The 57671-nt window shown below is 42.2% G+C and carries 57 protein-coding genes and 1 pseudogene (1 of these 58 running past the window's edge); 34 read left to right on the top strand and 24 right to left on the bottom strand.

What is annotated here, in order from left to right; genetic code table 11:
* The 18 genes from WMO28_RS13330 to WMO28_RS13250 all read left to right on the top strand — a co-directional run.
* Window positions 1–512 carry the 3' portion of a hypothetical protein gene (locus WMO28_RS13330; protein WP_226845149.1) on the top strand. The gene continues 1036 nt to the left of window position 1, outside the view, so the window shows 512 of its 1548 coding nt (coding positions 1037–1548); its start codon lies off the left edge, out of view; it ends in the stop codon at window positions 510–512.
* 100 nt (window positions 513–612) lie between these two features.
* The gene (locus WMO28_RS17110) at window positions 613–810 is read left to right on the top strand and encodes a helix-turn-helix domain-containing protein (RefSeq protein WP_055066219.1); all 198 of its coding nucleotides are present in this window, start codon (window positions 613–615) and stop codon (window positions 808–810) included.
* 81 nt (window positions 811–891) lie between these two features.
* Window positions 892–2175, top strand: coding sequence for a tyrosine-type recombinase/integrase (locus WMO28_RS13325; RefSeq protein ID WP_148446906.1), 1284 nt, complete (start codon window positions 892–894; stop codon window positions 2173–2175).
* A 167-nt stretch (window positions 2176–2342) separates the two neighbouring features.
* Complete coding sequence (gene mutS, locus WMO28_RS13320) at window positions 2343–4961, top strand: DNA mismatch repair protein MutS (protein ID WP_349057284.1); 2619 nt, start codon at window positions 2343–2345, stop codon at window positions 4959–4961.
* Between the two features lie 4 nt (window positions 4962–4965).
* Window positions 4966–6999 carry a DNA mismatch repair endonuclease MutL gene (gene mutL / locus WMO28_RS13315; protein ID WP_349057283.1) on the top strand — a complete coding sequence of 678 codons (2034 nt, stop codon included), beginning with the start codon at window positions 4966–4968 and terminating at the stop codon, window positions 6997–6999.
* A gap of 17 nt (window positions 7000–7016) precedes the next feature.
* Complete coding sequence (miaA, locus tag WMO28_RS13310) at window positions 7017–7970, top strand: tRNA (adenosine(37)-N6)-dimethylallyltransferase MiaA (protein ID WP_349057282.1); 954 nt, start codon at window positions 7017–7019, stop codon at window positions 7968–7970.
* A 21-nt stretch (window positions 7971–7991) separates the two neighbouring features.
* On the top strand, window positions 7992–9266 hold the full coding sequence (locus tag WMO28_RS13305; protein WP_349057281.1) for a methionine gamma-lyase family protein: 1275 nt from the start codon (window positions 7992–7994) through the stop codon (window positions 9264–9266).
* Complete coding sequence (locus WMO28_RS13300; protein ID WP_349057280.1) at window positions 9263–10441, top strand: BaiN/RdsA family NAD(P)/FAD-dependent oxidoreductase; 1179 nt, start codon at window positions 9263–9265, stop codon at window positions 10439–10441. Before WMO28_RS13305 ends, WMO28_RS13300 begins: the two co-directional genes overlap by 4 nt.
* A complete protein-coding gene (locus WMO28_RS13295) occupies window positions 10438–12039 on the top strand; it encodes an NAD(P)/FAD-dependent oxidoreductase (protein WP_349057278.1) in 1602 nt (533 codons plus the stop codon). The genes WMO28_RS13300 and WMO28_RS13295 overlap by 4 nt, the downstream gene beginning before the upstream one ends.
* A gap of 106 nt (window positions 12040–12145) precedes the next feature.
* Entirely contained in the window at window positions 12146–12856 is a 711-nt protein-coding gene (gene radC, locus WMO28_RS13290; RefSeq protein ID WP_349057277.1) for a RadC family protein, read from the top strand.
* A 12-nt stretch (window positions 12857–12868) separates the two neighbouring features.
* Window positions 12869–13882, top strand: coding sequence for a rod shape-determining protein (locus WMO28_RS13285; protein WP_349057276.1), 1014 nt, complete (start codon window positions 12869–12871; stop codon window positions 13880–13882).
* A gap of 13 nt (window positions 13883–13895) precedes the next feature.
* Window positions 13896–14792, top strand: coding sequence for a rod shape-determining protein MreC (gene mreC / locus WMO28_RS13280; RefSeq protein ID WP_349057275.1), 897 nt, complete (start codon window positions 13896–13898; stop codon window positions 14790–14792).
* Window positions 14782–15309, top strand: coding sequence for a rod shape-determining protein MreD (mreD, locus tag WMO28_RS13275; RefSeq protein WP_349057274.1), 528 nt, complete (start codon window positions 14782–14784; stop codon window positions 15307–15309). Before mreC ends, mreD begins: the two co-directional genes overlap by 11 nt.
* Complete coding sequence (locus WMO28_RS13270; protein WP_349057273.1) at window positions 15294–18191, top strand: penicillin-binding transpeptidase domain-containing protein; 2898 nt, start codon at window positions 15294–15296, stop codon at window positions 18189–18191. The genes mreD and WMO28_RS13270 overlap by 16 nt, the downstream gene beginning before the upstream one ends.
* 58 nt (window positions 18192–18249) lie before the next feature.
* Window positions 18250–19038 carry a septum site-determining protein MinD gene (minD, locus tag WMO28_RS13265; RefSeq protein ID WP_349057272.1) on the top strand — a complete coding sequence of 263 codons (789 nt, stop codon included), beginning with the start codon at window positions 18250–18252 and terminating at the stop codon, window positions 19036–19038.
* Between the two features lie 37 nt (window positions 19039–19075).
* Window positions 19076–19318, top strand: a complete 243-nt coding sequence (minE, locus tag WMO28_RS13260; protein WP_349057271.1) for a cell division topological specificity factor MinE — start codon at window positions 19076–19078, stop codon at window positions 19316–19318.
* A 3-nt stretch (window positions 19319–19321) separates the two neighbouring features.
* Window positions 19322–20497, top strand: a complete 1176-nt coding sequence (locus WMO28_RS13255) for an FtsW/RodA/SpoVE family cell cycle protein (RefSeq protein ID WP_349057270.1) — start codon at window positions 19322–19324, stop codon at window positions 20495–20497.
* Window positions 20494–21570, top strand: coding sequence for a D-alanyl-D-alanine carboxypeptidase family protein (locus WMO28_RS13250; protein ID WP_349057269.1), 1077 nt, complete (start codon window positions 20494–20496; stop codon window positions 21568–21570). The genes WMO28_RS13255 and WMO28_RS13250 overlap by 4 nt, the downstream gene beginning before the upstream one ends.
* Before the next feature lie 92 nt (window positions 21571–21662).
* Here WMO28_RS13250 and WMO28_RS13245 read toward each other — a convergent pair whose 3' ends face one another.
* Window positions 21663–22193, bottom strand: a complete 531-nt coding sequence (locus WMO28_RS13245) for a hypothetical protein (protein WP_349057268.1) — start codon at window positions 22191–22193, stop codon at window positions 21663–21665.
* Between the two features lie 199 nt (window positions 22194–22392).
* Between WMO28_RS13245 and WMO28_RS13240 the strand changes: the two genes are divergently transcribed.
* The 8 genes from WMO28_RS13240 (at window position 22393) to WMO28_RS13205 (ending at window position 30135) form a co-directional block, all read left to right on the top strand.
* On the top strand, window positions 22393–22929 hold the full coding sequence (locus WMO28_RS13240; RefSeq protein ID WP_349057267.1) for a hypothetical protein: 537 nt from the start codon (window positions 22393–22395) through the stop codon (window positions 22927–22929).
* Window positions 22930–22968: 39 nt separating this feature from the next.
* Entirely contained in the window at window positions 22969–24210 is a 1242-nt protein-coding gene (locus tag WMO28_RS13235; protein WP_349057266.1) for a DNA polymerase Y family protein, read from the top strand.
* A 157-nt stretch (window positions 24211–24367) separates the two neighbouring features.
* Entirely contained in the window at window positions 24368–24787 is a 420-nt protein-coding gene (locus WMO28_RS13230; protein ID WP_349057265.1) for a twitching motility protein PilT, read from the top strand.
* Between the two features lie 187 nt (window positions 24788–24974).
* Window positions 24975–26345 (top strand): MATE family efflux transporter, encoded by a 1371-nt coding sequence (locus WMO28_RS13225; protein ID WP_349057264.1) that lies wholly within the window; start codon window positions 24975–24977, stop codon window positions 26343–26345.
* The gene (locus WMO28_RS13220; protein ID WP_349057262.1) at window positions 26335–26679 is read left to right on the top strand and encodes a MerR family transcriptional regulator; all 345 of its coding nucleotides are present in this window, start codon (window positions 26335–26337) and stop codon (window positions 26677–26679) included. Before WMO28_RS13225 ends, WMO28_RS13220 begins: the two co-directional genes overlap by 11 nt.
* A gap of 103 nt (window positions 26680–26782) precedes the next feature.
* Window positions 26783–28015: an MYG1 family protein gene (locus WMO28_RS13215; RefSeq protein ID WP_349057261.1), complete on the top strand. Its 1233-nt coding sequence runs from the start codon at window positions 26783–26785 to the stop codon at window positions 28013–28015.
* A gap of 78 nt (window positions 28016–28093) precedes the next feature.
* Window positions 28094–28324 carry a hypothetical protein gene (locus tag WMO28_RS13210; protein WP_349057260.1) on the top strand — a complete coding sequence of 77 codons (231 nt, stop codon included), beginning with the start codon at window positions 28094–28096 and terminating at the stop codon, window positions 28322–28324.
* A 176-nt stretch (window positions 28325–28500) separates the two neighbouring features.
* Complete coding sequence (locus WMO28_RS13205) at window positions 28501–30135, top strand: alpha-amylase family glycosyl hydrolase (protein ID WP_349057259.1); 1635 nt, start codon at window positions 28501–28503, stop codon at window positions 30133–30135.
* 106 nt (window positions 30136–30241) lie between these two features.
* Here WMO28_RS13205 and WMO28_RS13200 read toward each other — a convergent pair whose 3' ends face one another.
* Window positions 30242–31567: a citrate/2-methylcitrate synthase gene (locus tag WMO28_RS13200; RefSeq protein ID WP_435376530.1), complete on the bottom strand. Its 1326-nt coding sequence runs from the start codon at window positions 31565–31567 to the stop codon at window positions 30242–30244.
* 370 nt (window positions 31568–31937) lie between these two features.
* On the opposite strand from WMO28_RS13200, the pseudogene WMO28_RS13195 reads away from it, so the two are divergent.
* The 7 genes and pseudogenes from WMO28_RS13195 to WMO28_RS13165 form a co-directional block, all read left to right on the top strand.
* A pseudogene (locus WMO28_RS13195) lies at window positions 31938–32779 on the top strand (solute carrier family 23 protein); the annotation flags it as partial.
* A gap of 14 nt (window positions 32780–32793) precedes the next feature.
* On the top strand, window positions 32794–33465 hold the full coding sequence (locus WMO28_RS13190) for a response regulator transcription factor (protein WP_349057257.1): 672 nt from the start codon (window positions 32794–32796) through the stop codon (window positions 33463–33465).
* On the top strand, window positions 33462–34463 hold the full coding sequence (locus WMO28_RS13185; RefSeq protein WP_349057256.1) for a HAMP domain-containing sensor histidine kinase: 1002 nt from the start codon (window positions 33462–33464) through the stop codon (window positions 34461–34463). The genes WMO28_RS13190 and WMO28_RS13185 overlap by 4 nt, the downstream gene beginning before the upstream one ends.
* Before the next feature lie 199 nt (window positions 34464–34662).
* Window positions 34663–35271: a GNAT family N-acetyltransferase gene (locus WMO28_RS13180; RefSeq protein ID WP_349057255.1), complete on the top strand. Its 609-nt coding sequence runs from the start codon at window positions 34663–34665 to the stop codon at window positions 35269–35271.
* 43 nt (window positions 35272–35314) lie between these two features.
* The gene (locus WMO28_RS13175; RefSeq protein WP_178645118.1) at window positions 35315–36187 is read left to right on the top strand and encodes a DegV family protein; all 873 of its coding nucleotides are present in this window, start codon (window positions 35315–35317) and stop codon (window positions 36185–36187) included.
* A gap of 437 nt (window positions 36188–36624) precedes the next feature.
* Window positions 36625–37455, top strand: a complete 831-nt coding sequence (gene rhaD, locus WMO28_RS13170) for a rhamnulose-1-phosphate aldolase (protein ID WP_178645119.1) — start codon at window positions 36625–36627, stop codon at window positions 37453–37455.
* Window positions 37456–37548: 93 nt separating this feature from the next.
* A complete protein-coding gene (locus WMO28_RS13165) occupies window positions 37549–37806 on the top strand; it encodes a hypothetical protein (protein ID WP_349057254.1) in 258 nt (85 codons plus the stop codon).
* A 108-nt stretch (window positions 37807–37914) separates the two neighbouring features.
* On the opposite strand, the gene WMO28_RS13160 is transcribed toward WMO28_RS13165, so the two are convergent.
* The 11 genes from WMO28_RS13160 to WMO28_RS13110 form a co-directional block, all read right to left on the bottom strand.
* A complete protein-coding gene (locus WMO28_RS13160) occupies window positions 37915–38976 on the bottom strand; it encodes a tyrosine-type recombinase/integrase (protein WP_349057253.1) in 1062 nt (353 codons plus the stop codon).
* A 194-nt stretch (window positions 38977–39170) separates the two neighbouring features.
* Window positions 39171–39620 (bottom strand): D-aminoacyl-tRNA deacylase, encoded by a 450-nt coding sequence (gene dtd / locus WMO28_RS13155; RefSeq protein WP_349057252.1) that lies wholly within the window; start codon window positions 39618–39620, stop codon window positions 39171–39173.
* A complete protein-coding gene (locus WMO28_RS13150) occupies window positions 39617–41044 on the bottom strand; it encodes an AI-2E family transporter (protein ID WP_349057250.1) in 1428 nt (475 codons plus the stop codon). The genes dtd and WMO28_RS13150 overlap by 4 nt, the downstream gene beginning before the upstream one ends.
* Window positions 41045–41187: 143 nt before the next feature.
* Window positions 41188–41829 (bottom strand): cytidylate kinase-like family protein, encoded by a 642-nt coding sequence (locus WMO28_RS13145; RefSeq protein ID WP_349057249.1) that lies wholly within the window; start codon window positions 41827–41829, stop codon window positions 41188–41190.
* A gap of 102 nt (window positions 41830–41931) precedes the next feature.
* A complete protein-coding gene (locus WMO28_RS13140) occupies window positions 41932–42846 on the bottom strand; it encodes an RluA family pseudouridine synthase (RefSeq protein WP_349057248.1) in 915 nt (304 codons plus the stop codon).
* 25 nt (window positions 42847–42871) lie between these two features.
* Entirely contained in the window at window positions 42872–43408 is a 537-nt protein-coding gene (gene lspA / locus WMO28_RS13135) for a signal peptidase II (protein ID WP_349057247.1), read from the bottom strand.
* A complete protein-coding gene (aroB, locus tag WMO28_RS13130) occupies window positions 43405–44496 on the bottom strand; it encodes a 3-dehydroquinate synthase (protein ID WP_349057246.1) in 1092 nt (363 codons plus the stop codon). The genes lspA and aroB overlap by 4 nt, the downstream gene beginning before the upstream one ends.
* 20 nt (window positions 44497–44516) lie before the next feature.
* Entirely contained in the window at window positions 44517–45269 is a 753-nt protein-coding gene (locus tag WMO28_RS13125; RefSeq protein WP_349057245.1) for a YlmH/Sll1252 family protein, read from the bottom strand.
* A gap of 4 nt (window positions 45270–45273) precedes the next feature.
* Complete coding sequence (locus WMO28_RS13120) at window positions 45274–45927, bottom strand: cell division protein SepF (protein ID WP_349057244.1); 654 nt, start codon at window positions 45925–45927, stop codon at window positions 45274–45276.
* A gap of 24 nt (window positions 45928–45951) precedes the next feature.
* Entirely contained in the window at window positions 45952–46644 is a 693-nt protein-coding gene (locus tag WMO28_RS13115) for a YggS family pyridoxal phosphate-dependent enzyme (protein ID WP_349057243.1), read from the bottom strand.
* A gap of 19 nt (window positions 46645–46663) precedes the next feature.
* Window positions 46664–48067: a biotin/lipoyl attachment domain-containing protein gene (locus WMO28_RS13110; RefSeq protein ID WP_349057242.1), complete on the bottom strand. Its 1404-nt coding sequence runs from the start codon at window positions 48065–48067 to the stop codon at window positions 46664–46666.
* A gap of 260 nt (window positions 48068–48327) precedes the next feature.
* Here WMO28_RS13110 and lexA point away from each other — a divergent pair, with 260 nt between their 5' ends.
* Window positions 48328–48948 (top strand): transcriptional repressor LexA, encoded by a 621-nt coding sequence (gene lexA / locus WMO28_RS13105; protein WP_349057241.1) that lies wholly within the window; start codon window positions 48328–48330, stop codon window positions 48946–48948.
* 227 nt (window positions 48949–49175) lie between these two features.
* Here lexA and rsfS read toward each other — a convergent pair whose 3' ends face one another.
* The 11 genes from rsfS to WMO28_RS13050 all read right to left on the bottom strand — a co-directional run bounded on the left by rsfS (window position 49176) and on the right by WMO28_RS13050 (window position 57308).
* Entirely contained in the window at window positions 49176–49541 is a 366-nt protein-coding gene (rsfS, locus tag WMO28_RS13100) for a ribosome silencing factor (protein WP_349057240.1), read from the bottom strand.
* Window positions 49542–49546: 5 nt separating this feature from the next.
* Complete coding sequence (gene yqeK, locus WMO28_RS13095; RefSeq protein ID WP_349057239.1) at window positions 49547–50161, bottom strand: bis(5'-nucleosyl)-tetraphosphatase (symmetrical) YqeK; 615 nt, start codon at window positions 50159–50161, stop codon at window positions 49547–49549.
* Complete coding sequence (nadD, locus tag WMO28_RS13090; protein WP_349057238.1) at window positions 50148–50789, bottom strand: nicotinate-nucleotide adenylyltransferase; 642 nt, start codon at window positions 50787–50789, stop codon at window positions 50148–50150. Before nadD ends, yqeK begins: the two co-directional genes overlap by 14 nt.
* 16 nt (window positions 50790–50805) lie before the next feature.
* Window positions 50806–51096 carry a ribosome assembly RNA-binding protein YhbY gene (yhbY, locus tag WMO28_RS13085; protein ID WP_021978046.1) on the bottom strand — a complete coding sequence of 97 codons (291 nt, stop codon included), beginning with the start codon at window positions 51094–51096 and terminating at the stop codon, window positions 50806–50808.
* Between the two features lie 12 nt (window positions 51097–51108).
* Entirely contained in the window at window positions 51109–52401 is a 1293-nt protein-coding gene (gene obgE / locus WMO28_RS13080) for a GTPase ObgE (RefSeq protein ID WP_349057237.1), read from the bottom strand.
* A 64-nt stretch (window positions 52402–52465) separates the two neighbouring features.
* Window positions 52466–52753, bottom strand: a complete 288-nt coding sequence (gene rpmA, locus WMO28_RS13075) for a 50S ribosomal protein L27 (protein WP_015525168.1) — start codon at window positions 52751–52753, stop codon at window positions 52466–52468.
* 5 nt (window positions 52754–52758) lie between these two features.
* A complete protein-coding gene (locus WMO28_RS13070) occupies window positions 52759–53079 on the bottom strand; it encodes a ribosomal-processing cysteine protease Prp (RefSeq protein ID WP_349057236.1) in 321 nt (106 codons plus the stop codon).
* A 12-nt stretch (window positions 53080–53091) separates the two neighbouring features.
* Window positions 53092–53397, bottom strand: a complete 306-nt coding sequence (rplU, locus tag WMO28_RS13065) for a 50S ribosomal protein L21 (RefSeq protein WP_349057234.1) — start codon at window positions 53395–53397, stop codon at window positions 53092–53094.
* A 141-nt stretch (window positions 53398–53538) separates the two neighbouring features.
* Window positions 53539–54762, bottom strand: coding sequence for a ribonuclease E/G (locus WMO28_RS13060; protein WP_349057233.1), 1224 nt, complete (start codon window positions 54760–54762; stop codon window positions 53539–53541).
* On the bottom strand, window positions 54746–55462 hold the full coding sequence (locus tag WMO28_RS13055) for a TIGR03936 family radical SAM-associated protein (RefSeq protein WP_349057232.1): 717 nt from the start codon (window positions 55460–55462) through the stop codon (window positions 54746–54748). The genes WMO28_RS13060 and WMO28_RS13055 overlap by 17 nt, the downstream gene beginning before the upstream one ends.
* A complete protein-coding gene (locus WMO28_RS13050) occupies window positions 55437–57308 on the bottom strand; it encodes a TIGR03960 family B12-binding radical SAM protein (RefSeq protein ID WP_349057231.1) in 1872 nt (623 codons plus the stop codon). The genes WMO28_RS13055 and WMO28_RS13050 overlap by 26 nt, the downstream gene beginning before the upstream one ends.
* Window positions 57309–57671: the final 363 nt, after the last annotated feature.

The raw sequence follows: 57671 nt of genomic DNA, 5'->3' as shown, positions 1-57671 counted from the left end.
AAATAGTGACAAAGAAAAATGAATTTGTAGTCCGAAATAAAAGCTATGAAACGTTGGAAGAATGCTGTGAGGTTTATGGTGTGAATGCAAACAGCGTATCTTCAAGAAAGTATAGATTAGGGTGCAGCACAGATGAATCGTTGGAACATTTTATTGCAAACAAAGAGCTAATAGAAGAAAGGATACAGAAGTTTACATTTAAGGGGATGGAATACCCCAGCCTCCGAGCATGCTGCAAAAAATATGGCATTGAGGATGCGTGTGTAAGGCAGAGAGCCAGAGATAAAAATTGTTCCATAGAAGAATCATTTGAGCATTTTATGACTAGAAAAAGAAAAAAGATGCTGGATAATCCTGAATTTGATTATCATGGAACCCTTTATCCATCGCTTAAGGAATGCTGTGAACAATTGAAGATAAGCAAAAACAGTGTAGTAAGCAAAAGTCGTCGGAGCGGATGCAGTTTACAGGAAGCGGTAGAATATTATGTAAAAAAACAGCACAATAAATAAAACAAAATCACAGGGACTCGCAGGAAGTCCGTTTATAGAATCCATAGGAGAGGAGGAACAGCCAATATCATCTGCCTGCAGATATTGGCTGTAATTATATATGATACATAAAAAGAAACAACCGGCAGCAGATAACGATAAGATTCTTATATCAGTTAAGGAAGCCTGTGAACTGACAGGGCTTTCTGAGAAAACAATGCGAACACTTATGAACAATAATACCTTCATGGTACGAATTGGGCGAAGAACCCTGATTGATAAGAAAAAATTTCAGAAATGGATAGATCGGCAGTCTTGAAAGGTTTTTGGGGTTGTGTTAAAATTAAGTCCAGTGCCATGCATGATCATCTATTGTTATTAGAAAAAGGATGGTAATGTTATGGGAAAAAATCTAAAAGGAAAAGAAATAGGTAAGGGAATCCGACAAAGAAAAGATGGGCGGTATGAAGCCAGAATCACAATTAAGGGTTCTGGCAAACCGCCTTTTTCTATCTATGGAACAAATCTTCAGCAAGTGAGAAAGCAAAGAAGCATGTATTTAGCGGAGGTTCTCCCAGGTGTTCCAGGCTTTGATTCGAGTATGTCCGTTTCAAAATGGTATGAGAAATGGATGGAACTTTATAAGGTTCGGAATCTTAAAGCAACCACGATAAGAAATTATGAAGATGGTTTTAGAAGAACAGAAGAATACATCGGTTACATGAAACTGGTAGATATCAAACCGGAACATATTCTTGACATGATTAAAAAATTGGAGGATGAAGGATACGCTCCTACATCAATCAAGCAATCATTAAGTGTCGTGCATCAAATGTTTGAGAGGGCAGCAGCCAGTAAAATGATTCCATCGGATCCTACAGCAGAAGTTAAGCTTTCCGTTGAGACACCGGGAGAAGTGTTGGCAGAACCTACAGAAGAAGCTTTGGATGTAAAAGAGAATTGTCTTAGTACAGACGAAAGCCATCGCTTTTTGGAAACCATTAAAGGAGACCGTTATGAGGAACTTTTCTTGATTTTGATGCATACGGGAATGCGTATAGGCGAAGTACTTGCCTTACAATGGAGAGATGTCAATTTCGATGAAAAATATCTTCGTGTATACAAAACGCTAAACAGAGTCAAATTGTATTATGACAAGCAGGGAAAGAAACTTGCTGAGCCGTATTATGTTACACAGATTACATCACCGAAAAAAAAGAAAAGTGTCAGAATAATTCCGCTGCCAGATATTGCAATTGAAGCTTTTTTGAGCTGGAAAGAAAAACAGAATCAGGACAAAAAAGTGTTAGGCAAGAAATGGGGAACTGGAAATGATCTTCTAAAAAAATATCCTGGACTGATATTTACAACATCAACAGGAATGAGTTATCTTCCTGGCAATGCTGAAGATGAATGTGAGCGAATCAAAAATATTGTAAATAAGCAAGAAGCATTAGAGGCTGAAAAAGAAGGTCGAGAAGCAGAAATGTTAGATGTAACTCCACATAGCTTTCGTCATACTTTTGTAACAAGATGTGTACAATCTGGAATGAAACCGGCTACGGTAGGTAAAATCAGCGGTCATTCTACTCAGAAAATGACAGAGTATTATACGCATCTTGAACAGGGGTATGTAAAAGATGAATACAAACGGTATGATGAAAAGTATGGAAAAGAAAGCTGATTTTGCTGATGAAATGAGATTTTAGGAAGAGGTTTAAATATTTGGAAAAAACAAGAAACACTGAAGAAGAAAAAAAAATGGGTCAAAAGTGGGTCAAAGAGGAACATAAAGCATCTACAAGCCGCATAAATACAGGGTTTCCAGTTAACACTGGGAAATTATCACCGATGATGCGAGAATACGTAAAGACCAAAGAGGAATACAGTGACTGCATTCTTTTTTACCGGCTGGGAGATTTCTACGAAATGTTTTTCACAGACGCACTGACTGCATCAAAGGAGCTGGAGATCACACTTACAGGAAAAGACTGCGGATTAGAAGAGAGAGCGCCCATGTGTGGCGTTCCTTTTCATGCTGCAGAAACCTATATCAACAAGCTGATTGAAAAGGGATATAAAGTTGCGATCTGTGAGCAGGTGGAAGATCCCAAAAAGGCCAAGGGTCTTGTAAAACGTGAGGTTGTCCGTATCGTAACCCCCGGAACCACTCTGGATGCCATGGCACTGGACGAATCCAAGAATAATTATCTGATGTCTATTGTTTCCATAGGAGATCATTTTGGCTGTGCCATTGCAGATATTACCACAGGAGACTGCTTCCTGACGGAGATGGATAAACCGCAGAAACTTCTGGACGAGATCAATAAATTCGCTCCGGCAGAGATCATCTGTAACGATGCGTTTCTTTTAAGCGGCATTGATATTGATGATCTGAAAGGACGTCTGGGAATCTGCGTGTTTGCACTGGATCCGTGGTATTTTGATGATCAGCTCTGCCAGAAAACACTGATAGAGCATTTCCATGTAGGAAATCTGGAGGGACTTGGAATCGCAGATTATGACAGTGGAGTTATTGCTTCCGGTGCTCTGTTTCTGTACCTGAAAGAAACCCAGAAGACAGCGCTTTCTCATATGGCAAGTATTCGTCCGTATTCCGCGGAAAAATATATGCTTATCGACAGTTCCAGCCGCCGAAATCTGGAGCTTGTGGAGACCATGCGCGAAAAACAGAAAAGAGGCTCCCTTCTCTGGGTTCTGGATAAGACAAAAACAGCCATGGGTGCCAGAACATTACGCTCTTACGTGGAACAGCCGCTTATTGATGCAGAAGAAATCGAAAAAAGGTTAGAAGCACTGGAAGAACTTAATTCCAGGCCAATGGAACGTGACGAAATCCGGGAATATTTAAACCCGATCTACGATCTGGAGCGTCTTATCAGCCGTATCAGCTATAAATCAGCGAATCCAAGAGATCTGGTTTCTTTTGCCTCCTCTCTGGAAATGCTCCCATATATAAAACAGAACCTGGCAGAATTTAAATCTCCACTGCTTCAGCGGATTAATGAGGATATGGATCCACTGACAGATATCACAGCTCTGATCCGGAGTTCTATCACAGATGATCCGCCCCTTGCTCAAAAAGACGGCGGTATTATCCGCGAAGGTTTCAACGAAGACGTTGACAAATTCCGCCGTTCCCGCACAGATGGAAAAAAATGGCTCTCTGAACTGGAAGCAAGAGAGCGTGAGCGAACAGGTATCAAGAGCCTTAAGATCAAGTATAACCGTGTATTTGGTTATTCCCTGGAGGTCACCAATACCTTTAAGGAACTGGTACCGGAGGATTATGTCCGCAAGCAGACACTGACCAATGCCGAACGTTATATTACCCAGGAATTAAAAGATCTGGAGGATCTGATCCTGGGTGCAGAAGATAAACTGTATGCACTGGAATTCGAGTTGTTTTCCAGTATCCGTGATCAGGTCGGTGCGGAGGTTGTCCGTATTCAGCGTACAGCCAAAGCTGTGGCCGCGCTGGATGTTTTTGCGTCCCTTGCACTGGTTGCACAACGAAATAATTTTGTCCGTCCAAAGATCAATGAGACTGGTCTTATTGATATCCGCAACGGTCGTCATCCGGTAGTGGAACAGATGATAGAGAATGACATGTTTATACCGAATGATACCTATTTGGATAATCACAAAAAACGTATTTCCATTATCACAGGACCGAACATGGCTGGTAAATCTACTTACATGCGTCAGACAGCACTGATCGTACTGATGGCACAGATCGGAAGTTTTGTTCCGGCTGACAGTGCAAACATCGGTGTCGTGGACCGGATCTTTACCCGTGTAGGTGCATCTGATGACCTGGCAAGCGGACAGAGTACGTTTATGGTGGAGATGACAGAGGTTGCCAATATCCTTCGAAACGCTACATCCAAGAGCCTTCTGATTCTGGATGAGATCGGCCGCGGAACCAGTACCTTTGACGGACTTTCCATTGCATGGGCTGTGATCGAGCACATCAGCAATACCAAGCTTTGCGGAGCAAAGACCTTATTTGCAACGCACTATCATGAGCTTACTGAACTGGAGGGCAAGCTTTCCGGAGTAAACAATTACTGTATCGCTGTCAAGGAAAACGGCGACGATATCGTATTTTTACGTAAGATCGTAAAAGGTGGTGCAGACAAGAGCTACGGTATTCAGGTGGCCAAACTTGCCGGTGTTCCGGATTCCGTGATCCAGCGTGCAAAAGAGCTGGTAGAAGAGCTCAGCGATGCGGATATCACAGCAGCGGTCAAGGATCTGACTGCTCCGAAGAAAAAACAGAAGATCAGCTATGACCAAGTAGATATGGCGCAGATGTCTCTGTTTGACACTGTGCAGGACAACGACATCATCGAAGAGATCAAAAACCTGGAGATCGGCAATCTGACGCCGATGGAAGCTTTAAATATTCTCTATAATCTGCAGAACAAAATAAAGAACCGGTGGTGATCCTTTGAGAAAAATTGCAGTTTTAGACCAGAATACGATTGATAAGATCGCAGCAGGAGAGGTTGTAGAGCGGCCTTCTTCTGTTGTCAAGGAGCTTGTGGAAAATGCGATTGACGCAGGAGCAACAGCGATCACTGTGGAGATCACTGACGGCGGAAAAAGACTGATCCGTATTACAGACAACGGTTCCGGAATGGAGGCTGAACAGGTTCCTCTGGCTTTTCTCCGGCATGCCACAAGCAAGATTGAAAAAGTTGAAGACCTGACACATATTGCATCCTTAGGCTTTCGTGGTGAGGCACTTTCCAGTATTGCCGCCGTTTCTCAGGTAGAGCTGATCACAAAAACACCCTCTGCCATCAGCGGTACCCGCTATGTGATCGAAGGCGGTCAGGAACAGTCCCTGGAAGAAATGGGTGCGCCGGAAGGAACCACGTTCCTGATCCGGAATCTTTTTTATAACACACCAGCCAGAAGTAAATTTCTGAAATCTGATATGACAGAAGCCGGTTATATCAATACACTGATGGAGCAGCTTGCGCTTTCTCATCCTGAGATTTCCTTTAAATATATCCAGAACCGGCAGGTCAAGCTCTCAAGTTCCGGAAATTACAGCGTAAAGGATGTTATATACAGTGTTTACGGCCGGGAGATCGCCAAGGCACTTCTGGATGTTTCCTATGAGAACGATTTCATGAAGATCGAAGGCTTTGTGGGAAAACCGGAAATTTCCAGAGGAAACCGTACTTTCGAGAACTATTATATCAATGGACGATATGTAAAAAACAAGATTATTACGAAAGCAATCGAGGATGGATATAAAGGATTTGTCATGCAGCATAAATTTCCTTTTGTTTCGCTTCGGATTGAAATGGATGGCAATGATCTGGACGTTAATGTACATCCTGCAAAAAGAGAAGTGCGCTTTGCCAGAGAGACGGAGGTTTATACCGCGATTTATGAGACTGTCCGCAAAGCTGTGACACAGCGGGAGCTGATTCCGCAGGTATCTGTCGGAAAGGAAGAGCCTGCATCTCGTATGAAGCGTCCCGGAACCGGAAATATCGGGAATGTGCCAGAACCGTTTGAGACCAAAAGACGGCAGGCTATGTATGGGAAGCTTCAGGAGAATCCTTCGTATCTGTCATCAGATCAGTCAAAGACATCTGCGCCGCAGACCTTTACCAGGGAAGAGGAGGAGATGTTTGCCGGAACACTGAAGGGGGCGGTATCTGCAGTATCTGCTTCCGGACATACCGTGGAGACTGCGTCCAATGCAGTTCTGGATGCCATGACAAAGGTAACTGGCTTCGATCATACAGAAACAGATAATAATATGAATTTTCATGCTCAGACTGAAACAGCTCCTGGTTCTGTTTCAGAATCACCGAAGTCAGAACAATCTGCACCGCCCAAACAACTGGAATTATTCGAAGAAAAGCTTCTCGCTCCGGAATCCAGAAGCCGCCATAAGCTGATCGGACAGTTATTCGATACTTACTGGCTGGTACAGTTTGAAAATAATTTTTATATCATTGATCAGCATGCCGCGCATGAAAAAGTATATTATGAGCGTTTTGTAAAACTGTTTAAATCTCAGGAGATCCAGTCTCAGTATTTAAGCCCGCCTCTGATCGTTTCACTCAGTCTTGAAGAGGAATCTCTGTTTAAGGCCAATGAGCAGTATTTCCGTGATTTTGGATTTGATATTGAACCCTTTGGAGGCCGGGAATACAGTATCAGCGCAGTACCTTCCCTGCTTCTTGGCATGACGGAAGAAGAGCTTTTTCTGGAAATGCTGGATCATCTGACAGCAGATGGTTCCAAAGATGCCTTTGAACTCTTTACTGCAAAACTTGCTACCATGGCCTGCAAGGCAGCTGTAAAGGGCAACCATGCCATGTCCCCGCAGGAGGCAGATAAGCTGATCGATGAGCTTCTGACGCTGGACAATCCATACAACTGTCCACATGGAAGACCGACAATCATATCCATGACAAAAACTGAAATCGAAAAAAAATTCAAACGTATCGTATAAATATAATGGAGGAAATTATGAAAAAACCTCTTATTGTCCTTACCGGACCTACGGCCGTAGGAAAAACAAAGCTCTCCATTGCACTTGCAAAAGCAGTAAACGGCGAGATCATTTCTGCGGATTCCATGCAGGTATACCGCCATATGGATATCGGTTCCGCAAAGATCACCCCGCAGGAGATGGATGGTGTACCCCATCACCTGGTTGATGTGCTGGAGCCAACCGAAGATTTTAATATCGTACTGTTTCAGCAGCTGGCAAAAAAATCCATGGATGAGATCTATGCCAGGGGACGGATCCCGATCCTGGTAGGCGGTACCGGCTTTTATATTCAGGCAGTAACAAGAGATATTGATTTTACCCAGTCTGAACAGGACGATCATTACCGTCAGGAACTGGAGGAACTTGCAGCACAGAAGGGAAATACATTTCTTCACAATATGCTGGCAGAAGTTGATCCGAAATCTGCAAAGGAAATCCATGAAAACAATGTAAAGCGTGTGATCCGCGCCTTGGAATTCTATAAACAGAATGGCAACCGGATCTCCGAGCATAATGAAGAACAGAAAGAACATGAAAGTCCTTATGATCTGGCATATTTTGTTCTGAATGCGCCACGTCCGCTTCTCTATGAGAGAATCGACACACGTGTAGATGAAATGCTGGATAATGGCCTTGTGGAAGAAGTGAAACATCTTCAGGAAATGGGATGTCACAGAGGAATGGTTTCCATGCAGGGTCTGGGTTATAAAGAAATCCTGGCATGGCTCGAAGGGGAATATCCTTACGAGGAAGCCGTCCGTATCCTGAAACGGGATACCAGACACTTTGCCAAACGCCAGCTTACTTGGTTCCGCCGTGAGGGAGAGGTAACCTGGGTGGATAAAGATAAATTTGATTACAATGACAGCAGAATTCTTGAGTATATGCTCTCTGTATGCAGGGAAAAAGGAATACTTTCTGCTAATTAATAAAAAAGGAATAGGATTATTATGAAAGAATTATATGCACAGCTTGGAATCTCCTCAGAGGTTTATGATTTTGGTAAGAAAGTAGAAGATTCCCTGAAAGAACGTTTTGAAAAATTTGATAAAACAGCGGAGTATAACCAGATGAAAGTTATTCACGCCATGCAGAAGAACCGTGTCAGTGAAGCCTGCTTCGGAGCCTCTTCCGGATATGGCTACAATGATCTTGGACGTGAAACCCTGGAACAGGTTTACGCAGATACTTTTCATACAGAGGCTTGTCTGGTCCGCCCGCAGATCACCTGTGGAACTCACGCACTTGCAATCGCCCTGTTTGGAAATCTCCGCCCGGGCGATGAGCTGCTTTCCCCTGTGGGAAAACCTTATGACACACTGGAAGAAGTTATCGGAATCCGTCCTTCCACAGGTTCACTTGCGGAATATGGGGTAAAATATCGTCAGGTAGACCTTCTTTATGATGGCACCTTCGATTATGAAAACATCAAAAAAGCCATCAACGATAAGACGAAGCTGGTAACGATCCAGCGCTCCAAGGGTTATCAGACACGCCCGTCATTTTCTGTAAAACAGATCGGCGAACTGATCGCATTCGTAAAGAAAATCAAGCCGGATGTGATCTGTATGGTAGATAACTGTTACGGTGAATTCGTAGATACGATCGAGCCAAGTGATGTAGGTGCCGACATTATGGTGGGATCCCTGATCAAAAATCCAGGTGGCGGACTTGCTCCGATCGGTGGCTATATTGCCGGCCGCAAAGACTGCGTGGAAAATGCTTCTTACCGCATGACCTGCCCGGGACTTGGAATGGAAGTGGGCGCAACTCTCGGTGTGAACCGTTCTCTGTTCCAGGGATTTTTCCTTGCTCCAATGGTTACAAAGGGTGCTTTGAAGGGAGCTGTTTTTGCAGCAAATATTTATGAAAAGCTTGGTTTCCCTGTTGTACCGAACAGCACAGAACCACGCCAGGATATCATCCAGGCCGTAACACTTGGAACACCGGAAGGTCTTGTTGCATTCTGCCAGGGAATCCAGGCAGCAGCACCGGTAGACAGCTTTGTAACACCGGAACCATGGGATATGCCGGGATATGACAGCCAGGTTATTATGGCGGCAGGTGCTTTCATCCAAGGATCTTCTATCGAACTCTCTGCAGACGGACCTATGAAACCGCCATATGCTGTTTATTTCCAGGGAGGTCTTACCTGGGAGCATGCGAAGCTTGGAATCCTGAAATCTCTTCAGTACATGGTTAATAAGGATCTTGTAAAATTATGAAACATATTATCATTGTAGGTGCAGGAGCCTCCGGACTTGTGGCAGCAATAAGTGCTGCCGCAAACGGAGCTGCTGTCACAGTTCTGGAACGCAACGACCGTCCGGGCCGGAAAATCTGTGCTACGGGCAATGGACGCTGTAATATGACAAACCTTCAGAAATCGGCAGATACTTACAGAGGAACGCATCCGGAATTCGTGAAAGACGCTCTGGAACAGTTTTCTGTGGAAGATACCCTGGAGTTTTTTCGTAAGTTAGGAATCTGTACAACAGACCGCAGCTGCTGGATCTATCCGCGAAGTAACCAGGCACAGAGTGTTGTTGATGTCCTTACCCTAAAAGCCCGCAGTCTGAAAATAAAGCTTAAGACAAACCAGCTTGTTACAGGAGTGTCTTTCTCAGGCGGACACTGGAATGTCCATACAGATGGCTGGACCTATACCTGTGATGCAGTGATTCTTGCCAATGGTTCCAGAGCTTCTTCTGTTGCAGGCTCCGGCGAAAGCGGATACCAGATTGCCGAAAGCCTCGGACATCATCTGATTGAACCGCTTCCTGCACTGACCGCTTTGAAATGCAGGGGAAATTCTTTTTCCGGATGGAGTGGTGTGCGTACGGAGGGAAAAATAACCCTTTATATCGATGGGACACCAGTTGCATCACAGCAGGGCGAGCTGCAGCTTACTGACTATGGAATATCCGGAATTCCGGTATTTCAGATTTCCCGTTATGCAATACGTGCAGTCCATGAGAAGAAAGCAGTGGAGCTCTCGGTAAACTTTTTTCCGGAATTATCATCAAAAGAGCTCGAAGAATACCTGGAACATCGCAGGAAGGACTGCCCATATAAAAACGAAAGAGAACTTCTCACAGGAATTTTTCCGGAAAAACTGATTCGTATATTGACAGCACAGAGAGAGCTTATCTCTGCGATCACAGACTTCCGGCTTTCTGTCAAAGACGGACTTTCTTTTGAACAGGCACAGGTGTGCTCAGGAGGAGTCGATACAAGTGAAGTAAACAGTTATTCCATGGAGTCCCGGCTTCATCGGGGGCTCTATTTTGCCGGAGAGCTTCTTGATATAGACGGAACCTGTGGAGGTTACAATCTCCAGTGGGCCTGGTCAAGTGGAGCAGTTGCCGGCCTTCACGCCGTAAAGGAGGATAATGTATGATCCGTATCACGCAGCTGAAGCTTCCCATCACACATACAGAAGAACAGCTTCAGAAAAAAATCGCAAAAACACTTCGTCTTGGTGCAGCACCTTTCACTTATAAAATTCATAAACAATCCCTGGATGCCCGCCACAAGGACGATAAAAAATTTGTTTATACCGTTGATGTAAAAACAGAACAAGAAGCCTGCACCCTTAAAAAAGTTCACAATAAAAACATTATGTTAACCAAAGAAACTTGCTATCATTTTCCTTCACCGGGTTCGGCTGAACTTGTTCATCCGCCGGTCGTGATCGGAAGTGGTCCGGCGGGCCTTTTCTGCGCCTGGTATCTTGCAAAAGCAGGTTACCGGCCTCTTGTGCTGGAGCGTGGTGAGGAAGCGGACAAGCGTCAGAAAACAGTAGAAAATTTCTGGAAAAACGGCGTGCTTGACCCGGATTCCAATGTACAGTTCGGAGAGGGCGGTGCAGGAACTTTTTCCGACGGAAAGCTGAATACCCTTGTAAAAGACACCTTCGGAAGAGGAAAGGAGGTTCTTGCACGATTTGTGGAGGCCGGAGCACCGAAGGAAATCCTGTATCAGCAGAAACCGCATCTTGGAACAGATCAGCTGGTCGGAATTGTGCAGTTTATGCGTCACCAGATCGAGGAAATGGGCGGTCAGTTCCGTTTTCGTTCCACAGTAACGGATCTTCTTATTCAGGATGACCGTCTGGAAGCCGTTATGGTGAATGATCAGGAGCGGATCCCTGCCGAAGTCTGCATTCTGGCTCCCGGACATAGTGCGAGAGATACGTTTGCCATGCTGAATAAACGGGGAGTCTGCATGGAACCGAAATCCTTTGCGGTTGGCGTCCGTGTAGAACATCCGCAGACGATGATCAATGAGGATCTTTACGGCGAACCGGAAAACGACCTCCTGGGTGCTGCCAGCTACAAGGTTACGCATACGCTGGAAAATGGTCGTGGTGTTTATTCTTTCTGCATGTGCCCCGGCGGCTATGTGGTAAATGCGTCATCCGAAGAAGGTTTGCTTGCAGTAAATGGTATGAGTTATCAGGCGCGTGACAGTCACAATGCCAACAGTGCGATCATTGTAACCGTCAATCCTTCTGATTTTCCGGAGGAAAGTGTTCTCGGAGGAATTGCCCTCCAGAGAAATCTGGAACGTGCAGCCTGGGAGGCAGGCAATGGAAAAGTCCCGGTGCAGCTTTTTGAGGATTACTGCAAAAAGCAGAAAAGCTCACAGCTCAGAGAGGTACAGCCATGTATCAAAGGAGAGTATACCCTTGCCGATGTGCGGAGTATTTTCCCGAAGGAGATCGGCGATTCTATTGAAGCTGGTATTCATGCCTTTGGCAAAAAGCTCTCCGGCTTTGACAGACCGGATGCTCTTCTGGAAGGCGTGGAAAGCCGAACTTCCTCCCCGGTAAGAATCGTAAGAGATCACAAAGAACTTATTTCTAATATAGAAGGAATTTATCCGTGTGGGGAGGGTGCCGGATATGCAGGTGGTATTACTTCTGCGGCTATGGACGGAATCAAAGTGGCAGAAGCAGTAGCAGAATTTTATTCCCTGCCTGTAAACAAAATGTGAAAAAAGTGGAAATTTTCGGGATAGAGTGTACATCCCCTATTTTTTATGCTAAAATAATCACTGCAATTTTGCATTTCCTTCTTCCGGGAGCGAAAAGGAAATTTAAATGAAAGATACAATCATGGAAATGCCAGGTTATCAGCGACCGTATGAGAAATGTCTGCGGGAAGGAGAGCAGTCTTTAAGTGACAGAGAGCTTCTGGCTGTGATTCTGCGCTGTGGTGTGCAGGGATCAAGTTCTCTTGCACTGGCAGATGAGATCCTTAATTTATCAGAACATTCCGGACATTCCGGACTTCTCGGACTTTTTCATATCTCCCTGCCGGAGCTTATGAAGATTCACGGGATCGGTAAGGTAAAAGCCATACAGCTGAAATGTATCGGGGAACTTTCCAAGCGTATGGCCACTGCAGCCGCGAAGCCAGAGATGTCTTTTAATCATCCTGTCACAATTGCCAGATATTATATGGAACGACTGCGTCATGAAGAACAGGAGCTTTTGTACTGTATGATGCTGGATGGACATAATCATCTGACCGGCGAGCAGCTTTTAAGCCGTGGAACTGCCAATGCCACGTTGATCACTCCCAGAGAGATTTTTGTGGAGGCAGTGAAATACCGTGCGGTAAATCTGATTCTTGTCCATAATCATCCAGGCGGCGATCCATCCCCAAGTCAGGCAGACCTGGATGTGACAAAGCGTGTTTATCAGACAGGGGAACTTATGGGAATACACCTTCTGGATCATATTATCATAGGTGACCAGAAATATATCAGCTTCCGCGAAAAAGGAATTTTTGATGAGTACACAGAATAAAGGGGCAGATTTATGCTTTTTAAAAATCATTACGGAGTAGATCTGGGGAGCAGTTCTGTAAAAGTCTATTCCGTTTTCAGAAATAAAACCTACATAGAAAAAAATATGGTGGCCTATCGTAAACAGAGGATTCTGGCTATTGGCAATGAGGCCTATGAAATGTTTGAGAAAGCACCGGCAGATATTTCCGTTAATTCTCCAATGGCCTTTGGTATGATCGCAAATCTGGAGCTTCAGGAGATCGTTCTTTACAGTATGATGCGTAAGATTGATCATACGTCAGGTCTTGGTGCAGATATGTATTTTGCAGTGCCGCTAGATATGACTGCTATCGAAAAAAGAGCTTATTATCATCTTGTCAATGGGCACTGGCTTCGGAAAAACAGGGTATTCATGGTCGAATCGCCTATTGCAGATGCGATTGCCATGAATGTTGATCTGGAAAAAGAAGAGGGCAGTATGATCGTTAATATCGGCGCCCAGAGTACGGAATTTTCCATCATTACCAGTGGCAAGATCATCATCAGCCGTAAAATTCCTATCGGAGGGCGGCAGATGAATGAATCTATCTGCAGCGAGATCCGTAAAAAATATAATCTCCAGGTTGGAACGCGTACAGCCAAACGGCTGAAACTGGTCATGGGACGTCTGAATGATCAGAAAAAAGAAGCGCGTAAGGTCGTAGGAATCGACAGTGTTTCCGGTCTTCCCAGAGAAGAAGTGGTATCTGCATCTGTAGTTAATGAAGGCATCATCAATTGTATCAATCAGATTGCAGCTGAGATGAAGACCTTTCTGGAGCGTACACCGCCTCAGATCGCATATAATATTGCCAAAGAGGGAATTTATCTGACAGGTGGAAGCACAAGACTTCCATATATTGATAATTATCTGGCAGGCTATACAGGTTTTGCATTTAATCTTTCCGATTTGTACGAAACTTCTGCTGTGCGTGGACTTGAAAAGATCATTCGTGACAGAGATTTACGTAAGTGGGCGCAGCCCGTAAAGCAGAAAAAATTATAAAGGGGTATGTACAATGAAAAACATCAGAAAAAAAGTGCGTTTTCATTTTAATTTAAAAAGCAAGCATCTCCTTGTGATCATGACTCTTTTCTGTGGCAGCTGTATTGTGGCGACCGCAGCCTCCGGATCATTTTCCTCACCATTGCAGGAAACAGCCGGTTTCCTTGTAGTACCTTTTGAAAAAGGTATTTCCGGTGTCAGTAACATGTTCGGAGATGTAAAGAACAGTCTTCGCGACAAACAGGATGTGCTTCAGGAGAATGAAGACCTCAAAAATCAGATCAACAGTCTTACAGAGCAGAATAATATTCTGATTCAGGATCAGACAGAGCTTACCAGACTGAAAGAGCTTTATGCTCTTGATCAGGAATATACGGATTATCCGAAGGTTGCAGCAAGAATCATCTCCAAGGATCCGGGGAACTGGTACGATACTTTTATGATCAATAAAGGCAGTAATGACGGTATTCGTGTTGACAATAATGTCATCGCAGGAAAAGGTCTTGTAGGTATTGTCACAGAAGTGGGACCATCCTGGGCAACAGTTCGGTCTATTATTGACGACAGCAGCAATGTGAGCGCAATGGCAGTCAGCACTTCGGACAATTGTGTTGTAACAGGAGATCTTGAGCTTATTGATGAAGGTAAATTAAGTTTTGAGCAGTTATATGATCAGGATAATAAGGTTACGGTAGGAGAACGTATCGTCACATCAAACATCAGTGAGAAATATGTGGAAGGACTGTTTATCGGTTATGTCAGTGAAATCCAGCAGGATCCAAACAACCTGACAAAAACAGGTACGATCGTTACACCAGTGGATTTTGGTCATCTTAAAGATGTATTTGTCATTACCGTCAATAAACAGGACGCAGTAGATAATACGGAGGATGCGTCCAATGAAAAATAAGATCGTATCATTTATCACAATTGTAGTTTGTTTTTTACTTCAATGTACAGTGATGGATCGGATTTCCATAGGTTCTATCACACCAAACCTGCCATTGATCCTGTGTGTATCCATGGGACTGATGCGTGGACGGAAAGCCGGTCTGTGGACAGGATTCTTTTCCGGACTGTTCATCGATCTTTTTTATGGATCACTGTTTGGCTTTTATGCATTGATCTATATGTATATAGGATTTATCAGTGGCTACGCGTTCCGCAGCTTTTATGACGACGATCTTAAAGTTCCTCTTTTTCTTGTAGCAGGAACGGATCTTCTTTATAATCTGGCTGTATACGGTCTGCAGTTTCTTCTGCGCGGACGCCTGGGCTTCTGGACGTATATGTACCGGATCATTATTCCTGAAATTGTCTATACGGTTTTCCTCACGATCATCGTATATCGGGCATTTTACTGGATCAACTACCACTTAATGGATACTGTAAGGAAAGAAAGTGAGTCTATTTGGGAATTAAAATAAAAAAAATCATAAAAAAAATCCGACTGAAACGTACTACTGTGCTTGTGATCGTATTTGTTTTTCTTTCTTCTGTTCTGGTGAGGCAGCTTTTCAGTTTGCAGATCATTCAGGGGGAGGATTACATCAATAAGTTTCAGTCCCGTACAACCAAAACGCGAGTGATCAAAAGTACCCGTGGAAACATTTACGACCGAAATGGCACAGTTGTGGCTTCTAATGTACTTGCTTATTCGGTAACTTTTGAAGACAGCGGTACTTATGACAGCACAAGAGAAAAAAATCTGACACTTAACGGAATCGCCTATCAGGTGCTTCAGATCCTTTCAGGAAACGGAGACAGCCTTTCTGATAATTTCCACATCATCGTAAACGATCATGGTGATTATGTCTTTGATGTAGAGGAAGGATTTACACTGAATCGTTTTCGTGCGGATGTTTACGGAGAGGCACAGATTGATAATCTGTCTGATGACCAGAGAAATGCAACAGCAGCACAGATGATGGATTATCTCACCGGAAGTAAGGGATTTTCCATTGTATTATATGGTAAAGATGCCTATACAAGTGAGGAGCTTGCGGCACATTCTCTTCCGGAAGAACTGACGAAACAGGAAATTCTTGAAATTGCTATTATGCGTTATCAGCTGAATACCAACAGTTTCAAGAAATATATGCCAGTTACTATTGCAACAAATGTCAGCGAAAAATCTGTAGCTGCTATAAAAGAGAATCAGTCAGCACTTCAGGGAATCGACATTGTTGAAGATTCCACCCGAAAATATGTTGATGATGAAAGTATGGCGCCGATTCTTGGATATACCGGTCAGGCTTCATCAGAAGAACTGGAAACACTTCGTAAAGATAATCCTGATTATTCCAATGATGCCATTGTAGGTAAAGCAGGTATCGAGCAGTATATGGAGCTGGATCTTCAGGGAACGGATGGCGAGGAAACTGTTACTGTCGATAATCTTGGTAAAGTACTTGATATCGACAATTCAAAAACTGTGAATCCGGTAGCTGGAAATGATGTATATCTGACAATTGATTCAGACTGGCAGAAGAGTATTTATCAGATTCTGGAGCAGCGAGTTGCCGGAATTGTCCTTTCCAAACTGACACCGGACAAAACCTATGATTATGAAGCAGAAAAAGATGCAAGTAAGATTACCATTCCGATCTATGATGTATATAATGCACTGGTCGCAAACAGTGTAATTGATATATCAAAATTTAGTGAGGATACTGCCTCTGATACAGAAAAAAATTTATATGCCAAGTTTCAACAAAAACAGCAACAGATATTTGATACAATAAGTAACAGACTGACAGGTGATAATCCGCCGGCCTATAAGGACGAGGATTCTCAGATGCAGGAATATCTCACCTATATCTGTGATGATCTTCTTACCAATACCTTGAAGATCTTAAAAAGTGATTCCATTGATACCTCTGATGAAACTTACAAGGCGTGGAAAAACGATCAGAGCGTCAGTCTGAAGTATTATCTGAATTATGCTGCCAGCCAGAACTGGATTGATATTTCTCAGATATCCACATCCGGAGAATATCTGGATTCGGACGAAGTATATCAGGCACTGACCGATTATATCATCAGTTATCTTAAGACAGATACCGGATTTTCCAAGCTTCTGTATAAATATATGCTTCAGGAAGATACCATCAGTGGCGAAGAGCTGTGTCTTGTTCTTTATGAACAGGGAGTTCTGTCAAAAGAGGACGAGCTTTATCAGAGCCTTTCTTCCGGACAGCTGGATGCGTACACGTTTATGTACCGTAAGATTGCAAATCTTGAGATTACTCCGGCTCAGCTTGCTCTGGCTCCATGTTCCGCATCTGCAGTTATTACAGATGTAACTACCGGGGATGTACTTGCCTGTGTATCCTATCCTGGCTATGATAACAACAGACTGACTAATAATATGGATACCGATTACTATGCAAAGCTTTCTACCGATCTCTCAAGCCCGTTCTTCAATAAAGCTACTCAGCAGAGAACAGCACCAGGTTCTACCCTTAAGATTCTCTCCACAGTAGCAGGAATGTCAGAAGGAGTGATTGATGATGGTACTTACATTGAGTGTAAGGGAAGTTTTGATCTTGTGACACCGCCGATTAACTGCTGGAATAAACAGGGCCATGGGGCACTGGAGATCCGCGGGGCTATTGAGCAGTCCTGTAACGTATTCTTCAGTACGATCGGTTTTGAACTTGGAAAAGATTCCGAAGGTAATTTTTCTGAAGCACGAAGTCTTGGAATGCTTCAGAAATATGCGTCTCTCATGGGACTTGACCGTAAAACAGGTATTGAGATTTCGGAGGCTTCTCCGCAGGTTTCTGATAAGAATGCAGTTCCTTCTTATATCGGACAGGGTACCAACATGTTTACGACCAGCCAGCTTGCAAGATATGCTACAACGATAGCAACATCCGGCAGTATCTATAAGCTTTCATTGCTAAACCGTGTAACGGATTCCAAGGGAAATCTTGTAAAGAAATATGATTCTGAAAAAGAAGGCCAGTTGGATATTTCCAGTAATATCTGGGAAGATATCCATGATGGTATGCACAGAGTAGTTCAGACACATAACCAGTTCGACGGTTTCGGTATTGAAGCAGCCGGAAAGACTGGTACTGCCGAGATTGATTACTACCATCCGAACAATGCACTTTTTATCGGATATGCACCTGTTTCCGAGCCCAAATATGCAATTTCCGTCCGTATCGCAAACGGATACGCATCCGGTAATGCATGTCTTGCAGCTAATGATATTTTTAAATACATTTTCGGACTTGCAGATGAAAGCACCATTCTCACTGGCTATGCCGCAAGCGACACCAGTAATGTTTCGAATGACTAAACAGACCTTACGATAAAACCAGAAGTGTGGAACATTTTATCAGGAGGATTCATAAAACATGAGTGAGGTCATTGTTATCACATCCGGAAAAGGCGGTGTCGGAAAGACCACAACTGTAGCGAACATCGGAACCGGTCTGGCTGCCATGGGTAAAAAAGTTGCAGTTGTGGATACGGATATCGGTCTTAGAAATCTGGACGTTGTTATGGGACTTGAAAACAGGATCGTTTATAATCTGGTGGACGTTATCAATGGCAGTTGTCGTCTGAAGCAGGCTCTGATCCGTGACAGACGGCATTCTGAGCTGTATCTTCTTCCGTCTGCCCAGACAAAAGACAAAACTGCAGTTTCACCGGAACAGATGATCAAGCTTACCGACGATCTCAGAGAGGAATTTGATTATATTCTTCTGGATTGTCCGGCGGGAATCGAACAGGGATTTCGTAACGCGGTAGCTGGTGCCGACCGGGCACTTGTAGTCACAACTCCGGAAGTTTCTGCGATCCGTGATGCTGACAGGATCATTGGACTTCTGGAATCTGATGGAATACGCGATATCCGGCTGATCATTAACAGGCTGCGTCCTGAAATGATCGCAAGAGGTGATATGATGTCAGTGGATGACGTACTGGAGATTCTTGCAGTAGATTTGCTTGGCGCGATCCTGGATGATGAACAGATTGTAATATCCACCAATCAGGGAGAGCCCCTCTCCGGTCGGAATTCTCAGGCAGAAGAGGAATATCGTAACATCTGCCGGCGGCTTATGGGGGAAGATGTTCCTTACGTAACTGTCCGCCGCAAAAATAATATATTCAGGCGTTTTGGCAGTATATTCAGAAAATAACTGCTGCCTGCCATTTTCATCATGAGGGGGAATTCACATGCGTGCTTTTTTCTCCGGAAAAAAACGTTCTGCAGGATATGCCCGGGATAGAATGAAGCTTCTTCTTGTATCTGAACGTATAGACTGCTCTCCACAGATGATGAAACTTTTGCAAAATGATCTTATTCATGCTGTAAAAAAATACGTTGTAATTGATGAACAAAGGGTGACCATACAGATATCACAGGATCCACCTGTTCTGCATGCAGTCATACCTGTACTTAAGAAAAGGGATGCATAATTTATGATTAAACAGTATAAGCTGCGATTTTATAATTTTCGCCTGGTAGTATTTTTGCTGGCTATCAGCTTTATTGGAATTCAGCTTGTTGGGACAGCTGCCGATTATCTCCGCACCCGCCAGCTTCTGGGTGTTATCATCGGAGTAGTTCTTATGCTGATTCTTTCGCTGATGGATTATTCCTGGCTTTTAAATTTCCAGTGGATCATGTACGGCTTTAATATTGTTATGCTTCTGGCTGTCCGCTTTTTTGGATCCAGTGCTAACGGTGCTGCCAGATGGGTCGATCTTGGATTTATCCGTTTCCAGCCTACAGAGTTGTCCAAGATTATTATCATTCTGTTTTTTGCAAAATTTTTCATGGATCATGAGGAAGATCTTAACACACTGAAAACACTGGCGAAATCAGCAGTTCTTCTGGTGATTCCTCTGATGCTGATCTATGTGCAGCCGGATATGAAGAATACGATCACAGTAACTGTTCTTTTTTGTATTCTTATTTATATCGCAGGGCTCAGTTATAAGATTATCGGTGGGGCTGCGCTGATTGCGATTCCGCTGGCGATCATTTTTCTTTCCATCGTTGTACAGCCGGATCAGAAGCTGATACAGGATTACCAGCGAAACCGTATCATGTCGTTTCTGTACCCGGAAAATGAAGAATATGCAGACGATATCGAACAGCAGAACAACTCCAAGACAGCCATTGCTTCAGGTGAACTTGTAGGACGTGCCTTTAACGGTAATACCAGCGTAACCTCAGTTAATGATGGAAATTTTGTTTCTGAGAATCAGACTGACTTTATCTTTGCAGTAGCAGGAGAGCGGTATGGTTTTATCGGATGTACGTTTATTGTTGTTCTTCTGTTTCTGATTACATTTGAATGTATACGTATGAGTCTCAGAGCCAAGGATCTTGCCGGAAAAATCATATGTTGTGGTGTAGGCAGTATTGTAGCCATACAGAGTTTTATCAATATCTGTGTTGCCACCGGCCTTGCACCTAATACAGGTACACCGTTGCCGTTTCTGAGCTATGGTCTTACTTCCCTGATCAGTCTTTTTATGGGAATGGGACTTGTTCTCAATGTTGGTCTGCAGAGCAGCGCATATAACAAAGAACTACAAAAGAAAGAGCAGAAAAAAGATGCCTACTTTCGGAAAGAGGAATATTTATGACCCGTAAAGAACCCATAAAAAGCAGTGCGGCATCTGCCCCAAAAAGAAAAGCACAGGCTGCCAGACTTCGCAGAATGCGTAGAAAAAGAATTCGCAACACAATTCTTCTTGTATTATTGCTGGTTGTACTTTGTACAGCCGGTGGATTCGGTGTTTATAAACTGAGAGGAGGCACTTTCTCATCGCCCTCCAATTCGTTTAATGCTTTTTCAGAATTTGATAATACACTGATTTCAAAAGAAACACAGAGAGCAGAGGGCTTTGCCCAGAATCTCTGTGTTGTCACAAAAGATGTTGATCTTGATTCCGTCAGTCTGGCCGATAATCAGTCCGGAGTGCTTCTGAATCTTAATGACAAAAAAGTGCTTTACGCAAAAGGTGCCTACAATAAAGTATATCCTGCAAGTATCACAAAGATTATGACTGCAATGCTTGCCCTGAAATACGGAAATATGGATGATACAGTAACGATCTCCCAGGAAAATGTTACTCTGGAATCCGGTTCTCAGGTAGCTGGCTTCTGGGCTGGCGATCAGGTTACTATGGATCAGCTTCTTCACTGTCTGCTTGTATATTCGGCTAATGATGCAGCCTCAGCAATTGCAGAGCATATAGGTGGAACAACAGACAAATTCGTGGAAATGATGAATTCTTTTGCTGCGGAGCTGGGCTGCACAGGAACACATTTTACAAACCCGCACGGGCTGCAGGATGAGAATCATTATACTACACCGTATGATATCTATCTGATGCTGAAAGAGGCGTTGAATTATCCGGAATTTACAGATATCACACAAATGTCTTCTTATACAGTTACTTATAAGCATTCCGATGGTTCCGATGCAAGTACTACCTTGACTGCAACAGATCATTACCTTACCGGTGAAGCTACAACTCCTAAGGACGTCACGATTCTTGGAGGAAAAACAGGAACAACAGACAAAGCAGGAAACTGTCTGGCACTGTTAAGTCAGAATGCTTACGGCAAGCCATTTATTTCCATTGTCATGGGAGCTTCTTCTAAAGATGTTCTTTATCAGGAGATGACATCCTTGCTTCAAAATATCAACTGATCCATTAAATATTAATGGAATCTAAAAATATAAAAACAGCAGCTGTTGCATAAATCTTATGCGTGGCTGCTGTTTTTTCCATAAAATATGTTTTAATATACTTCTACCGTATCATCGCTCCCTGTATCTCCCGTATCATCACCAAGATCAGAATCTGAGGTATCCCCTGTATCTGTGTTATCATCGATCACTTCATCGGAGCCGGTATATGAATTATCAGTATTATCGGCTGGAATCTCATCACTACCTGTATCTCCGGTGTTGTCGGACACATAGGAATTATCATTGTTATAACTATCGTCACCAGTATTATCCGGAGTGTAATCAGAGCTGTCAGTATACGTATTTTCATTATCTGTATTATCCGTGCTGTCATAGGAATAATCAGGTTCCGTTTCGCTGTTATAGCTGTCTTCTGTATAAATTGGAAAATATTCATCATTTCCTGAGTCTGCTGATTCCTGGGAAGTCGAATCAGTAACAGGCTGTGCTGCATTATTATCCGGTATTGCAGTAAGATGTGATGTTGTTCCATCTTTCGGTACAATAATGTATATTCCCAGCATTACGATACACAATGCCATTGCAAGACCGGCGATCTTCATTTCCTCCATATGTCTCATAGTTTTTATCTCCTGTCGTTTTTCTGTATTATATCACACAAAATAACAGATTTGTAAATCAGGTATCAATTTCTTTGATTTTTATGTATTACTTTTATCTAAGAAATATTATGGACACTTTTTCTTATCCTGTTTATAATATATTACAGAATGATATAAAAAGCTGTCTGAGCCCATATGAAACGGAGGAAAATTATTTATGAGTGATTATATTACAACCTACACCGGAAAGCATTTTGACCCACTTCATCCACAGGCAGAACTGATCTGTATAGAAGATATCGCACATGCGCTTTCACTGATCTGCCGCGGAAATGGACACGTAAAAACATTTTTCTCAGTAGGACAACATTGTATATTCTGTGCCCGGGAGGCACTTGCGCGAAATGCTTCCAAACGTCTGGCACTGGCAGCACTTCTCCATGATGCCAGTGAATGTTATATGTCTGATGTTCCCAGACCCTTTAAAAAAAGTCTGCACGATTATCAGAAACAGGAGGACAAACTTCTTGACATTATTTATACAAAATATCTAGGTTCTGTGCTTTCAGAAGCGGAAGAACAGCAGCTGCACTTCATAGATAATGATCTGCTATGGTATGATATGAAATATCTTTTAAACGAACCTCCCGCAGAACCACAGCCACCCCTTCATATTTCGGCAGATCATACAGTACGTGCGTTTGAAGAAGTAGAGGAAGAGTACCTGAGCCTTTTTAAGGAACTGAATGATTAAACTTTTACCACAGAAGTAAAAAAAAGGATGAATAATTCTATGGAACGATTAGTTTTTCATATTGACGTAAACAGTGCATTTCTTTCATGGGAAGCTGTACGCAGAGTAGAGCAGGGCCTGCCTGACCTCCGTGAGCTTCCTTCCTGTATCGGAGGGGATCCCAGCAAACGGACAGGCATTGTAGTGGCAAAATCCATTCCTGCGAAAAAATATGGCATACAGACCGGTGAACCTATGGCAATGGCACTCCGTAAATGTCCAGCACTGGTCACAGTTCCTGCTGACTTTGAACTTTATGATAAATGCTCCCGGGCTTTTAAGGATATCTGTAGATCTTATGCTCCTGTCATGGAATCTTTTTCCATAGATGAAGTATTTCTTGATATGACGGGGACTTCATTTATCTATCCAGATCCCATTGCAACAGCTCACGAAATTAAGGATCAGATACATCGTGAGCTTGGTTTTACTGTAAATGTGGGTGTTTCCACTAACAAGCTTCTGGCAAAAATGGCTTCAGATCTTGAAAAACCGGATAAAGTCCACACCATGTTTCCGGATGAGATCCCTGTCAAAATGTGGCCTCTTCCGGTGCGAGAGCTCCTTTTTCTGGGCAAATCTTCTGAACAGAAGCTTAACGCGGCCGGGATCCGAACGATTGGGGAACTGGCTCATGAAAAAAAATCAAAAATCCAGCAGCTTTTAGGTGATAAGGCTGGTCAGCAGCTGCATCAGTATGCCAATGGCCTAGATGACTCCCCTGTGAAAGCACAGCCTGAAGAGGCGAAAGGTTTCAGCGTGGAGACAACCTTCAATGATGATATGATTTCGCTGGAACAGATTTTTCCACTTCTTCTGGAACAATGTGATATCCTTGCAACACGTATGCGACGCAAAAAGAAAAAATGCAGCTGTATATCTGTGACTTTCCGCACTTTGGATTTTCAGAACAGATCTCATCAGATGAAGCTTTCCAATGCCACTGATATTACTGATGAAATCTATACAAACGTCCGAAAATTGTTTGCAGATTCCTGGAAGGGACAGCCTCTCCGCCTGATCGGAGTATCTTTGACAGGACTTACCGATGATTCTTTTGAACAGCTGTCCTTTTTCGAGGATACCAGCGAAAAGGAACGACATCAAAAACTGGATGCTGCTCTGGACTCCATCCGTCTTAAATTTGGCAACGACAAAGTTACCCGCGCCAGTATCATGAACAGCACTGCGCGCGTTGCCCGAAAAGCACGTGCACAGATGGAAAATGAAAGGGGCTGTTGATTAAACACACAAATCCAACAAATACGCGACTTTTTATAAAAATTGCTGGATTTTTTAAAAATGCTCTTGTGTTTTCGGTTATAGTGCACTATAATATAAAGCATATTGATAGCAATTTTATTCAAAATTATTATACGTGTCTAAGGAGGAAAACAGGATGGTTGAACTGATCGTAGGAAAGAAAGGCAAAGGCAAAACAAAAGTACTGTTAGACAAGGTAAACGGAGCTGTGAAAGATGCAAACGGCAGTATCGTTTACTTAGACAAGAGCACCAAGCACATGTATGAGCTGAATAATAAGGTTCGTCTTATTGATGTTTCCGGATTCCCGGTTAAGAATGCCGATGAGTTCGTAGGTTTTATCTGCGGTATTCTGTCACAGGATCATGATCTGGAACAGGTTTATCTTGACAGCTTCCTGACAACAGCAAAACTCGAAGGTAAAGATGTAACAGAGACACTTGATCAGTTAAGCGCAATCGGTGATGAGTTTAAGGTTTCTTTCATCATCAGCATGTCTCTGGATAAAGAGGAAGTTCCGGCAGCATACCAGGATAAGATTATCTGCGCGTTATAATAAAATTGAATATTGGAAGTGTATGATCAGTACATACGAAGAAATACACAATTATCAGGGGGAATCTGTCAACAGCAGATTCCCTTTTTGGGTGCAAAATCGTAAAGAAACTTATCTCCCATACAAAAAAACATTGACATTACAACTATTGTAAGGTTTAAATTATACACATGGAGGTCTTATAATCATGGAAAAAAATCTTACAACCGGAAATCTTTTTAAAACGATCGTATATTTTGCACTGCCATATCTATTGTCCTATTTTCTGCAGACGTTATATGGCATGGCAGATCTTTTTATCACAGGTCAGTTCTGTCATGTAGATGCTATTACGGCTGTATCCAATGGCAGTCAGGTTATGCATATGCTGACAGTTATTATTGTAGGCCTTGCCATGGGTGCTACCGTTACCATAAGCCGTGCAATCGGCGCAGACAAAAAAAAGGATGCTGCAAGGGCTATCGGAAACACAGTAACTCTGTTCATGTTTGTATCTATTATATTCACAGCAATCCTTCTTCTTTTTGTAAGACAGATTGTTGCACTTATCGGAATTCCCAGTGAAGCAGTAGCCGGAACAACACAGTATCTTGTTATCTGTTTTATTGGAATCCCTTTTATTACGGCATACAATATTATCAGTTCTATTTTTCGTGGAATGGGCGATTCCAGAACGCCCATGTATTTCGTTGCGATCGCCTGCGCCGCGAATATTGTTCTTGACTATGTTTTTATTGGATTTTTCCATATGGGTCCATCCGGAGCAGCATTTGGAACCACCCTTGCACAGACACTCAGCGTTATCATTGCATTAGTTTCCATCTGTAAAAAAGGAATGGGGATTCATCTCATAGCTGCTGATTTTTGTCCGGATCATCGCGTTATGACTCAGATCTTAAAAATTGGTATCCCTGTTGCTGTGCAGGATGGCTGCATTCAGGTTGCATTTATTGTGATCACCATCATTGCCAATCACAGGGGACTTAATGATGCCGCAGCTGTGGGAATCGTGGAAAAGGTTATCAGTGCCGTATTTCTGGTTCCGTCCTCTATGCTGGCAGCGGTCTCAGCACTGGCGGCTCAGAATATCGGTGCCGGAAAACATGACCGTGCAGCAAAAACTTTGCGCTATAGTATTATGATCACTACCATTTACGGAATCATCATTTCTGTGATTGTACAGCTGATAGCACCTGGTATTGTTCAGGCGTTTACTGCAGAGGCTGCCGTGGTCGTACTCGGTACCCAATATATCCGTTCCTATATCTGGGACTGTATTTTTGCAGGCATTCATTTCAGCTTTACCGGATATTTCTGTGCATATGGAAAATCCTATATCGGATTTATTCACAATATCATTGCGATCATTCTTGTCCGTATTCCAGGTTCCTATCTGGCATCCAGATTTTTCCCGGATACGTTGTTTCCTATGGGAATGGCCGCACCGGCAGGCTCACTTCTTTCTGTGCTGATCTGTCTTTTGGCCTATGGCTGGCTGAAAAGCCATTCTGGTCTGTTTAAAGCACAACCGGAAACAGGAGTGAACGATGGAAGATAAAAAATTGTTTCTCATCGGTGAAGTTGCAAAAATGTTTCACATCAGTATGGGAACACTTCGTCATTATGAACAGGCTGCTCTTCTGGAACCGGAATATACAGACCCGGATACCGGATACCGCTATTATGGTCCGCGTCAGTTCGAACTGCTCAATACCATACGATATCTCAGGGTTCTGGATTTTCCACTTTCCCAGATAAAAGCATTTCTGGACAATCGTGACACAGAGATCATTGAGGAAAAACTGGTTCATCAAAAAGAAGTGATACAGCGTAAGCAGAGGGAGCTGGAACGATTGATAACGGTATCACAAACAATACCGATAAATTCGTAACAGAAATCTGTATTCCGGTAAATGTCTGATTATGTCCGTATGTTTATTCTTTTCTGATTCTGTGGTATACTTACGAAAGAATAAACATACAGGAGAGTTTCATATGAATTATTTACTGGAAAAAATCAATCAGACGAATGCTTCTGCATTTACACACAGTGGAAAATTTCATGCAGATGACGTTTTTTCTGCTGCCCTGCTTTTATATCTGAATCCTGAGATTACAATTATACGTGGGAACAAAGTACCGGACGATTACGAAGGAATTGTTTTTGATATCGGAAGAGGAGAGTTTGATCATCACCAGAAGGACAGCCGCATTCGAGAGAATGGAATTCCTTACGCAGCATTCGGACTTCTATGGGAAGTATTAGGAGAGGAGATCCTCGGTGCAGAACTTGCAGAAAAATTTGACGAAGCCTTCGTTCAGCCGCTGGATAACAATGACAATACCGGAGAAAAAAATGAGCTTGCCACTTTGATTGGGAATTTTAATCCTGGTTGGGATTCCACGGGAAGCAATGACCAGGCTTTTTTTCAGGCTGTCAGTGTTGCCGGTATGATTCTGGAAAACAAATTCGAGCGTTACCGTGGCAATGAACGTGCAGATATGCGCGTAGAAGAGATTTTATCACAGCACCAGAAGAATCTTGATTCCGGCGAGACTCCTGCTGAGAATACCAATATTCTGGTACTTCCGGAATTTATCCCCTGCCAGAAAAAACTTTCCGAAACAAACATCGCTTTTGTGATCTTTCCTTCCAACCGTGGAGGCTACTGTATCCAGCCGCAGAAAAAGGAATATTCCATGAACTATAAGTGCAGCTTTCCTTCCCAGTGGCTTGGCCTGGAGGGATCGGAGCTTGCAAAAGTCACAGGCCTTGACAGTGCCATTTTCTGTCACAAGGGCGGATTCCTTATGACCTGTGGAACGCTGGAGGATTCCCTCAGAGCATGTCGAAGCAGCCTTGCAGCCTTTCACGAAGAAGCGGTGATCGTAAGTCTGGGAGCAACGGAAGAAGCTCTCGTTCTTTTGCAGGAACTTGCAACAACTGCAGCTGTCAGGATTACGCAGCTTCCTCTTCCGGAACTACCGGAGATTTCCATACAGAACGCCTACGGAGAGGTTGCCCTGGAAAAATCTGAATGGAAGAGCTATATCAAAGAGCAGGTGAAACAGATCCTGAAATATAAGCCGGAAGCTGTTTTTGTGTCAGATGCCATGTTTTCTCTGTATCCAATCGTTCATGCACTGCGTAAAAAACATATCCCGGTTCTTACCATGGTAGAAAAAGATAACAGGAAACTTCTGGTACGGATTCCATCCGGATCATAAGGCATTATAAAAAATCTGCACTTAAAATATCCTTTTATATCATGTAGCACCATAATATCAGAAAGAAGGCTTTTGTTCATGCGTGAAGAAAAATTTAAAATGGAAAGACAGGGACTGATCCAGGTAGGAGATAAAGTAAAGATCTCGGAATTTCTCTCTGCCACCAATTACAGCTATATCATCGAACCTGCAGTGGCGATGTCCGGCTGCTACAAAAATGCAGACCGCATTAAGTCAAAAGAAGGTATTATCAAGAGTATTGAACATACACCACGTGGTTTTATCGTTACAACAGAATTTGATGAATAAAATCATATAGAGTATCTAAAAATCCGGCCGTTGACAATCTGCCGGATTTTTCTTGTAAAAATTGTCTAATTTTTCCTGGATTGTTTTGTGAAAATCTGGTATTATAAAGAAGATATTCGTGTAATTTCTCATAATTATCGGGAAATTACAAATTTTTAGAACAGAGGTGTAATATTATGAGCTGGTACAACGAAGCAATTTTCTATCATATTTATCCACTTGGACTTACAGGAGCTCCGAAGGAAAATGATTACGGGACTCCTGTACATCGACTGAATACCCTGCTGCCGTGGATTGACCATATCAAAGAGATCGGCTGTACTGCCTTATATATCGGTCCGCTTTTTGAGAGTGTGGGACATGGCTATGAGACAACCGATTACAAAAAACTGGACTCACGTCTGGGAACGAATGAGGATCTTACCAACTTTGTAAAAGCATGCCACGAAAAAGGAATCCGTGTGATCTTTGATGGTGTATTCAATCATACTGGCCGGGATTTCTTTGCATTTAAGGATATTCAGAAAAACCGGGAGAATTCCCCATATGTGAGCTGGTACTGCAACGTGAATTTCGGTGGCAATACAGAATACAATGACGGCTTTTCTTATGAAAACTGGGGTGGATACAACCTTCTTGTGAAGCTGAACCAGCGTAACCCTAAAGTACAGAATTATATCTGCGATGTGATCCATTTCTGGGTTTCCGAGTTTGATATTGATGGTATCCGTCTGGATGCTGCTGATGTACTTGATTTTGATTTTATGCGAATTCTTCGCCATACAGCCGATGAGGTAAAAAAAGATTTCTGGCTGATGGGAGAGGTAATCCATGGAGATTACAGCCGCTGGGTAAACGGACAGACACTTCACAGCGTTACCAATTATGCACTGCATAAGGCTCTTTACAGTGGACATAATGATCATAACTATTTTGAGATTGCCCACACTGTAAAATATCTCCAGAATATGGGAGATCTCGATCTGTACAATTTTGTGGACAACCATGATGTAGAGAGAATTCACACCAAACTTATGAACAAGGCACATTTTGCTCCGGTGCATGTATTGCTCTATACTTTACCAGGTGTACCAAGTATTTACTATGGATCTGAATTTGGAATCGACGGCAAAAAAGAGAAGTTTTCCGATGCCAGCTTGAGACCAGCTCTTGCTCTTGATGATTATGCAGACTCTGTCAAAAAGAATCCGTGTACTGCACTGATCGCAGCCCTCGGCAAAATCCGTCAGAATACTCCTGCATTAAGTTATGGAAGCTATGCAGAGCTGGCTCTTACCAACCGCCAGTTTGCTTTTGCAAGAGATCTGGATGGCATTCGTGTGATCGTTACTGTAAACAACGATGACAGCGAGGCCGAGATGAACCTTCCAACCGGAAGTGCTCCGGAGTATGTTGGTGCTCTTACAGGAAAAAGGGTTACTGCTCAGGGGGGACGTATCCGTGTAAATGTTGCTGCCAACAGTGGCGAGATCTGGCTTCCGGCCGGTGACATGCCGGAGTATAAGCCGGTACAGGTGGAAACTCCGAAAGCTGAAAAACCAGAAACCATTCACGAAACCCCTGACAATACTCAGGCTAATGAAGAAGTGACGACAGAAACCATTCCAGAGGAAGAAAATATTGTCCCTGTTTCCAATAAAACTCCGGAGGAAATGACTGTCGCAGAACTTCAGAATGCTATTTTAGCCAAAATGGCAGGAAACGGCCCTGTAGATGATCAGATGAAAAAGACCGTATACGATAATATCTGGTACGATTCTCTTGTAAACTGGCTGAAAAGTTTCCGCTAGAATTTTAACCGAATAACTTGAATAACCACCAAAAAGAACGGAGGCTACTGTAATTAGTACGTAGCTTCCGTTCTTTTAATATTTCAACATAAATTATATTATTTTTTTATCGTTCATCAAACGGCACAAAGTCTGTATGATGTCCTACATATTTATAAGCAGGACGGATGATCTTGTTTGCACTGATCAGCTCTTCCAGGCGGTGTGCACTCCAGCCAGGCATACGTGCGATAGCGAAGATCGGAGTGAAAAGTTCTTCCGGAATTCCAAGCATGCTGTAAACAAATCCACTGTAGAAGTCCACATTCGCACAGACATTCTTGAATAGTTTTCTGTGTTCCATAACCAGCTTACCAGCGATTCCTTCAACTTTATCATAAAGTCTGAATTCATCGGTCATTCCTTTTTCCTCGGCAAGGGCCTGGGCAAACCGCTTCAGGATTACTTCACGAGGATCGGAGAGTGTATATACCGCATGTCCCATACCATAGATCAGTCCTGCATGATCAAAAGCTTCTTTATTCAGAACCTTCTGCAGATATTCCGTAATCTCTTCATCACTTTCCCAGTCCTTTACATTGGCTTTCAGATCTGCAAACATGTTCTGAACCTTCAGGTTGGCGCCACCGTGACGTGGTCCTTTCAGTGAACCGATAGAAGCAGCAGTTGAAGAGTAGCTGTCTGTACCGGAAGAAGTAACTACATGTGTGGTAAAGGTGGAGTTGTTACCACCACCGTGTTCTGCGTGAAGTACAAGGGCGATATCAAGAACTTTGGCCTCCAGTTCTGTATACTTGCCATCTGGACGAAGCATAAGAAGAATATTCTCTGCCATGGAAAGTCCTCTCTGAGGATTACGGATAAAGAGTGTATCGTCCTTTCGGAAATGGCGGTATGCATGATAGGAGTAAACCGCAATCTCAGGAAGCTTGGCAATCAGTTCCAGCGACTGTCTGAGAACATTTTCTGTGGAGATGTCTTCCGGGTTATCATCATATGTATAAAGTGCAAGTACGCAGCGCTCCATAGCATTCATGATATTGGCATTGGTTCCCTTCATAACGACATCGCGGACAAAACGACCTCCAAGATCCTCCATATCAAAAAGAAGCTCCAGGAATCTGGAAAGTTCATCCTTACTTGGAAGCTGGCCGAAAATAAGAAGATAGATTGTTTCCTCAAAACCAAAACGTCTGTCTTTCAGGCCATTGATAATATCCTGCACATTGATTCCCTGATAATACAGCTCACCATCTGCCGGAATACGTCTGCCATTAACCAGCTTATAACCGGTAACATCTGAAATTTCGGTAAGACCGGTAAGTACACCTTTACCGGCTGAATCACGAAGACCTCTTTTTACATCATATTCCACATAGAGATTGGGATCGATGTGATGATGCTTCAGCAGTTCCTGCTCAAAAAACTTCATTCTGCCTCTCAGCTGTTCGGAGTCCTCCAGACTCATCATTTCATGCTTTTTTTCCATAATCTTTTCCTCATTTCCCCATTGTATATTAAAAAACACTGATACAGTCAGATTGGTTACATCTTTGTAATCAGTGTTCGGGTATGGCATACATTTGTGTTCACCTGGTTAATAATTTTACAGTAAAAAATATAAAAATGCAATAGGATATTTTATTTTTTGTGTATAAATATTCATTTTCTGATATATTTTATCTATTATTGTATTTATTTACCAAAATCCGTCTGGTTTCCATATGTAATCTGTGATATGATAGTCAGGTAGTGTTTTCTTATATATAAGAAGGGAGAATTTAAAAGAATGCAAAGCAGCTCTGACTCCGATCACATTGATCGCAGCCTCCGCTCAGCCAGCTCTCAGTCAGGCTCAGATTGCCATTCTGCTTCAGAACGCCATGTTTGTAGCAGGTATCGCCACTCTGATCCAGCTTTATCCGCTCTGGAAGATCGGTTCCCGGCTTCCAGTGGTCATGGGCGTCAGCTTTACCTTTGTTACTGTTTTAAGCACTGTTGCAGCAAATTATGGGTACCCTGCTGTGATCGGCGCTGTTATGATAGGTGGTCTTATATCATCTTTCTGGTATCTGCGGCTGAAACAATTGGTGATACTTCAGCACTGGTATCATCCGGACTGGACCGGGAGATCACAGGAAAAAAAATCTCCGGATCACTGGCCTGTGACGGATATGCTTCCACCATTTCCTCTTTGTTTGGCTGTCCGCCTGTAACCTCGTTTTCTCAGAACGTAGGCCTGGTTGCTATGACAAAGGTTGTAAATCGTTTTACGATCATGACCGGTGCTGTATGTATGATTCTGGCAGGACTTCTTCCGCCGATCGGTAATTTCTTTGCCTCACTTCCGGATTCTGTTGTGGGCGGATGTACCATTATGATGTTTGGCTCTATTTTGACCTCTGGTGTACAGATGATTGCATCCTGCGGCTTTTCCCAGAGAAATATTACGATCGTTTCTCTTTCCCTGGCTGTGGGTATCGGTTTTACTACGGCAAGTGAAAGTGGAATCTGGGATATTTTCCCATCTATCATACAGTCTGTTTTTGCAGAAAATGTAGTTGCTGTTGTATTTGTCATATCTATTGTTTTAAGCTGCATACTGCCTGAAAATATGGATATTGAAAAAAAAATAAAAGAGTAGGATAGTGATGTAATATGTTTAAAATACTGATTGCTGAGGATGACCGTGAACTGCGTCAGCTTTTCCGGCATGTTCTTCTGAAAAACGGCTATACCGTGAAAGGTGTTTCGGATGGGCAGGAAGCTCTTGTAGCCCTTGAGCATGATTATTATGATCTGATCATTTCCGATATCATGATGCCGAATATGGATGGCTATGAGCTGGTACGTTCTCTGAGAGATTCCGGTGATTCCATACCGGTTCTTATGGTCACAGCTAAGGATGCTTTTGATGATATGCGGATGGGATTTCTTTCAGGCACCGATGATTACATGGTGAAACCGGTAAATATTAATGAGTTGGTCTTACGTGTAGGTGCGCTTCTTCGGAGAGCTCAGATGATCAATGAACGGAAGCAGCGTATTGGGGATACGATACTGGAATGCGATTCTCTGACTGTATATACTCCGGATGAGACGATGGTTCTTCCGCAGAAAGAATTCATGCTTTTATATAAGATGATTTCTTTTCCAGGGAAAATTTTTACCAGGCAGCAGCTGATGGATGATATCTGGGGATATGATTCTTCCAGCGATGCTCATACGGTTGATGTACATATCGGCCGTCTGAGAGAACGTTTCCGTGATAATACAGATTTCAGGATCGTTACGATCCGTGGGGTTGGATATAAGGTGGTAAAAGCATGAAAAAGATTCATCTGAGTATACGTATGCGTTTTATCCTTATGATCATGTCGGAACTGATCTGCGTGTCATTTGTTTCCTGGCTCGTTATGGATGTTCTTCATATTTCCGACATTCCTTATACTGTATGGATCATTATTTCCAGCGTGATCGCAGGTATTGTCCTTAATAATTTTCTCAGCATCCGGTATTTTGGACCTGTCCTGAAGCTGAAAAAAGCAATGCAGCAGGTAGCAGAAGGTGATTTTTCCATTCGTCTGAAGGCAGGAAATGAGCTTGAAGAGATTCAGGATATCTACACGAATTTTAATCGGATGGTACAGGAACTGGAGGCTACAGAAATTCTGCAGACAGATTTTGTCTCCAATGTTTCCCATGAATTCAAAACCCCGATCAGCGCGATTGAGGGCTATGCCACCCTTTTGCAGAATAGTGAGGTTCCTGTTTCAGGAGAACAGGAAGAATATATTGATAAAATTCTTTTTAACACGCGAAGGCTTTCTCATTTGGCAGGAAATATTCTGCTTTTATCAAAGATTGAGCATCAGTCGATCCAGACACGGCAGAACTGGTACCGGCTGGATGAACAGATCCGTCAGTCCATTGTTCTGCTGGAACCGGACTGGTCAAAAAAAGAGATTGAATTCGATGTGGATATGGTAGATGTTGAATATATGGGAAATGAAAGTCTGATCAGCCATGTATGGGATAATCTGCTTTCTAATTCTGTAAAGTTCAGTCCCGTCGGTGGTACGATCCATATCCGCATGGTGCCTGAGGGCAAAAAAATCCTCTTTTCAATAGAAAATGAAGGGCCATGGATCAGTGAGGACGCACTGAAACATATTTTTGACAAATTTTACCAGGAAGATAGTTCGCATAAACAGGAGGGGAATGGGCTGGGGCTTGCTCTGGTAAAGCAGATTCTGAATTTGTGTAAAGGAAGCATTACTGCCGAAAATATTCCTGATGGAGGCTGTCGTTTTACAGTAACTTTATAAAATGAGCATTTTTTCAGACCAGATACAGGTGTGCATGATTTTTTTGCATGCCTGTATTTTTTGTTTTGTACAAAATATTTCTCCAACATCAACAATTGTTGAGAAACAGTTGATATTCAGTTGCAAAACTTATATTACAGTATACAGTAGCAGAATGACCAATATTTGCTTACCTATAACAATTCAGGAGAATATCAGTATGCAGTTAAAAAAAGAGCCTGCCTACAGAAAGGCAGTAAAAAAGGATTTTCCTTTTATTCAGGAATTCATCAGAAAAAATTACCATGACCGCTGGGAATTCGAAGAACCACACACAGAAAAACATCTGACAAAGATTATGTTTTATGATTATATGATTCACCGGAACCAGATCACAGTTGCAACCTACCGCGACCAGACAGTTGGTGTTCTGATAACCGGAAAACAAAAAGCCGGACATCCGGCACCTGTTTGTCGGCTGAAAAAAGTGTACCATTTTCTTCGCCTGAAACTTTCCGGTGAAGGACGGAAAAATCTAGAGCACTTCAGCCAGATCCGGCAGATGCAGCAGAAGCTGACAACAGATTCAGAAAATCAGATTCTTTTTCTTTATGTAAGCAAAGACTATCGCCGTAATGGAATCGGTTCGGGTCTGCTGGCGCAGCTTTCCCAAAATGAGCGCAATACTTATTCCATATATATGGATCAGATGGATCATCGTTCATTTATGGAAGCTCATGGATTTATAAAGAAAAACGAAACTTCTCAGATGCGCGAACTGAATAAAAAACGGTTCCGTGAAACGATATTTCTTTATCAGGCAAATTGAATTTTGGAATATAACTAATGATGATCTACAGGAGATATAAGATATGAAAAAGATTGGAATCATGGCAGACAGTCACAGTGGAATTTTAAAAAAAGAAGCGGAGGAGCTTGATATCCATGTACTGCCCATGCCTTTTTATCTGAATGGAGAACTTTTCCAGGAAGATCTGGATTTCTCCAGAGCCGGATTTTATGAAAACTTAAGAGAAGGAGCCGATGTGTCAACTTCTCAGCCGTCCCCATCCGAGGTTATGGAAATGTGGGATGAGATGCTGAAAATTTATGAGCAGATCGTTTATATTCCCCTCAGCAGTGGTTTAAGCGGTTCCTGCATGACTGCGGCTGCTTTATCCAGAGAGTCCAAGTACGAAAATAAGGTTTTTGTAGTAGACAATGGGCGGGTTTCTACACCTCTTCATCGCTCTGTTCTGGATGCCATTGAGCTTGTCGAAAAAGGCTATTCTGCTTCTCAGGTTAAAAATATCCTAGAAGTTTCTCGTGATAAAATGGTGATCTATGTAGGTTTAAGTACCCTGGAATATCTGAAAAGAGGAGGACGTATTAAATCCAGTGCGGCTCTGGCTGCAAATCTCCTCAACATCAAGCCGGTTATGAAATTCGGTACCGGTAAACTGGATGTATTTCAGAAGTGCAGAGGCATGAAAAAATCGAGGAAAGCTATGATCGATGCCATGCACACGGAGCTGGAGACCACTTTTAAGGAAGAGTATGCAGCAGGAAAAGTTTATCTTATGGCAGCTTCCAGCAGTACTGAAGAGGTTACTGCTGACTGGGTCGCACAGATCAAAGAAAGCTTTCCGGGCATGGAAGTTATGTGCGATGATCTTTCACTGGGACTTTCCTGCCACATCGGTCCGGACGGCCTCGGCATCGGATGCTCCTGCATGCCGTTATAAGTAAATATCTGTCAGGAGGTATGGTATATAAATCGTTCCTATAAAGTTCTGTATATGCGGGGTGATATTTCACGCATATACAGGACTTTTTTTATTATTTGAGGTTTTGGTTGCTGTTTTGGTGAAAGATAAAGAAAAGAATATGAGATATAGATTTATATATGGCTATTCATGACTGATTTCGTCATAAAGCATGTGGTTTGTTGAATGATTATAATATATCTACATTATTTATATGTGGATTTGTGCATATTTTTTTAAAAAAAGTATTTACAAACCACAGAAACAGACATATAATTATCATGTAAACAACATAAAACAACACAAGCAAAAAAGAAATACAACAACAAACAACATTTTGGAATAAAAGATGAATTACAATATTCATTTAACCGAAATGTCTGATTGACTAGAGTTAATACAGGAGGAAATATATCATGAAAATTCTTGAATCAAAATTTGTACAGGGCTTTATCAAAATGGCAGATGATGGATATCAGCAGGGATGGCACGAAAGAAACGGTGGAAACTTAAGCTACCGTCTGAAAGCAGAAGAAGTAGAGATGATCCGCCCACGTCTGAACGCTCCCGGCGAATGGACCCCGATCGGTGTGGAGGTTCCGGGCCTTGCCGGAGAATTTTTCCTGGTAACCGGAAGCGGTAAATACTTCCGTAACATTATCGTTGACCCGGAAGTATGTCTCGCGATCATCGAGCTTGATGAAACCGGAACAAACTATCGTATCCGCTGGGGACTTGTAGAAGGCGGACGGCCGACCAGCGAGCTGCCTACCCACCTTATGAACCATGAGGTTAAGAAAAAGCTCACGAACGGAAGACATCGTGTTATCTACCATGCACACACTACCAACACTATTGCATTGACTTTTGTTCTTCCGCTGGATGATAAGGTATTTACAAGAGAACTGTGGGAGTCTGCAACAGAATGCCCTGTTGTTTTTCCGGATGGTGTCGGCGTCATCGGATGGATGGTTCCTGGCGGAAGAGACATTGCGATCAAAACAGCGGAACTGATGAAAAAATATGATGTTGTTATCTGGGCTCACCACGGAATGTTCTGTTCAGGAGAAGATTTCGATCTGACTTTCGGGCTGCTCCATACTGTAGAAAAATCTGCTGAAATCCTGGTTAAGATATTATCTATGACTCCGCATAAACTTCAGACGATCACTCCGAATGATTTCCGTGCACTGGCAAAGGATTTCAAGGTTACGCTTCCGGAGGAATTTCTTTACGAGAAAAAATGATCCTGTGAAATAGTTGCTGATTTTTCCGGGCAAATCTGGTATGATAATTTTATTAATTTTATCAAAAAATATCAGAAAGGATAGAAACACACAATGGAAGAATTGTATAAAGCAATCGAAGAGAAGATTAAAGCCAGCGGATACCCGAGAAAGATCTCCGGTGAAGAAGTTTACGATGACATCTGCGATCAGATCGACGGAAAAGAGAATGGAAGTTATGTTCTTCTTTCCAAATTTGATGATGATGTGATATTCGAGTACCATATTACGATTATGGACAGTGAATTTAATCTGGGCATACTTACCATGCGTACTTCGGAGGGGGTATTTGAAGCAAACTTTGATGAATAAATATTATTTCATATGAAGGATTTAAATAAGCGGGAAATAATTTACATAATATATTTTATGTAAATTATTTCCCGCTTTTAATAATTGCAATAACATAATAGATTTTTATCAGTCTTCACGGAGACGAACAGCTTTGGCTGCCTGACGCCGTCTGGCATCGTCCAGAGCTGCGTAATGCTTCTTGGTAGTATTTACATCCTTATGGCCAAGAACGTCCGCTACAAGGTAAATATCGCCGGTTTCCTGGTAAAGAGCTGTGCCGTAGGTGCTTCGAAGCTTATGAGGTGTGATTTTTTTGGTCGTTGTAACTTCTCTGGCATATTTTTTCACCAGATTTTCAATTGCCTGAACACCGATTCGGCGGCGCTGGGTAGAATAGAAGAGAGCATGTTCATGTCCAGCCAGAGGCGCAATGCTTTCTCTGACTTCAAGATATTTTTTTAAGGCTTTTTCCACTTCAGGACCGAAATATACAACCATTTCATTTCCGCCTTTTCGTGTAACCTTGATTCCGTTATTTTTAAAATCCACGTCCTCAACATCCAGGCCAACACATTCTGATACACGGATTCCCGTACCAAGCAGGAGAGTTACAATAGCAAGATCTCTGTCCTTTGTTTTTTCATGGTACATGCGTTTCTGGCCGGTCAGAGTATCACCGCAATGTTCAATATAGTCAAGAAGCATGACAACTTCATCTGTATCCAGGCGGATAATGTTTTTATCATGAATCTTAGGCACATCGATCAAAACCGACGGATTGGTAGTGATCATTTCATGTTTATAATAGTAAGCGTAGAAACTCCGCAAAGCCGAAATTTTACGTTTGACGCCTCGTTCACCGTTTGTTTCGGTTTTGGAAGAGTCAACTGATTTATAAACTTTCAGATATTCTTCGTATTCCTCGAGATCAACAGCTTTGATCTGATCCAAAACATCAACTGTAAAATCCGTCATGGATTTATCCTTGAACATTGGATTCTGATCTAACAGAAACTGAAAAAATATACGGATGTCATATGCATAGGAAATTCTTGTTTTTGTTGTAGTCGTTGCATCAATAGCCCGGAAATAATCCCTGCAAAACGGAGGGAGTGTTTTTAAAACTTCACGGAGCTTTAAAGTATTGTTTATGTCATTTTGTTCGTGGTATGTGATTTTGTTATCCATAAAAACTCCTTTGATTAAAATCTGTGCTGAAGAAGTGGTTTTTCTGCTCATCTATATCTATACGACAAACCCGAGTTTTTCAAATAGATGAACAATGAAACCAGCCACTTCTTATGATTTTGTTTATTTTTACTGTAAACTGCAAATAAAGTGCCTCCCTCAGGAAGCACTTACATTGATCAATGTTTTGATTATTATTTCTTCATGCTCTCATCAAAAATAATTGTAAATGGTCCGTCGTTTTCTAATGAAACTTTCATGTCTGCTCCGAAAATTCCGTGTTCTACAACTGGAACCTGTTTTTTGGCTTCTGAAATAATGTATTCGTACAGATGATTTGCCTCATCCGGAGAACCGGCTTCAATAAAGCTTGGTCTGTTTCCTTTTCGGCAATTTGCATATAAGGTAAACTGTGAAACAAGAAGCAATTCTCCGTTTACATCTGCCAGGGATAAATTGGTCTTTCCGTTTTCATCTTCGAAGATTCTAAGTCCCAGAAGCTTCTTCAGATACCAGTCAGCATCTTCTTTTGTATCTTCACGGCTAACGCCGACCAGAACCAGAAACCCCTTATTAATCTTTCCGACGGTTTCACCGTCTACTTTAACCTCTGCGTGATTTACACGTTGGATCACAAATTTCATATCTTTTTCTTTCTCCGCTTTTCTTTCTGCTTCAGACGGAATCCTATATATTTAGCCTGAATAAACTTTACAAAATATGCAAACATTCGTTTGATTTCATTCCATGCACCGGTCCAGAATCTGTTCTTTTCTGTCTGAATTGCGACTGATTGTATCTTTGCTTTTGCCGTAGATTCTTTTACCGGCATTGGAAGGGCTTTTCCGGAAAGGGGATCAACACAGTCAATGTCTTTGTAAAAATCCGAGTCTGCAGACATCTCTTTCTCATCAAGACTACGTCCGATCAGTTTCCATACAGCGGCATTTAAAACAGCAAAAACAGGCACTCCGACGATCATACCAGGAACTCCGAAAAGTCCGCCACCGATCATAATCGCAACAATGACCATAAAGCTTGACAATCCTGTGGACTCACCAAGAATCTTCGGTCCGAGGATATTTCCGTCAAACTGCTGAAGAATCAATATAAAAATCAGGAAATACAAACTCTGCAGTGGATTTACGAGCAAAATAAGAAGGATACATGGAATTGCTCCCAGGTATGGACCAAAAAACGGAATAATATTGGTAACGCCTACGATCACACTGACCAGAATTGCATATGGGGTTCCCATAATAGCTGTCCCAACATAACATAACACACCTATGATCGCGGAATCCAGAATCTTACCACTTATAAATCCACCAAAAGTCTTGTGCGTAAAGCGCATGGCATGAACCATGAATGTTGCCCATTTTGCAGGGAGAACTGCATATGTGGCCATTTTAGCCTTTGCAACAAATCCCTCTTTATCAGCAAGAATGTACAGAGACACGATAGCTCCGATAAGAAAATTCTTCAGGAAAACAAGGAGATCCAGAAAGCTTGCAGATATGTTCTTCATCATGGACTGCATCTGCGGAAGTAATGTATTTGTCAGATATTCCTGCAGTCTGCTTGAATACTGGTTAATCTGGGTGATCATATCCGGATTCAGTTTCCAGCCCTTTTTTACAATGGAATTCAGCCAGTCTTCCACTACATTCACATAATGAGGAAAACTGTAAATAATATTCACGATGCTTCGGATCAGCTGAGGAAGGATCATCATGACAAGTGCATAGATCACCAGAAACATGAAAAATACAGATAAGAGTACGCAGATCCAGCGGACTATTTTTTTCCCTTTTTTCTGAAGTATTTTTTCTCTTTTTTCAAACAGGGGAAAAATAATCTTCCTCTCCAGAAAATTGACGATCGGGGTCAGAAGATACGCAATAGCTGCACCATAAATAATGGGTGCCATAATGCTGAAAAACGTCTTAATTCCGGTGACCAGGGATTGCATATGAAAAATCCCATAATAAAAAAGAATACTGGCCGCAATAACCAGAAATGCAGTTACACCCAACTGCACATAGCGATGATTCCAACGAAATTTCATAATAATATTCCTCCACTATGTGAATTATAACATAACATTTCCTGTTTGTGTCTAAAAAAAGCATAAAATACTTATATCTTTTCTTAACAAATATAAAAGTACCCTGCCGGTTCAGGCAGGGTACCAAAAATGAAATTCGATACTTATTTTTTGAGACTGTCATAAATATGAACAGCTTCAATGATCGCTTTCGCAGTTCCATCAATACCAAGCTTGCTGCTGTCCAGGCAAAGATTATAACTGTCAGCAGAACCCCATTTTTTGTTGGTATAATAATTATAATAGCTGGAACGGCTCTTATCTGTCTTGTTGATCATATCTTTCGCTTCTTTGGCATTTTTGTTGTATTTCTCGGAAATACGGTTAATACGCCAGTCAAGATTCGCATGGATAAATATACTGAAGCAGTCCTTATCATCAGCCAGCGCATAATCCGCACACCGTCCAACCATTACACACGGACCTTCGGCAGCCAGTTTCTTGATTGCTTCAAACTGTGCCAGAAAAATCTTATGATTCATTGGCATATCTGTAAAACCGGCGGATGAATACCCGAAAGAATAGGTATCCATTACAAGCGAATAAAGAAAACTGTTTGTAGGTTTCTCATCATGATGTTCAAACAGCTCCTTGCAGATTCCGCTGTCATTGGCTGCATGTTCCAGCAGCTCTTTGTCATAGCATTTAATTCCGAAATATTTGGCAACTTCCTGTCCGATCTGTCTTCCGGCACTGCCATATTTACGACCAATTGTAATAATGGAACTTGTTGTATTGTTATTCATAACAGCCACATCCTTTCTGCATATGAGTCGGCGAAAAGATACTACAATATCCGCCTCGTCTTTAATGTTTCTATTATACAATACATTGCACAATTTTTCCAGCTATTTTCGCAATTTTGACAGCAATTTAACAAAATACTCGGGAAGTGGTGCACTAAATTCCATATATTCGCCAGTTCGTGGATGTACAAATCCAAGAATCATCGCATGAAGAGTCTGTCCTTCCAGATGATATGGATTTCTGGATGAACCATATACCGTGTCGCCAAGAAGTGGGTGACCAATACTCGCCATATGAACACGGATCTGATGTGTACGCCCTGTCTCTAGCCGGCATTCTACATAAGTGGCATTTCCAAAACGCTCAATAACCTTGTAATGGGTGACAGCTTCCTTGCCGTTTTTGGGATTGATAGCCATTTTTTTTCGTTCTGTTGGATGACGCCCGATAGGGCCTTCAATTGTCCCCTCGTCTTCTTTCAGATTCCCCTGTACGATAGCCCGATACCGTCTTCTGATACTGTGACACTTCAGCTGTTCAGCCAGCTCTCTGTGTGCAGTATCATTTTTACAGACCAGAAGTGCGCCAGTTGTATCTTTGTCGATCCGGTGAACAATTCCAGGACGCAGAACCCCGTTAATACCGGAAAGGCTGTCTCCACAATGTGCCATAACTGCATTTACCAGGGTTCCCTGATAATGTCCTGCAGCAGGATGCACAACCATCCCTTTTGGCTTGTTGACGATCAGAACGTCATCATCCTCATAAAGAATATCCAGAGGAATATCCTCCGGAATGATATCCGGTTCACTGGAATCCGGAACTTCAAGATGGATACTGTCATTTTCACGGAGTTTGTAATTGGATTTTACCTTTTTTCCTCCGACAGTAACCTGTCCGTCTTTCAGAAGCTTCTGGATAAAAGACCTTGAAAGACCGCTGTCCTTCTCTGCAAGATAGCGGTCAATTCGTACACCGGATTCATTTTTTTCTGCTGTATAATCATATATTTCCATATTTTATCTCTCCTGCAAGATAAGATCAGTGTTTTCTGCCCAGAAATGAAAAATCATCATCCCGGTATTTCGTACAGACAAAAAGAATCAATAATATTCCGCTTACAACTACGTAAATATCCGCCAGATTAAAAACAGGAAAATTAATCAGCGAAAAATAAATAAAATCAATTACATATCCTCTGAAAAAACGGTCAATAAAATTTCCAAGAGCCCCGGAAGAAAGAACCGCTGCGATCATAAGCAATGGGAGATAAAAACGTTCTTTAGGAATATGTATCCAGGCATAAACGATCACTCCAAGAAACAGAATACTTATTATCGCAAAAAACAGTACACCTCCCTGAAACATTCCAAAAGCAATTCCACGGTTCTCCGGATAAAGATAATGCAACTCCAGTACGCCTGGGATCAAAGATATTGAGGGCTGTTTCTTTAAATATACGTAAGCCAGCCGTTTTGCAATCTGATCTGCAGCAACAAGAACCAGCATCAGTAAAATATCAAAGATCAGACAGCTGACAGCAGAAATCTTCTGATGCGTATTTGTTCTGTTGATCATAAAGTAATCTCCTGAATACAGGAAAGAAGTTCCTCGTCTTTAACAGTTTTATCAATAAAACTCTTTCCGATTCCATCCATCAAAATAAATTTGATATGGCCCTGTTCCATTTTTTTGTCTTTTTTTGTTGCTGCAAGAACTTCTTCCGGAATAAGCCCATCTACATGTACCGGAAGATCATAATCTTCACAGCCTTTACGAATTTCCTGATATTCCTGCTCTGTCAGAAGACCGCGCTTCATGGAAAGGTAAGCGGCAGCAACCAATCCGGCTGCTACACATTGTCCATGGAGAAGAGACAGATTTTTCAGTTTCTCTACGGCATGTCCCACTGTATGTCCAAGATTCAGAAGTGCTCTCTCTCCCTGCTCTTTTGGATCGCGTTCCACAACCCCGGCTTTAATCTCACAGCATCTCCGTACCATAGTTGCAATCAGTTTCATATTCAGTGACTTGATTTCTTTCTGTTCGCGGCATACAAAACGGAAAAAATCTCCGTCACAGATCAGACCTGTTTTCAATATCTCACCCATTCCACAGGCAAACTGTTCGTCTGGAAGTGTGGTAAGTGTATTCAGATTCATATATACAAGACGTGGCTGATGAAAAGCACCGACCATGTTTTTATATTGCTGAAAATCAACGCCTGTTTTTCCACCTACGCTACTGTCAACCTGTGCAAGCAGTGTAGTCGGCACCTGGATAAAATCAATTCCTCGAAGATAAGTAGCAGCTCCAAATCCGGTAAGATCACCGACAACTCCGCCTCCCAAGGCAACCAGAAGACTTTTTCTGTCAAGTCCATTGCTGATCAGAGTCTGATACAAAGCGGAAACCGTATCCAGATTCTTGCTTTTCTCGCCTGCTTCAAAAGTAAACACCGAAATCTCTGCACTTACTTCACTTAAGGCTTTTTTTACAGCTTCTTCATATAAAGGTCCGACATTGGAATCTGTTACAATACAGATCTTTCTGTCTGAAAGACCTTCTCCTAGCATTGCCTGCGCCAGATTGGAAAAGTCTTCTTCAAAACAGATCGGGTAATGAAAATCCCCTTCACGTTTTACAAGTAATTTTGATTCGGTCATCGGTTTTTCCTCCTTGCTATTCAGATATAAAGGAGAATACGCACACCAAGACGTCCTTTTTTCGTCTGGCGGGTTACTCCGTCAAAAATAAATCGTCCTTTTTTCCGGACGGATATAATATCGCCCTCCTTCGGCTCATAGCCGTTGGAAGTCACCAGTTTACCGTTTACAAAAACCAGCCCTTCTTCGATACAATGAACAATGCTGTTTCTGGATGTTCCAAATGCAAGTGCGATCAGCGAATCCAGGCGTACAGATGCACAGGTACCGGTAATAAGATTAAGCTTAGGTTCCGGGATATCTCCTGGATCATCAATTCTGGAAGCAACGACCGTCGTATGTCTTACCCTGCACAGATTTTCCAGAAAAAAATCTGTCATCCTTCGAAGACAGAAAAAACTTGCAGTGTGATCCTCTATCAGAATATCTCCCACAACACTTCTGTCCACGCCAAGATTAAGGATCGCACCCAGATAATCCCTATGCGTCAGATCTTCCGAAAATTTCACTGCTTTCGGCTCAAGTCTGATACAATCAATAGGATATTCCCATGTAAAAGCAAGAGCATCAGGATGAAAGGCTACCATCTGACGCTCTGCATTCGTATACCCGCCAAATCCTTCTGCTGTAACTCCCAGCTTATGAAAGTTCTGGCTGTTTAAAATATTCCGTTCATTTAAATTAAGAAAATCCGTAAAGGTGGTAATGTCTCTCTGATATGCCAGATTCGCCAGTTCACGGATCCTCTTAATAAAAAGTTCTTCTTTATCCATGAGATCAATAACCAACTCTTACTGACGGAACAGATCCGCCCAGAATATTCTGAAGATCTCCTGTAATATCTACATTATATGGCCCAAGTACAAAAATATAGCTGGATACCTGCTGAAGACTTCCGCCAAGAGAATAACATGCTCCGGAGGTAAAATCAATGATCCTCTGTGCAAGCTCCACATCAATTCCCTCAAGGTTAAGAATCACTGTAGAATTATCAACCAGCGTATCTGCAATCTCTCTGGCCTCTTCCATAGTTGTAGGCTTGATTACACATACTTCCATGTTTACAGCCTGGGAAGAACGTTTGCTTGTACGCATCGGTGTAATCTTGGAAGAAGCAACAGGTCTGGACACACGTTCCTGTCTTACAGGTGCCTTGGTAGCAGAAGTCTTTGTAGAAGCCTTGGCGGTTACTGGTTTAACAGATTCTTCCTCCGGATCATCATCCAGAAAACTATCCTCTTCTTCGTTCTTTTTCTTGGAAAATTTCTCAAAAAATTTCTTCTTCGGTTTCTCTTCCATATCATCGTCTTCATCAAGGAAGTCGTCTTCGTAATCGTCTTCTTCCTCAAGAATGCTATCATCTAATAATTCGTCATCGTCATAATCGTCGTTCAGTTTGATGGCATCTAAAAACTTGTCTAAAACGCCCATTTTAAATCTCCAATCCTATTAGTCTTATAACGCGTAATTTCTTGCTCCGAAAATGCCGGTGCCTACGCGCACCATTGTAGCGCCCTCCTGCACGGCGACCATGTAATCTCCGGTCATTCCCATACTCAGAACACTCATAGTAACATTATTAATGTTTTTCGCGGCAATGTCAACACTTAATTTCTTAAGTTCACGGAAAATTTCACGATTTTCCTCAGCATTTTCAACATATGGAGCAATAGTCATAAGACCTTTTATCTGAATATGTGAAAAATCTGCGATCTGTTCAATAAAAGACAGAACTTCCTCCGGTTTTAATCCGAATTTGCTCTCCTCCTCGGCAACATTAACTTCAATGAGAATCGGCACGACTACATTTTTCTTTTCTGCTTCTTTTTCAATCGTTTCAGCAAGTCGAAGAGAATCTACAGAATGAATCATTGCTACTTTATCAACAATATATTTGACCTTATTTCTCTGAAGATGTCCGATCATATGCCATTTAACATCTGACGGCATCTGATCATATTTATCAACAATCTCCTGAACTTTGTTTTCCCCGAAAACACGAGCTCCTGCTTCATAGGCTTCTTTTAACATTTCCACCGGTTTTGTCTTACTGACTGCGATCAGCGTAACTTCATCCGGATCCCTGTTCACTTTCTTACAGGCTTCTTCGATATTTTTCTGCACCTGTATTAAATTTTCTGCTACCATGATATAAAGCCTCCTTTAGTTAGTAAAGTATATCCTGCTCACTTACTTTGTCTGCATTTTTTACAATACGGTCATATCTGACAAGTCCATTGTAAGTTTCCTTTGAGACAACAGCATATTCCTCATTTTCATCCAGTATTTCAATTCGCCGGAATACAGCATATCCCTGATTAATACAGTAAACGCCCTCCAGAACCTCAGTATCTCCGATTACAAACTTCTCTCCGCTGTCAGAATCAACAATCGCATCACCTTCTGAAAATTTGCTTTTATCCACGTAATATATGTAACTGGTTTTCTGGGTTTCTTTATCAGTAACTTCATCTCGTCCATAAATTCCGGCACTGACAAATGTAGTAGTACTATTTCCTTTTTTATTTCGACCGGAAAGCATGAAACCTGACTTCTGCGTTTCTTTGTCTGTTGTAAGGTATTTCGATGGGATCGCATAAAATTCCTTCATAATAATAGAGGTAAGTGGAATCTTTAATCCTGTCACATTATTGGTAACAAGCTCGATCTCCAGAAAACGATCGGAAGCATATCTTATCAGTCCTTTATTAAAATCAATACGTCCGTATTTCGCTCCGTCGATTTCCATAATGGAAAAATCACCTGTCTGCGTCAGATCATCTTTTAAAAATTTCACACGGATAGAAGTACGATTCTTAAGATTAGCTGCCTGTTTTTCACTTAACGGAATCAGAAGGCTCCAACGTTCATCATTAACAATCGTATAAATATCATCTCCGGCTTTCACCTGGCCTTCTGTCTTAAGATCTGTTTCCTGATATGAATTCTGATCAAAATCAGCCGCTGTAACATTATCTACCGTCTTGGATTCATAACCGTCTTTTGAATAAAGAATGATTCCATCAGTCTCAGCCCGGCGGATATTCGGATCGCTGGAAGCAGTAGTCGTAGTCACAGTAGTTTCTTCTCCATCTTCAGACGTTGTCGTTACTGTCGAAACAGAAGAATCATCAGACGCATACTGAAGAATACTTCCATTTAACTGATATTTAAAGCTGTAAGTACTATTAAATTTGCTCGGATCAAACCCCTTGGAAAAGCTCTGCATATTATTGCGGATGTCAGACAGTTCTTCTGCACTTAAAGAAGCGGAATTATCTGCAGTTTTAGAGCTGTTCAGACTGTACACAGCACCATTTGCGTTAATCTTGGTTCCCTCTCTTGCATAATAAGTAACATATCCTCCTGCATCCGCCTGTACCACATTCTCTGACATGATCGCAAGACCTGTATATGTTTCGTTCATAGACAACGGTCCTGACGGAACCTGATAGGACTCCATGTGTGAAGCGGTCAGATACAGGATCACACTGAAAATCATATAGATAAAAATAGCTCCAAACATTACAGTTCCGATGTTCAGACCAAAGATTTTTCGAAGTTTTGCCAAAATGCCGGGCTTACTCCCGGAATGTATATTTTTATCAGGCAACTGAATGCCTCCTTTACATCTTTCATCTCTTGAAGTTCGTTTTATTTTAACATTTTCTTCCCTTGAATACAAGCTTTAAAACAAGCGAACATACTTTCCGAATATTCGTTTGCTATTTCAACAAAAATATGATATAATATTAAAAATATATTTTCGTGGTGCTGTCATATTACGTTTGGCAGCAGATAAACAATTTTAACTCAGAGGAGGGAAATACAATGGCATATGGCAGAATCAGTAAGAAACAGCAGGAAATCCTTGATTATATGAAAAATGAGATCCTTAACAGAGGCTTTCCACCTTCTGTACGTGAAATCTGTGAGGCTGTAAATCTGAAATCAACCTCTTCCGTTCACTCTCATCTGGAGGCTCTTGAGAAGAATGGATATATTCGCAGAGATGCAACGAAACCACGTGCGATTGAGATTATAGATGATAATTTCAATCTTGTACGACGCGAAGTAGTCAATGTTCCTCTTGTTGGAACTGTTGCTGCTGGTCAGCCTATTCTTGCAGTAGAGAATATCGAAGCTTATTTTCCTGTTCCGGCAGAATTTATGCCGAATGAGCAGAGCTTCATGCTCAAGGTCAAGGGTGACAGTATGATAAATGCCGGTGTTCTGGATGGTGACCAGGTACTTGTGAAGCAGCAGAATACCGCTGAGAATGGTGATATGGTCGTAGCTCTTGTGGATGATTCCGCTACTGTGAAGACTTTTTACAAAGAAAATGGTTATTATCGTCTCCAGCCAGAGAACGATAATATGGAACCAATCATCGTTACTGGTAATCTCAAGATTCTTGGTAAGGTGTTCGGTGTATTCCGCTTCTTCCAATAACAGATAATTTTTCAGATATAGCATAGATATTTTCCAATAATAATATCTGTGTTTTGTCTATTGAACTGATGATAATAAAATAAATGCTATATCTTCTCATATCACAATATAATGATCTGATTGAAGATATAGCATTTATTTTTTATCCCATTAGTTTACATAATATATTTATTGTAAACTAATGGAGCTTGGATTCATTTTTTCATATCTCTTATACTCTGAAGAAATTACTCTTCCTCAGCCAAAAATTCCTGTGCATCCAGAATCTTTCCGTCTCTCCAGATTCTTTCCAGATCATAGAAAAGTCTGTTTTCTTCATCAAAAATATGAATGATCATATCGCCGTAGTCCATAAGAACCCAGCTGGAATTTCTTGTTCCTTCAATCTGTTTAGCCTCATATCCTGCACGGCCAAGCATCTCATCTGCATTATCAACCATAGCCTGTACCTGATTCTGGTTAGAAGCACTTGCGATCACAAAATAATCTGCGATCACAGAAACCTCATGAATATCAATGATCTTGATATCCTTTGCTTTTTTATCATCCAGTGCCTTGCAGGCAATCCGGACCATATCCTTTTCAATACTCATAGAATTTATTCCTCCAGTCTGTTGGCAGTATCCTGAGTTCTTTTTTCATGGAGACCTTTGTAGTATATATAAGCATCCCTTGTCGTACTATCGATCTCCTTTGGATTTTCTTCCAGATATTCCAGTGTATCCTTGAGAATCTCATACATACATTCATCCAGATCCTCAAAAGCAAGTTTTCTCACTTTAGGAAGATTGGGAGCTTTATCGCGCAGTGGCTCAATATAATCTGCAATATATACGATCTTTTCAAGGAGACTCATTTCCGGTCTTCCTGTCGTATGATATGTGATTGCAGTGAGGATTTCTTCACTTTTTATATCATATTTGCTTTTTGCAACATACGCGCCAAGTTTTGCATGAAGAAGAAACGGATGATCTTTTTCAAAATCAGAAACCGGAATATCATGCTGACTGCAAAGCTTCAGCTTTTTCTTGTTGGGAATGCACTTTGCACTGTCATGAAGGAGGCCTGCCGCCTGTGCATCCTCCAGATCATAACCATGAACCATAGCAAGAGATGCACAGGTGTACATAACTCCCATTGTATGCTCATATCTGGCTTCATCCAGATATTTTGAAAGCTTCTTTTTTATCTTGATGAAATCATATTTTCCCATCTGAATCAATCCCTTTATAGATATCGTTTTTTTCGATATAGGAAATCACGGGCTGCGGAACGTAATAACGAAGACTCTGGCCGTTTCTATGCCAGGAACGGAGAAGTTCGCTGGAAACATCAATATTCATAGTATCCAACCGTACAAAAGTTCCTTTATACTTCTCTGACATAAGTGCCATCTGCCTGTCCAGATCTCCAACAGGTGTGTGATCTCTGGTTGCCACTACCAGAACTGCCTCCTGACAGATGCGTCCCGGCTCTCGCCAGGTATCAAAGCTGAAAAGTGAATCAGCCCCTATGATAAAATAATATTCTGTGTCCGGGTTCTCTTTATTGAGCTGTTCCAATGTTCGGTAAGTATAAGTATACCCTTCCTCATGCATCTCCATCAGTGATAATTCAAAATGCGGATTATCACTGATCGCAAGACGAACCATCTCTGTGCGTTGTGCATCCGTGGCTCTTCCCTTTCGATTCTGTTTGTGCGGCGGATTTCCGCAGGGCATAAACAGAACTTTATCCAGCCCAAGCTGTTCATAAGCTTTTTCTCCCAGAATTAAATGTCCCATATGGATGGGATCAAATGTACCACCCATGATTCCTATTTTTTTTACTGCCTTGTTCATTTAAAACCTCCCGAAATCAGGGAAGAATGATTTTTTTCTTGTCCTTTTTGCCTTCTCTGTAGAGAACGATCTTTTTACCGATGACCTGCACTACCTGAGATCTTGTTCTCTCTGCAAGAACCTGTGCCATTTCACGTGGATCCTCCAGGCAGTTCTGAAGAACGCTGATCTTAATCAGCTCTCTGGCTGCGAGAGCTTCCTCAACAGCAGCAGTATTCTCCGGAGTAAGACCTCCTTTGCCAAGCTGAAGGATCGGATCCATTGTCATGGCAAGGCCTTTTAAATATGCTCTCTGTTTACTCGTCATTTATTCTACCTCTTATTTATAATAATCGAAATCAAATCCATACATACGGACTGTATTGCCTTCCTGGATGCCTGCTTTTTCCAGCTCTTCCAGAATACCGCCCTCTTTCAGGAATCTCTGGAAGAAAGCAAAGCCTTTCTCGGAATCCAGATTTGTATATCCAAGCATTTTTTCAATCTTAGGACCTTCTACAACAAAGATATCCGGATCTTCCTCGCTGCGTTCTACTGTAAATGGAAGATTCTCATTTACGAGGACATCTTCTGGGAAGAACTCCTGTTCAAACACGATCGGCTCCATAGGGCTCTTATCAAGAAGTTCTTTTACATGGAAAAGGAGCTCGCGTACACCCTGGCCGGTAACTGCTGAAATCGGATAAACCGAAATCCCCTTCGGCTCAAACTCTGCTTTCAGTCTGTCAATCGGGCTTTCTTCGCCATCGTCAAAAATACAGTCGATCTTGTTGGCTGCGATCACCTGTGGTCTTGCTGCAATCTCCGGATTATACGCTTCCAGCTCTTTATTGATCTTATGAATATCTTCCACTGGATCTCGTCCCTCTGTGGAAGCTGCATCTACAATATGGATGATAACTCGTGTACGTTCAATATGACGGAGGAATTCATGTCCAAGTCCAACACCCTCAGATGCACCCTCGATCAGTCCGGGGATATCTGCAATAACAAAACCACCGTTATCTGTGTCTACAACGCCAAGATTCGGGCTTAATGTTGTAAAGTGATAGTTGGCAATCTTCGGCTGTGCGTTTGTTACACGGGAAAGAAATGTAGATTTACCCACATTCGGGAAGCCTACAAGTCCTACATCTGCGATCACCTTAAGCTCAAGAAGAACCTCAAGCTCCTGAGCCGGCTGACCAGGCTGTGCATATTTCGGCACCTGCATGGTGGCAGTTGCATAATGCTGATTTCCTTTACCGCCGCGTCCGCCTTTTAATACGATCTGACGTCGATTTTCGCCAGACATATCCGCGATCACTTTGCCGGATTCTGCATCCATGATAACAGTTCCTTCCGGAACTTTCAGGACAACGTCTTTACCATCAGCACCATGGCATCGCTTTTTGCCGCCTTCCTGACCGTCCTCTGCTTTATATTTTCTTCTGTGTCTGTAGTCTCCGAGAGTATTCTGACCCTCGTCGATCTCAAAAATCACATCACCGCCGCGGCCGCCATCGCCGCCGTCCGGTCCACCGTTTGGAACATACAGCTCACGACGGAAGCTTACATGTCCGTCACCGCCTTTACCAGAACGGATAATGATCCTTGCTCTGTCTGCAAACATATTACACCTCTATTCCAAAAAAAGGCTCCAAACCGGATCGATTTGAAGCCTTTTACCTATTTCATTACTCTGCGTCTACAGGAACGATAGAAACCTGTTTCTTATCGCGACCTTTTCTTGTGAATCTTACGACTCCGTCTGTAAGTGCAAATAAAGTATAGTCTTTACCGCAGCCTACGTTTTCACCTGGGTGAATCTTGGTTCCGCGCTGTCTGTAAAGAATGTTTCCGGCTTTTACAAACTGTCCGTCTGCTCTTTTCGCACCTAATCTCTTAGACTCGGAATCACGACCGTTCTTTGTAGAACCAACTCCCTTTTTATGTGCGAATAACTGAAGGTTCATCTTCATCATTGTTGTTACACCTCCTTGACTTTTACTGTCAAATATCGATTGTTATAACTACCAGCAATTTCCGTCAGACCAAGAATCAAAGAATCCATAAGAAGCATTCCACGCTCAGAGAGCGTATTCTGAAAGTGGATGGAAACAAATCCATCTTTCTCCTGCACATCAAACTTGTCTTCTGTGAACTTCTCAAGAGAATTCACAGTAGTAATGATCAGTGCAGATACAGCGGCACAGACAATATCCTGTCCGGCTTCTGCATAACCGGCATGCCCTTTGGAAATAAATTCCTCGTAGGATCCGTCTCTCTTTCTGACTTTAATTGTAATCATGATGACACCAGATTAACCGTTAATCTTTTCGATCTTAACTTTGGTGTACTGCTGTCTGTGTCCGTTTTTCTTGTGATATCCAGTTTTGCGTTTGTATTTGTAAACGATGACCTTGCGATTCTTACCGTTTTCAACTACAGAAGCGGTAACACTGGCATCTTTTACATCTTCGCCAACTTTTAATCCGTCATTGCTGACTGCGATTACGTTGTCAAATGTTACGGTTTCACCAGCTTCTACACCGAGCTTTTCAACTTTAATTACGTCACCCTCGGAAACCTTGTACTGTTTACCACCTGTTGCAATAATTGCGTACATCTGTGGCACCTCCTAATTATTTACTCGCCAAATTCGGTGGCTCCCGATTTAATCCGAAGCTCTTTGACCTCTTTGTGCGGCATACTCGATTATCTTAACAGCGATATATCACTCTGTCAAGAGTTTTTTTGAAGTTTTTTATTATTTTTTTGTTATCTCGCGAATATCCTCTATCACCGGACGTCTTACCTTCTTACGTGTCATTTCCAGAATGTGCAGTGGCGTGATATCAACAGCACGGCTTTTTACAGGATCTTTTCTGAGAAGCTTTTGCAGCACATGAAATAATTCCTCTCTGTGATCCGGATTTTCCATGTTAATAAAATCAATAAGTATAATGCCGGAAAGATTTCTAAGCCGGAGCTGACGGCTGATCTCCGCAGCAGCTTCCAGATTGATCTTGCGGAAAGTTTCTTCCATTTTTTTCTTTCCTGTATATTTACCACTGTTTACATCAATGGAGACAAATGCTTCTGTTTGCTGTATCACCAGAAAGCCGCCGCTGTTCAGCCATATTTTTTCTTTTTGGACCGTCTCAAGTGCAGTTTCCACACGATACAGCTTATAAAGAGGCAACAATTTATCCTGATAAAATCGCAGTTTTTCATTAAGCTCAGGACTGATTTCTTCCAGATATCCGGTAATCACATCTCGAATTTCGGGAACATCTGTAATGATCTCATCCAGATCGCGACCATAGGCATCCCTGACAGCAGCTACATAAAACGGTTCTGTCTCCAGCACAAGACTGAAACAGGTACGGTTACGTCCCTGAATTACAGCTTTATGGTAGCGGCGTTTCAACCATTCCAGTTCTTTCAGAATTTCTTCTTTAGAAGCATCAACGGCATTTGTCCGAACAATGATTCCAAACTCTTTATCCGGGCGGCCTGCCTCTTCTCTGAGCCATCCACTGAGACGATGTCTGTCTTCCTGTGACAGCTTGGAAGACAGACCGAATTTTTTATCTCCGGTTGTAAGAACCAGATATCTTCCTGTAAAATTCAGATTAGATGTCAGTGCCGGAAGTTTTCCCTTCATGGCATCCCGGCTTACCTGAACAAGAAGCTCATCTCCAGGCCTGAGCGGTCCGTTTCCTTTCCGGCCTGCTGAAAAAACAGCTCTTTCTGCTTCACTCAGAGGATAATAGCATCTTTTACCAGGCGCGATCTGTACGAAAGCTGCCTGGATATTCGAAGCAATATTTTCCACCTGTCCTACATAAATATTTCCAAGAATTGATTTTTCATGATCGGATTCCAGCCGCAGTTCTACAATACGGTCATCTTCTGAAAGTGCCGAAACTGTGCAGGGTATTTCATGAATTTTCATTCTTGTTATAATAAGCTTACTCAACCTCTTCACCTAATGATTCCAGTGTTACGAAACGTGATTCTGCATTTTCTCCCTCATCTGCATACATTTCCAGACGTTTTACTGTGAATGCAAATTCCGGAAGTTCGGTACCAAGCCATTCAAAAAAAGTATTCGTTACGAACTCCGGTTTTGTATAATTGGAGCTTGCAGATGCCAGCATATAAAAGAAGCCATTTTCCCGTACTTCCATTTTATAGATGTTTGGTCTGAGATCAATTTCTTTTTCACTGCGCTTGGTTTGTTTTGTTACTTTGATTTCTGGAAGTGCCAGAAATTCTTCCACGCGATTTTTCCAGTCGATAGAAGGTTCACGACCAGGGCGGAATTCCACCAGATAATCTGCAGCAGCTACCAGCGCCATAGCTTTCCCAGCTTTTCCATCTTCAACTTTTCGAACACTTAAAATATGCATTCCCTCGGCCATCTGTTCTTCCAGTCTGGACGCGATTTCTGCAGTGGGCATATCTTCTGCCATTTCCAGATCAAAATAATCTCCAAGGCTTTCCATACCTACTCCCAGCGGAACGGCGAAGGACATGATCATATGTGGGCTGTATCCGCCTGAAAAAGCTACCGGAAGTTCTGCACGGCGAAGAGCTTTCTGGAAATAACGCATGGTATCCAGATGTCCCACAAATTTCATCGGACCTTCTTTACTGAATTTAATTCTTACCTTCAAGGCAGACACCTCCTTTATATTTCATTGCTCCGCAGGCAGAACATTTCTGACGGCAGTTCTCTGTCACAACGCCCTCTTTTGCACGTTGCCATTCACGCTCCAGGAATTTACGGCTGACGCCTGTATCAATGAAATCCCATGGAAGAATTTCATCCAGACTTCTTTCACGAAGTGTATAGAAAGTCATATCTACGCCGCCTTCAGCCATAGCCTCTTTCCAGATATCATAATCAAAGTTCTCTGTCCACGCATCGTAAAGAGCACCTTTTTCATATGCTTTCAAGATCACATCTCCGCAACGTCTGTCACCACGAGCCAGAAATCCCTCAAGTGCTGTTACATCCGGCTCATGCCAGTTATAACGGATACTTCGCTGATTCAGCTGGGCGCGGACTTCATTTTTAACCACCTTGGCTTTTTCCACAAAATCCTGCTCTGTATACATTGGCGCCCACTGAAATGGGGTAAACGGCTTCGGCACAAAGAAAGAAGTGCTGACGTTGATCTGTACCTTGCCTTTACGCTGTTCTTTCGGAACAACTTCATAATAAGTTTCCGCAATCTTCTGAGCCAGATGGGCAATTCCCTTCATATCGTCTTCTGTTTCTGTTGGAAGACCGAGCATAAAGTAGAGCTTCACCTGATTCCAGCCACCTTTAAACGCCTCTCCTGCGCCATGCAGGATATCTTCCTCTGTAAGACCTTTGTTGATAACATTTCGAAGTCTCTGAGAGCCAGCCTCCGGAGCAAAAGTCAGGCTGCTTTTCTTTACATCCTGTACTTTACTCATAACATCAAGAGCAAATGCATCGATCCGAAGAGAAGGCAATGAAATATTGATCGCTTTTCCCTGAAATTCTTCAATCAGAAAATTAACCAGTTCTTTCAGGTGTGAGTAATCGCTGGAACTTAATGAACTTAATGAAATCTCCTCATGTCCTGTATTTTTCAGCATAATGCGAGCTGATTCTTTCAGTGTCTCCACATCACGCTCACGGGTAGGACGATAGATCATTCCCGCCTGACAGAATCGGCAACCTCGAATACAGCCTCGCTGGATCTCCAGAGTGACTCGATCCTGCGTTGCCTTGATATGCGGAACTACCGGTGCTTCTACTGCACGGTATTCATCTTCCATATCTACGATCAGCTGTTTCTGAACCTTCGTGGGAACACCTTCCTCTGTCGGCCTGAAAGAAGCAATGGTGCCGTCTTCTTTATAAGTAACCTCATATAGAGAAGGCACATAAATTCCCGGAATTCTGGCTGCTGCCTTAAGAAAATCTCTTCTGCTGCCACCGGCCTTCTTATTAGCCTTATACGCATCAAAAAGAGCATCATAAACGGTCTCGCCTTCTCCAATATAGAAAAGGTCAAAAAACTCTGCCAGAGGCTCAGGGTTATATGCACAGGCACCGCCACCGATCACAATCGGGAACTCCTCTCCACGATCAGCGCTTTTCAGCGGAATACCGCTGAGATCCAGAACCTGCAGAATATTCGTATAACACATCTCGTATCCAAGTGTAATGCCAAGGAAATCAAAATCCTTTATTGGCTCCTGGGATTCCAAAGCAAACAGAGGGATATGTTGTTCACGCATTACCTTGTCCAGATCTGGCCACGGTGAAAAAAGACGCTCACACCATACATCTTCACGCTGGTTGAACATATTGTAGAGGATCATCATACCAAGGTTGGACATGCCGATCTCGTAGACATCCGGGAAACAAAACGCAAACCGTATTTCTACCTTATTTTTATCTTTCATCACAGAGTTGATTTCTCCGCCGATATAGCGGGCTGCTTTGTCAACTTTGAGTAATATTTCGTCACTAAGTGCTAATTTTCTCATTCTTTCCCTTTCGCGATTTGTTGCTATTTACCAAATACAGAACTTCTTCTGTTTAGATTTGGATAGCGTTTTTTTTCTGAATAAGTGGGAAAAATAATGCTCATTTTTGAACCTATTTTTGTCCCGAAAACGGCATTTGGTCACTGCGGTACCGGCTGTGGTATATGCCGTTAATTATCCTATTATAATACAGGTCATTTCAGAAATTCAAGAGAAATCGTGTGCTTTTGTGGAAATGGCGAAAATTGTCTGCTGTCCCTCCATTTTTTACAAGATTCTTTTTTTCAACACCACTTTACAACTTTTTCATAAAAAATAATCGTACAGGACTTTCTGATGTATAATGAATTTGCCAAAACATTA

Origin of the sequence: Blautia aquisgranensis (genome assembly GCF_040096615.1) — a bacterium.
GTDB lineage: Bacteria > Bacillota > Clostridia > Lachnospirales > Lachnospiraceae > Blautia_A > Blautia_A aquisgranensis.
The sequence above is the reverse complement of the archived record's forward strand: the minus strand, read 5'-3'. Positions and strand labels throughout refer to the sequence as shown.

What these genes read in the sequence shown, in the direction of transcription:
- WMO28_RS17110 (WP_055066219.1), top strand. Translation starts at nt 613, where the DNA reads ATGATACATAAAAAGAAACAACCGGCAGCAGATAACGATAAGATTCTT.
- WMO28_RS13325 (WP_148446906.1), top strand. Translation starts at nt 892, where the DNA reads ATGGGAAAAAATCTAAAAGGAAAAGAAATAGGTAAGGGAATCCGACAA.
- mutS (WP_349057284.1), top strand. Translation starts at nt 2,343, where the DNA reads ATGATGCGAGAATACGTAAAGACCAAAGAGGAATACAGTGACTGCATT.
- miaA (WP_349057282.1), top strand. Translation starts at nt 7,017, where the DNA reads ATGAAAAAACCTCTTATTGTCCTTACCGGACCTACGGCCGTAGGAAAA.
- WMO28_RS13305 (WP_349057281.1), top strand. Translation starts at nt 7,992, where the DNA reads ATGAAAGAATTATATGCACAGCTTGGAATCTCCTCAGAGGTTTATGAT.
- WMO28_RS13300 (WP_349057280.1), top strand. Translation starts at nt 9,263, where the DNA reads ATGAAACATATTATCATTGTAGGTGCAGGAGCCTCCGGACTTGTGGCA.
- WMO28_RS13295 (WP_349057278.1), top strand. Translation starts at nt 10,438, where the DNA reads ATGATCCGTATCACGCAGCTGAAGCTTCCCATCACACATACAGAAGAA.
- radC (WP_349057277.1), top strand. Translation starts at nt 12,146, where the DNA reads ATGAAAGATACAATCATGGAAATGCCAGGTTATCAGCGACCGTATGAG.
- WMO28_RS13285 (WP_349057276.1), top strand. Translation starts at nt 12,869, where the DNA reads ATGCTTTTTAAAAATCATTACGGAGTAGATCTGGGGAGCAGTTCTGTA.
- mreC (WP_349057275.1), top strand. Translation starts at nt 13,896, where the DNA reads ATGAAAAACATCAGAAAAAAAGTGCGTTTTCATTTTAATTTAAAAAGC.
- mreD (WP_349057274.1), top strand. Translation starts at nt 14,782, where the DNA reads ATGAAAAATAAGATCGTATCATTTATCACAATTGTAGTTTGTTTTTTA.
- minD (WP_349057272.1), top strand. Translation starts at nt 18,250, where the DNA reads ATGAGTGAGGTCATTGTTATCACATCCGGAAAAGGCGGTGTCGGAAAG.
- minE (WP_349057271.1), top strand. Translation starts at nt 19,076, where the DNA reads ATGCGTGCTTTTTTCTCCGGAAAAAAACGTTCTGCAGGATATGCCCGG.
- WMO28_RS13255 (WP_349057270.1), top strand. Translation starts at nt 19,322, where the DNA reads ATGATTAAACAGTATAAGCTGCGATTTTATAATTTTCGCCTGGTAGTA.
- WMO28_RS13250 (WP_349057269.1), top strand. Translation starts at nt 20,494, where the DNA reads ATGACCCGTAAAGAACCCATAAAAAGCAGTGCGGCATCTGCCCCAAAA.
- WMO28_RS13245 (WP_349057268.1), bottom strand. Translation starts at nt 22,193, where the DNA reads ATGAGACATATGGAGGAAATGAAGATCGCCGGTCTTGCAATGGCATTG.
- WMO28_RS13240 (WP_349057267.1), top strand. Translation starts at nt 22,393, where the DNA reads ATGAGTGATTATATTACAACCTACACCGGAAAGCATTTTGACCCACTT.
- WMO28_RS13235 (WP_349057266.1), top strand. Translation starts at nt 22,969, where the DNA reads ATGGAACGATTAGTTTTTCATATTGACGTAAACAGTGCATTTCTTTCA.
- WMO28_RS13230 (WP_349057265.1), top strand. Translation starts at nt 24,368, where the DNA reads ATGGTTGAACTGATCGTAGGAAAGAAAGGCAAAGGCAAAACAAAAGTA.
- WMO28_RS13225 (WP_349057264.1), top strand. Translation starts at nt 24,975, where the DNA reads ATGGAAAAAAATCTTACAACCGGAAATCTTTTTAAAACGATCGTATAT.
- WMO28_RS13220 (WP_349057262.1), top strand. Translation starts at nt 26,335, where the DNA reads ATGGAAGATAAAAAATTGTTTCTCATCGGTGAAGTTGCAAAAATGTTT.
- WMO28_RS13215 (WP_349057261.1), top strand. Translation starts at nt 26,783, where the DNA reads ATGAATTATTTACTGGAAAAAATCAATCAGACGAATGCTTCTGCATTT.
- WMO28_RS13210 (WP_349057260.1), top strand. Translation starts at nt 28,094, where the DNA reads ATGCGTGAAGAAAAATTTAAAATGGAAAGACAGGGACTGATCCAGGTA.
- WMO28_RS13205 (WP_349057259.1), top strand. Translation starts at nt 28,501, where the DNA reads ATGAGCTGGTACAACGAAGCAATTTTCTATCATATTTATCCACTTGGA.
- WMO28_RS13200 (WP_435376530.1), bottom strand. Translation starts at nt 31,567, where the DNA reads ATGAAGTTTTTTGAGCAGGAACTGCTGAAGCATCATCACATCGATCCC.
- WMO28_RS13190 (WP_349057257.1), top strand. Translation starts at nt 32,794, where the DNA reads ATGTTTAAAATACTGATTGCTGAGGATGACCGTGAACTGCGTCAGCTT.
- WMO28_RS13185 (WP_349057256.1), top strand. Translation starts at nt 33,462, where the DNA reads ATGAAAAAGATTCATCTGAGTATACGTATGCGTTTTATCCTTATGATC.
- WMO28_RS13180 (WP_349057255.1), top strand. Translation starts at nt 34,663, where the DNA reads ATGCAGTTAAAAAAAGAGCCTGCCTACAGAAAGGCAGTAAAAAAGGAT.
- WMO28_RS13175 (WP_178645118.1), top strand. Translation starts at nt 35,315, where the DNA reads ATGAAAAAGATTGGAATCATGGCAGACAGTCACAGTGGAATTTTAAAA.
- rhaD (WP_178645119.1), top strand. Translation starts at nt 36,625, where the DNA reads ATGAAAATTCTTGAATCAAAATTTGTACAGGGCTTTATCAAAATGGCA.
- WMO28_RS13165 (WP_349057254.1), top strand. Translation starts at nt 37,549, where the DNA reads ATGGAAGAATTGTATAAAGCAATCGAAGAGAAGATTAAAGCCAGCGGA.
- WMO28_RS13160 (WP_349057253.1), bottom strand. Translation starts at nt 38,976, where the DNA reads ATGGATAACAAAATCACATACCACGAACAAAATGACATAAACAATACT.
- dtd (WP_349057252.1), bottom strand. Translation starts at nt 39,620, where the DNA reads ATGAAATTTGTGATCCAACGTGTAAATCACGCAGAGGTTAAAGTAGAC.
- WMO28_RS13150 (WP_349057250.1), bottom strand. Translation starts at nt 41,044, where the DNA reads ATGAAATTTCGTTGGAATCATCGCTATGTGCAGTTGGGTGTAACTGCA.
- WMO28_RS13145 (WP_349057249.1), bottom strand. Translation starts at nt 41,829, where the DNA reads ATGAATAACAATACAACAAGTTCCATTATTACAATTGGTCGTAAATAT.
- WMO28_RS13140 (WP_349057248.1), bottom strand. Translation starts at nt 42,846, where the DNA reads ATGGAAATATATGATTATACAGCAGAAAAAAATGAATCCGGTGTACGA.
- lspA (WP_349057247.1), bottom strand. Translation starts at nt 43,408, where the DNA reads ATGATCAACAGAACAAATACGCATCAGAAGATTTCTGCTGTCAGCTGT.
- aroB (WP_349057246.1), bottom strand. Translation starts at nt 44,496, where the DNA reads ATGACCGAATCAAAATTACTTGTAAAACGTGAAGGGGATTTTCATTAC.
- WMO28_RS13125 (WP_349057245.1), bottom strand. Translation starts at nt 45,269, where the DNA reads ATGGATAAAGAAGAACTTTTTATTAAGAGGATCCGTGAACTGGCGAAT.
- WMO28_RS13120 (WP_349057244.1), bottom strand. Translation starts at nt 45,927, where the DNA reads ATGGGCGTTTTAGACAAGTTTTTAGATGCCATCAAACTGAACGACGAT.
- WMO28_RS13115 (WP_349057243.1), bottom strand. Translation starts at nt 46,644, where the DNA reads ATGGTAGCAGAAAATTTAATACAGGTGCAGAAAAATATCGAAGAAGCC.
- lexA (WP_349057241.1), top strand. Translation starts at nt 48,328, where the DNA reads ATGGCATATGGCAGAATCAGTAAGAAACAGCAGGAAATCCTTGATTAT.
- rsfS (WP_349057240.1), bottom strand. Translation starts at nt 49,541, where the DNA reads ATGAGTATTGAAAAGGATATGGTCCGGATTGCCTGCAAGGCACTGGAT.
- yqeK (WP_349057239.1), bottom strand. Translation starts at nt 50,161, where the DNA reads ATGGGAAAATATGATTTCATCAAGATAAAAAAGAAGCTTTCAAAATAT.
- nadD (WP_349057238.1), bottom strand. Translation starts at nt 50,789, where the DNA reads ATGAACAAGGCAGTAAAAAAAATAGGAATCATGGGTGGTACATTTGAT.
- yhbY (WP_021978046.1), bottom strand. Translation starts at nt 51,096, where the DNA reads ATGACGAGTAAACAGAGAGCATATTTAAAAGGCCTTGCCATGACAATG.
- obgE (WP_349057237.1), bottom strand. Translation starts at nt 52,401, where the DNA reads ATGTTTGCAGACAGAGCAAGGATCATTATCCGTTCTGGTAAAGGCGGT.
- rpmA (WP_015525168.1), bottom strand. Translation starts at nt 52,753, where the DNA reads ATGATGAAGATGAACCTTCAGTTATTCGCACATAAAAAGGGAGTTGGT.
- WMO28_RS13070 (WP_349057236.1), bottom strand. Translation starts at nt 53,079, where the DNA reads ATGATTACAATTAAAGTCAGAAAGAGAGACGGATCCTACGAGGAATTT.
- rplU (WP_349057234.1), bottom strand. Translation starts at nt 53,397, where the DNA reads ATGTACGCAATTATTGCAACAGGTGGTAAACAGTACAAGGTTTCCGAG.
- WMO28_RS13050 (WP_349057231.1), bottom strand. Translation starts at nt 57,308, where the DNA reads ATGAGAAAATTAGCACTTAGTGACGAAATATTACTCAAAGTTGACAAA.